This is a genomic window from Streptomyces sp. NPDC028419 (assembly GCF_055565515.1).
Genome location: NZ_JBVHUE010000026.1, coordinates 57,672 through 115,342, shown reverse-complemented (window position 1 = coordinate 115,342; position 57,671 = coordinate 57,672). Strand labels below are relative to the sequence as shown.

Below are 57,671 nucleotides of genomic sequence, written 5' to 3'. Positions count from 1 at the left end.
GCCCGGACGTCCAGCGCGTCCTCGGCCGAGCCGCGCGCCCCTTCGCCGACTGGGCCGCCCGCAATGTCACCGCCTTCCGCTGACACCGCCCGTACTCCAGCTCCACCCGCCCAGCACCTCGCCGGCCCGCGCAGCGTAACCTCCAGGCACCAGGGCCCGGAGGTTTCCGGTCCCGCACTCCTCCCTCCCCCGCGACCGGAAGAAGAGCTGATGAGCCGGGCCCTGCAACAGGCCGACGCCCTCTTCGACTTGGGGCGCCACGAGCAGGCCGCCGCGCTCGCCGCCCAGCACCTCGCCGGCGCCCCCGACGACGCCACCGCCCTCACGCTGCTCGCCCGCTGCCGGCACCGCCTCGGCGACGAACAGCGGGCGCTCACCACCGTCGAGCACGCCCTGCGCGTCGCACCCGAGTTGGTGAGCGCCTGGCTGCTGCGCACCCACGTCCTGCTCGCCCTGAAGGAGCACGGGCGGGCCGAGGAATCCGCCCGGCGCGCCGTCGAACTCGCCCCGCAGTTCTGGGCGAGCCACTACACCCTCGGCATCGTCTTGGACCGCGGCGTCCGCAGGAAGCACAAGCGGGCCGCACACGCGTCGGCCCGCACGGCCGTCGCGCTCGCCCCCGAGGAGAGCGACACGCACGTCCTGGTCGGCGTGACCGCCCACAACAGTGGCGATTACCGCGTCGCCCAGGAGGCCTACGAGAGGGCGCTGCGGCTCGACCCGGACAACAGCACGGCCCACAACAACCTCTCGCTGCTCCTGCTGCGCCGCCGCTGGCTCCGTCCCGGCTCGTGGACCCGGGCCGCCGAGGGCTTCGTCCAGTCCGCCGCCCTCGACCGCAACGACCGCCACGGCCGCTACAACCTGGAGAAGATGGCCTGGGGAACGCTCATGGGCTCCCGCTGGGTCGCCTTCGCCGGATCGATCGCGGTGGCGCTGGGCTCCGCCCACCTGCGTGCGGGCGCCGCCGGCGCGGACGCCCTCGCCACCTTCCTGACGTGCGCGGCCGTGCTCGTCGGCGGCTGGGGAGGCTGGCTGTGGTGGCAGGCCCGACGGGTCCCGCCCCACCTGCGCCGTACCCTCCTGCTGGTGGCGCGCGGCTGCCGGCCGGTCATCGGGATGACGGTTCCCCTCGTGCTGCTCGTCGTCCACGCGGCCGTGGGGCTGGTGCTGTGGCGCAGCGCCCTCTTCAGCGCGTTCGCGATCCCGCTGTTCTTCTTCGTGATCGTCACGTCCGTGGCCGGCAGCACCACGCTCCAGCAGCGCGCGCCGAAGGATCGGCATTCTCGGTAGCGTGACCCTTCGCCGCACGGGGGTTGCCGGATGACCGGCCGGTCCGTGCGGGGCCGCCGCCGGAGAGTGATGAGGATGCGATGAGTGAACTGACGAAGCCCCAGGTCGACGTTCCGGAGGGTGAGGCCCCTACGGAGCTGACCGTCCGGGACCTGGTCGTCGGCGACGGGGCCGAGGTGAAGCCGGGCATGGTGGTCAAGGTCCACTACGTGGGGGTGACCTTCGCGTCCGGGAAGGAGTTCGACGCCTCCTGGGACCGGGGCGAGCCGTACAAGTTCGCCGTGGGCGGCGGCAAGGTCATCAAGGGCTGGGACCGGGGGGTGAAGGGCATGAGGGTCGGCGGTCGGCGCGAGATCATCGTTCCCCCGCGCCTCGGCTACGGCAAGCAGTCGCCGTCGCCGTTGATCCCGCCGGGCTCGACCCTGGTCTTCGTGGTGGACCTGCTCGACTCGTATTCCAGCACGGGCGGGTGGAGCGCGTCCGGATGAGCCGGGTTACGCGGGCGGGGCCTTCCGCCTGCGGTACACCACCGCCCCGCACACCGCGAGGAGGAGGACGACCACGGCGGCCACCCCGAGGGCCGTCCGCTCGGCGAAGAGCCTTCCCAGCACTGCGAGTACGCCGATCCCCGCGGTCGCGTAGATCAGCGACCAGGCCGCTCCGCCCACGAGGAGGGCGGGGAGGTAGCGGCGCAGCGGCATGCGCATGCTGCCCGCGATGAAGTTGGCGGCGGTCTGGAATCCGACGGTCAGGAAGGAGACGGCCACCACCGGCGCGCCCCACCGCTGGATCGCCCGCTCGGCGCGCTGGAACTTCGCCGAGGAGGTCCGCCCGGCGAACCTGCTCCGTCGCGCGCCGGCCGCGGCGAGCCACCCGATGGCGAAGGTCCCTCCGGCGCGGAGCAGAACGATGGCGTAGAGGGCTCCGGCGGTGAGCGCGATCTTATCCACGACGCCTCTTCGCGGGCTCCGCGCCGTCCCGGTCCCCGTCTCGCACCTGTACCCGCACCGCGTCCCTGCCCGTTCCGTCCCGTCGGGCTGCCACTGGCGCACCGAAACTCGAACCTACACGCCCGCACTTCAGGCAAGGTAACCCTAACCGAACGGGTGCGGCGCGTGCCCTCAGGGGCGTTCCAGCATCCGCCGACGCAGGCTGTCGTAGATGGGCTCGCTCCCCCAGCGGTCCGCGGTCACGTGCGCGGCGAAGCACGCGGTGAGGAGCGGGAGGGCGAGTGCGCCGGCGTTCGTCATCTCCGCGACCAGGACGACGCCCGTGAGCGGGGCCCGTACGACCCCCGTGAACAGGGCGGCCATCCCCACCACCGCGAACGCCACCGGGCTCGCCGCCCCGGCGGGCAGCAGCGGGGACACGAGGGCCTCGGCCAGCGTCCCCCACAGCGCGCCCAGGGCCAGGAGCGGGGCGAAGAGCCCACCGGGCGTCGCCGCCGCGTAGCTCAGGGGGCCCGCCACGAAGCGGACGGCGAGGTAGGCCAGTAGCGCCGCCACCGTCATGCCGCCGCCCGCCAGCAGCCGCTCGCTCAGCGGGTCGCCACCGCCCGCCATCAGCGGGTCGACGGCCATCAGCGCTCCGACGACGGCTCCGATGGCGGCGGCCCGGGCCGTGAGCGGCACCCTGGTCAGGCGGTCGCACGCGGCCAGCGTCCCCACGACCAGCGCGCTGTAGGCGGCTCCCAGCGCCCCCGCCGTCACGCCGAACAGCAGGAACACCCCGAGCATCCACACCGGCGGGGCCACGAGGTCCGGCACCGGGAACACGGCGCCGCCGCCCACGATGAACCGGGAGCAGACCACGGCGCTGACGGTGCCGACGAGCGTCAACAGCACCAGGCGCGGCCTGATCGAGCGGGTCACCTCCTCGCAGACGAACAGCAACCCGCCCAGCGGGGCCGTGAACGCCGCTGCCAGGCCGGCTCCACCGAGCGCGGTGTACAGCATGCGGGCGTCCCCGGGGTCCAGCCGGGCACGGCGGCCGGCCACGGACCCGATCGCCGCACCCATGTGGACGACGGGCCCCTCGCGCCCCAGGACCAGGCCCGAGCCGATCGCGACGAGGCCGCCGAAGAACTTCGCGGGCAGCAGCCACAGCGGGTGCGCCTCGGACTCGCGGCGCCACACCGCCTCCACGTGCTGGATCCCGCTGCCCGCCGCGTGCGGAACTCGCTGGGCGATCGCGCACGCCAGCGCCGCCCCCAGCGCGGTGAGCGCCACCGGGACGAGGACTCCCGCGGGGCCCGGACCGGCGGCCGCCACGATCGAGGTGCGCAGGCTCTCGGCGTGCGCGAGGCACCATCGGAAGCCGCCGCCGACCAGGCCGACCAGGCAGCCGGCCGCCGCCGCTACCGCGAAGGCCCGGCCGGTGTGACGGCGGCCGGGACTGGCAATGGACATGGACTGCCTCCACCGAGCCGCACGAGGACGTCCGCCGAGCCTGCATCCCGCGCCCGACCGTGGCGGCGCACCTCGCCGGGACGGAGCCCGCGCCGACCCGACCGGGCGAGCGGACCGTCCTGCCCGCCCCGGGCGCTCGGCGGGTGTGGGCCGGCGCGACCGATCGGCTCAGCCACGGGCTTCGACGAGCGCGGCGAGGCCGTCGAGGACGCGTTCGAGGCCGAAGGCGTACGCGTGCTCGGGGCTGTAGGCGCCGCCCTGCGCGGCGCCCGCGGCGGAGCCGACGCGCGAGGCGAGCGGGTAGGCGCGCTCGTCGAGGACGCGCGCGAGCAGGGGGGCGTGGGCGGCCCACCACTGCTCGTCGTCCATCGCGCTGTCGCGCCGCGCCGCGCGGGCGTCCGCGGCCGTGCGGGCCCACCCCTGCACGAAACCGAGCAGATAGGTCAGCGCCGCGTCCATGGTGACGTCGGGCAGCCCCAAGCCGTCCAGTGCCGACAGCTCGTGTTCGTACTTGGCCATCTGCCCCGGGCCCAGCGGCGGGCGGACCGTGGAAGCGGTGGCCGCCCACGGGTGGGCCTCGAACAGCTCTCGGTTCGCCCCGGCGACTGCCGACAGCCGCTCCCGCCAGGGCCGGCCCGAGGTGTCGGTGCGGGGCATCCGGGCGTATGCCGCGTCGAGCATGAGGTCGAGCAGCTCCTCCTTGCCCGGCACGTAGGTGTACAGCGTCATCGCGGCCACGCCGAGGGCCTTCGCCACGCTGCGCATGGTCACCGCCGCGAGCCCCTCGGCGTCGGCGAGGGCGGTCGCGGCGGACACGACGGCGTCGATGGTCAGCCTCTGACGGGGGCCGCGCCGGGAGACCGTCGCCTCGTCGCGCCAGAGCAGTTGCAGCGTGCGGGCCGGGTCGCCGGCGCCGGTGCGTTCAGTGGTCACGCGCAAAAATACCTCGCGTTCGCACTTCGTACGCCGTACAGTGTACGACGTACGGAGAGGGGGCGACGATCCGGCCGCACCCTTCGCCTCCCCTTGACCCGCACGCACGCCATTTCCGCCTCAAGGAGCATGAAATGAAGATCACTTCTTCGGCCGTCTCGTTGAACGTCGACGACGTCGCGGCGTCCAGCGCCTTCCTCACCGCCCACTTCGGTTTCCAGGAGGAGATGGCGGCCGACGGCTTCGCGTCCCTGACCCGCGAGGACGCCGGCATGAACGTCATCTTCCTGCGCCGCGGCCTGCCCTCGCTGCCCGCGGACCAGCGCGAGGACCACGCCCGCGGCCTGATCCTGGCGTTCGTGGTCGATGACCTCGAAGGCGAGCTGGCCCGCCTACGCACCGAGGGCGTCACCATCACCATGCCGCTGACCGAGGAGGAGTGGGGGGAGCGCGCCTTCCAGGTCCGGGATCCCAACGGCGTCATCGTCCAGCTCGTCGACTGGAACGCGGCCCCCTCGAACGGTTCGGCGAGCTGAGCGGAGCTAGTGCCGTGACCGGAAAGATTCACCGTGTCACGGCGCCCGGCACGGCACCTCGCCGCGTTGTCGGACCACGACGGTACGTCCAGTACGAGTCGCGGTCCTCCGCCTTGCGATGCGTCCCCTCGGCCCTGCGGGCCTGGGGAGGCCCCAGGGCACCGGACACCGCGACCCGGCAAACCTTTCCGGCCACGGCACTAGGCGTGGGTGGTGGTCGCGGCGGCGACCGCGGCGGCGCGGACTTCGGCGAGGGAGCGGCGTTGCACTCCACGGGCGTCGAAGTTGTCGGGCGACAGCCAGGACTCCAGGACCCGCTTGTTGGCGGGCCACTCACCGTCGATGACGGAGAACCAGGCGGTGTCGCGGTTGCGGCCCTTGTAGACGACGGCCTGGCGGAAGATGCCCTCGAAGGTGAATCCCAGGCGCTCCGCCGTCGTGCGCGACGGTGCGTTGAGGCTGTCGCACTTCCACTCGTAGCGTCGGTATCCGAGCTCGTCGAAGACGTAGCGCATGGCCAGGAACTGGGCCTCGGTCGAGAGCGGACTGCGCTTCATCAGCGGCGAGAACATCACGCTGCCGACTTCGACGACGCCCATCTCCGGGTCCTGTCGCATCAGCGCGAGCGTGCCGACCGCCGTGCCCCGGTCGAGGTCGATCACCGCGTAGTGCCGGGGGTCGCTCGCGGCCGCCGCCTCCTCGGCGTAGCGCCTGAAGCCCTGCGCGTCCTGGAAGGACCCGGTGAACATGTACGTCCAGTCCCGGTCGTCCGGAGCGCTGGAGTAGGCGGCGAAGAGGTCGGCCGCGTGCCGGTCCGCGTCGAGCGGCTCCAGCCGGCAGTACGCGCCGTCGAGGGTCACCGCGGCGGGCAGCGGGCGCCGGGACCCATCGGACACCGGCTCGCCGATGGGCTGGTCGAACTCATTGCTGCGGAAGGTCACGGCTTCTCCTGGCCTGGGCGTTTCCCACCAGCGTACGGAAGGCGCGCGCCCACGGGCCGCCTCCTGCGCCGGCGCGCAGGGCTCGGGCCGGGAGGACTCAGGCCAGTTCCAGCGCGCCCACCGTCTGGCCGCCGCTGGTTTCGCCGGTCGGTCGGAAGCCGAGCCCGAGGTAGAAGTCTCCGGGACCGTCCGCCCCGGCGTGCCAGGTGGTCGTCAGCCGCGTACCGCCGCGGCGCCGGATCTCGGCCGCCACGGACGCCACCGCGAAGCGCCCGTAGCCGCGACCCTGCTTCCCGTCCGCGATGTTCAGCCGCCAGAGCCCGGAGCGGAAGTCGACCCCCGCGCCGGTCCAGTCGATGTCGAAGAAGGCCATGAGGAAGCCGACGATCTCGTCGCCGTCGCAGACCAACCGGGGCCAGGCGACACCGGGATGCACGTACGCCTCGGCGATCGACCTCAGCACGGGAGACACCAGGTGCTCCTGGTCGGGGCGGACCTTCAGGTCGATCGCGGCGTCGAGGTTGTCGGGGGTGAGCTCGCGCAGGTGCGGTGAATCGGGCATGGCCGCACCTTACGCAACCGCCCCGGGTCCCAGGTGCTCCGCCCGATCATCGCGCACGACGCGCTCGGCGTGGTGGCCGCCGTCGTGGGTCCGACCGGTGACGGTCCGCCCGACCCGTGGATCGGCCGGGTCCGCGTCCTGGTGAGCGCGAGCTGAACGCTCCCGATCCGCTGGTACCGCGTGCGCCGACCGGAGCCAGGTACACCGGCGGCGGCGGCGTCACCCGCGGAGCGGATCGGGCATCACGCCGGCCCCGCCGTGTCCGGCGCACCGAACCAACGGGTCGCGGCCCGCTCGAAGCCCTCCGGGTCGGGGTGGCGGTCACCGGACCAGGCGACCACGCCGTCGGGCCGTACCAACACGGCACCCGATCCCAGGTCGTTCCTCGCCGTGCCGGCCGCGTACCGGATCCGGTCCTCCCAGGCCGTCGCCGAGGCGTGCAGCCGTCGGTCGGCGCTGAAGTCGAGCACGACGCCCCGACCGTCCTCCATGAGGTCGCCGAGCCGGGTGCCGTCCTCCAGGGCGAAGTCGGGGGCGCTGCGGCCGACCAACGGGTCCTCGCTGCCGAGGTCGTACCGGATCCAGGCTCCCGACAGCCTCTCGAACACGTGGGTCGCGCCGTCCCGGGTGGCGATGAGATCGCGGACCACCGCCTGGATCGCCTGGGCGTAGGGGTCCGGCCGCATGGTCGCCACTTGGGCGCGCGACCAGTCGAGGACCGCCGCGCCGATCGGACGGCGCTCCTCGGCGTAGGTGTCGAGCAGCCCGTCCGGCGCGTGCCCCCGCACGGTCGCGCCGAGTTTCCACCCCAGGTTCACGGCGTCGCCGATGCCGGTGTTCAGCCCCTGGCCGCCGAGGGGGGAATGGATGTGGGCGGCGTCGCCCGCGAGGAGCACGCGGCCCCGGCGGTAGGCCGTCGCCTGCATCGCCCGATCGGTGAAGGACGAGGCGATGTGGACCTCGTCGACGCTCACGTCGGTGCCGGACACGCGGCGCAGGACCTCCTGGAGGTGCTCGCGGGTCGGCGGCCGGGAGCGGTCGAACGCGCCGCCGTCGAAGTCCATCATGGCGATGTAATCGGCGTCGGGCAGCCGGACGTACATGCCCGTCGGCGTGAGGTGGAATCCCGGACTGACCTGATCCGGATCGGCCAGATCGGCGAGCATGGTGTATCCGGTGAACTGGGGCTCGGTGCCGACGAATTCGAAGCCCGCGAGCCCGCGCACCGTACTGCGTCCGCCGTCGCAGCCGACGAGCCAGCGCGCCTCGTAGGTGTCCTCGCCGGCTCGGGCGACCACGCCTTCGCCGTTCTGGGAGACGGCCGAGACCGCGACGCCGCGCCGGATCTCCACGCCGAGCTTGGCCGCCTGCTCGGACAGCACCGTCTCGACCGCTTCGAGGTCGGTCGCCAAGGATTCGTGTGCCGGGCTGGGGAGCCGGAACGGCAGGGCGTCGGCATCGATCAGGGAACCGTCGAGCATGACGCCGGCGAAGTGGCCGCCGAACCGGGGGCGCGGCGGCGCACCCGCTTCGGGGGCCCTGCCGAACATCACCTGGGTGCCCGACGCCGTCCGTAACGACTCCAGCATTCCGCGCCGGTAGAACGCTTCGACCGACGAGGCGGACAGTCCGCGCCTGCCGAGGGGTGCCGTCCTGAAGGGCGAGCCGGTCTCCGACTCCCTTTCGAGCACCACCACGGAACAGCCCGCGAGGCCGAGCTCGCAGGCGAGGGCCAGACCGACCGGACCGGCTCCCACTATCACTACGTCATGCACGAGAGGTCTCCTCCTGGATCCCCGAACCGGACGGCTGCCCGGCAGGACCTCTCCAAGGTGTCAACTCCCGCCGACAGCCCTCCGACAGCCCCGACAAACCACCGACAGCGCGGTGGCCGCCGAAGAGGCGGGGCGCGGAGCGGCTCCGCTTCCCTCGTGCCGGCAGGTCAGATTTTTCCAATCCAGGCCCGGCGGCCGCCCGGTAGGTTTCCCGCCGGCCCGGAACCAGCCCCCCACGGTGGTGGAGGGATGGGCCATCGCGTTCCGGTGAACGTCGGCGGGTGGGAGGGGTCTTGGTGTCTGGGCGTAGTGGCGGAGCACGGTTAACCGTGCGGTCGTGGTGGCGGATGATCGTGTTCGCGGCGGCGACCGTGTTGGTGGTGTCGCTGGCGCAGGCGGGGAGCACGCCCTCCGCGTCGGCGTCGGTGGCGTCGAAGAAGGTGCCGCGGGACCTCCCGCTCCTGTCGGTCCGCTCCCCCGCCGTGCGGGGCGTGCGGGGGCCGCTGGTCGAGCCGAGGCAGCCGAAGGCCGACTTCGCTCCGTTGGCGGTGGGCGAGCACGCCCGTTTCGACGCCCGCAGAGCGGTGCGCGGCGCCGATGCCGATGCCGCGCCGCAGACGAGCCTCGTCTCTCCGGTCGACGGAGCGGTGGTGGGGGCGGAGTCGCCGGTGTTGCAGGTGGCCGCGGTCGGTGACGGTGTCCTGTACTGCTTCAAGATCTCCACCGGGTTCGACGGGCGTTCGGGCAGTGTGGTGGATTCGGGGTGTCTGGATCAGCCGCAGTGGACGGTCCCCAAGCACGTGTTGCATGACGGTGGGCGCTACACCTGGACGGCCGCCACCGCGATGACGGGGGCGACGACGGCGACGGCGCCCCTGTGGGTCGGGCACTTCACCGTCAACCAGCGGGTGGGGGATCCGGGACCGGCGCCGACCGACCATCTGGGTCCGGTGACGGTGAACCTGTTCAACGGCAACGCCCACGTCGAGGCCGCCGGACCGGCGTTCCAGACCGTCGGCGGATCCGCCGGGGTGAGCCTGGCCTACAACTCCCGCCAAGGCGCCCCGCACGGAGTGCGCGCCTCGTACTTCAACGACTCGCGGCACACGGGCACCCCGGACGCGACGCCGGTGATGGTGCGGGGTGAGCCGCAGGTCAACTTGGACTGGGGGGTGCCGTGGACGGGGAATCCGGACAATCAGCCGTGGCGGGACAATCCGATGCCGCCGGCACTGGACAAGAGCTGGTTCGTGGTGCGGTGGGAGGGTCAGTTCAAGGCCCCCGTCACCGGTGACTTCTCCTTCGCGGGCGCCCACACCGACGGCGCGCGGGTGTGGTTGGGCGACAAGCTGGTCTACGACAAGGCCGGCCCCGGTGATCCCGGCGACGACTTCCTGCTGCCTGGTGCCCGCCAGGTGCAGGAAGTCGCGTTGGAGGCCGGTCAGTTGGTACCGCTGCGCGTGGAGTTGTACCACCGTTCCGATCAGCGTCCTCGGATGGTGTTGTGGGCCAAGAGCAGTACGGGCCCTGACGAGGCGCGGGTTCACAATCTTGATCCGCGGATCGTGCCGACGCAGTGGTTGATGTCCGCGGATTCACAGTCGTTGCCGGCGGGGTGGACGCTGTCGGCGCAGTCCAGCGGGTACAGCCGGGCCGAGATGTTGGACGGTTCGGTGGTGCTCACCGATGCCGCTGGTGGCAAGCACACCTGGGGCAAGGCGTCCGCGGGTGGTTATGCGCCGCCGGTGGGTGAGGACGGTGTGCTGGGCTTCGACACCGCGGGGCGGATCACGCTGACGGAGGGCGAGACGGTGTCGGTGTTCAACGCCGACGGCACGCTCGCCGCGGTGGAGTCGGTGCAGGACGGGAAGAAGCCCGCCGCCCTGCAATACCTCTACAGCGGAACCCCACCCCGCTTGACCCGGATCAAGGACCCCGTCTCCGGCCGGTCCCACCAACTCTTCTACAACACCGATGGCGGTGACAGCTGTTACGGCACCACCTCTCGCCCGCCGGGCGCGGATCAGGCCCCGGCGCAGATGTTGTGCCGGATCCGGTACTGGGACGGCAGCGAGACCCGACTGTGGTACCAGATGGGCACGTTGGCCCGGATCGAGAACCCGGGTGCGGCCATGCAGGACTTCGACTACCTGGGACGGGCCTCCGCCAAGCAGCGCTACGAGGAGGCCGGGGACAACGAGGAGGAGAAGCAGCGGGCCCTGGACAGCATCGGGCCGCTGGCCACCCTCCGCGGCAGCCTGGCCTACGACTGGGTGGCCCGCCAGGCCCCGTCCGAGGAGAACGGCTGCACCAACACCAGTGACACCGCGGCGGCTTGCACCGTCATCGGCTACGACTCCGTGATCGAACAACCCCAAGAACCCCCCGCCCTGCGCGCGGTCCAGGTCCTGGCCCCCGCCCCCGACGGGCGCTCCGCCAGCCTGCGCGCCGAGCACTTCTACCAGTACTACCTCGAACGCAAACAAGCCACCGTGGCCCTGGCCGGGGTCTACGACTCCACCCGCTCGCGCACCGTGACCTACGACGACGCCGGGCGCGCGCTGGTCACCACCGACTTCGCCGGCGCGACGATATCCGCCGAGTGGAACGCGAAGGACCAGGCCACCGGCGCCATCGACAGCGCCGGGCGGCGCTCCACCACGCTCTACGACCACGCCGACCGCCCCACCGACCGCTACGGGCCCGCACCCGCGGCCTGCTTCACCGGCCAGAGCCCCACCCCCGCCTGCGCGGCGAAGATGCCCCACAGCCACACCGACTACGACGAGCACCTCACCGGGCTGACCGCCGCGTTCTACGACAACCCGAACCTCGCCGGTGTGCCCGCGGCGTTCACCACCGGCATCGGCCCCACCGACGGCGCCCTCTCCCGCACCTGGGGAACCAGCCCACCGGTGGCGAACACCGCGGGCTGGTCCGGCCGGTTCACCGGCGAGATCCAACTCCCCACCACCGGCGACTACCGGCTCGGCCTCACCGCCGTCGACGGCGTGCGCCTGTGGGTGGACGACGTCCTGACCGTCGACGACTGGAGCGACAAACCCACCACCACCAGCGCCGGCACCTACGCCAACACCACCGCCGGCAGCTGGCACCGCATCCGCGTCGACTACTACAACCGCTCCGGCACCACCGGCGCCCTCACCCTCACCTGGACCCCACCCGGCACGACCACACCCACCCCCGTACCCGGAACCAACCTCGCCCCCCGCTACGGCTGGGCCACCAGCTCCACCACCGACGACACCTCCGCCACCCCCCAAGAACGCGCCCCGTCCAAACACAGCGCGAGCAGCTACTCCGACCCGGCAGCGGGCATCGACCCGGTCTACGGCCTCACCGTCTCCACCACCGCCGACCCCGGCGGACTGGGACTCACCGCACGAACCCGCTACGAACAGCCGGGCCAGGGGTATCTGCGCAAGCTGACCACGGCCATGCCCGCCGGCGACGTCGCCGACCCCGACAAGCGCAACACGACCGTCTACTACGGCGACACCGAGACGCGGGCCAACCCGTGCGATCCGAACGCACCGGCCGCCAACCAGGGCGGCATGACGAGGGCCGCCACCGGAGCGAAGCCCGGCAACGGCCCCGCGCTCACCGCCGAGATGGTCTACGACGGTGCCGGGCGCGTGGTGGCCCAGCGCATCAACGACGAGGCCTGGGCCTGCACCGGCTACGACGCACGCGGACGGATGGTGAAGAAGAGCGCTCCCGCCTACGGGGGCGAGCCGACGCGCAACCTCGTCGCGGACTACGCCGTCGACGGTGACCCGCTGACCTCGAAGATGACCGACGGGAACGGGTCGATCACCACCAGGATCGACCTGCTGGGCCAGGAGGTCGGCTACACCGATGCCAACGGCGTCACCTCGACCGCCACCTACGACCAGGTCGGGCGGCTGACGAGGGACACCACCACCGTCAAGGGCATCTCCAGCACCGTGGCCTACGCCTGGAACGACGCCAACCAGCTGACCAGCGTCAAGGTCGACGGAACCACCGCCGCCACCCCCTCCTACGACACCGCCACCGAACTGGCCGGCGTCGTCTACGGCAACGGATCCCGCCTCGACTCACTGGCCCGCAACACCGCGGGCAAACCAACGGCGTTGACCTGGAAGACCGCCTCCTCCACCGTGGTCGACACGGTGACCCGCTCCCGCGACAACCGCATCATCGACGACGCGGTGACCGAGGACGGCAAGATCTCCGCGAGCTACTCCTACGCCTACGACGCGGTGGGCCGGCTCGTCGCGGCGACCGTCCCGCACCACCAGCTCACCTACCGCTTCGATCCGGCCGGCGGCTGCGGGCCGGCGAAGGCCGCCGGGCTGGACACCAACCGCACCGCGTCCACCGACAGCTTCGACGGCGCCGCGCCGATCACCACCGGCTACTGCTACGACGACACCGACCGGCTGACCTCCACCACCGGTGGCACCGCGCTCTCGCTCGCCTACGACAGCCACGGCAACACGGTCAAGCTGGGCGGCGACACCCTGGGCTACGACGCCACCAAGCGGCACGTCCGGACCACGACCGCGTCCGGTACGGCGATCTCCTACACCAGGGACCCGGCCGACCGACTGACGGCGCGCACGGTCACCGGCGCCGCCGACGGGTCGAAGAACGGGACCACCCGCTACGCCTACAGCTCCAAGCACGACGACGCGGACCTCGTCCTGGACAAGGACGGCGGCCTGCTCCAACGGATCGTGGCCCTGCCGGGCGGCGTCCTGCTCACCAAGAACTACGACAAGGCCGCCACCACCAACTGGTCCTACCCCAACATCCACGGCGACGTCCTGTTCACCGCCGACGGGGCGGCCACCCGTACCGGCGGCATCCGCCTCTACGACCCCTTCGGCCAGAACATCGACCCCACCACCGGCGCCTTCGCCGACCTCCCCAACCCCGCCACCGCCGCCGGCGGCATGGACTTCGGCTGGCTGGGCCAGCACGAGCGGCCGGTGGAGCACCTGGCCGGCCAGCAGGCCATCGAGATGGGCGCGCGCGTCTACCTCCCCGTCCTGGGCCGCTTCCTCCAGATGGACCCCGTCGCGGGCGGGTCGTCCAACGACTACGACTACGTGAACGCGGACCCGATCAACGGCCTGGACCTCGCCGGGACCTTCAGCTGGAAGTCCGCGGTCCACGTCGCGACCACGGCGGCCGAAGTGGTGGCCTTCGTGCCCGGGCCGGTCGGCACGGTCGCCTCCGGGGTGGCCGTGGCCGGGCAGCTCGCACAGGGCAACAAGAAGGCCGCCGCCATGGACGCGCTCGGCATGATCCCCGGCGGCAAACTCGCCGGCGCCGTGGCGAAGTCCGTCGGCAAGGAGGCCTCGACGGTGGGGAAGGCCGTCGAGGCGGCCGAGAAGTGCACGTCCAATTCCTTCGCCCCCGATACCCGGGTGGTGATGGCCGACGGCACCGTCAAGCCGATCAGCGACGTGCGCGAGGGCGATCTGGTCCGGGCCACCGACCCCGCGACGGGTGCCGGCGTCGCCGAACCCGTCGCCGCGGTGATCATCGGCCACGGCACCAAACACCTGATCGACATCGGCCTCGACGCACCACGACCGGTGACCATCACCGCCACCGCCGGCCACCCGATGTGGGTCCAGGGCAAGGGCTGGGTCGACGCCGGCGAGCTCCGTGTCGGTGACCCCGTCCGCAGTTCACCCGGCGTCGGACCCGCCAGCGTCACCTCGATCCGGGACCGGGGCGAGGTCGCCGACCAGAGCGTCTACAACCTCAACGTCAGCTCCGTCCACACCTACTACGTCACCGCGGGCACGGCGACAGCACTCGTCCACAACTGTGGCGGAGCGATGCGCGCCGGTGATCTCGGATCACTCACGCCGACACACGGCGTGAACGCGGACAAGATGGCGGACATGAAGAGCTGGAGCAACCACGATCTGGTGAATTCGTTCAACAATCCGAAGGACGGCGCATACGCACTGCGAACACCGGACGGAGTCATCAAGAACGGCCACCACCGCATCGCGGAGATGCGGGGTCGCGTCGAAGAGGGCTCGATGTCTCCGGACACGAAGGTGCGCGTGGATACGTACCGTTCGGAGTTGCCGTCCAGTGGCTTCTGGGACTAGCGGGTGACCGGCGAAGTCCCTGAAGGCATGCGGCGAGAGCTACGGATGGCCGTCGAGGACCCCGAATTCAGCGTTCGCGTCGCCACGTTCCAGGATCTGGAGCGCCTGACCCGGGAAGCACTCCTGCGGCGCCGGGCGGCCGCCTGGAGCTCCGTCGAGGCTCTGGCCGGGCAGGTCCCCACCGGATCGACCGCGTTCCTGTGCCCGCTGTTCCGCAACGGCGGCGCATGGAACGAGCCCGCATCGTATCGATGCCATCTGTGGTTCGTGGAGAAATCCACGAACCGCGGAGCGGTGTCGCTGATCGACGTCGGCGTGGATTCCTACGAAGCCCTCCGGGAGGTGACCGAGCCGGCGCTGCTGCGGAAGGTCATTCGATACGTCCTGGACAGCCACCCCGCGTCACCCCTGCACTAGGTCGTGCCGTCCGTGCCGGGATCACCGGCGGTGGTCCCGGGCCCGCCTCCTGGCGGGAGCGGTCACGGGGTGTCGAAGGTGCGGCGGACGTAGGTGAGGTCCTGGAGGAGGGCGGAGGCGGTGACGCGGGTGGCTGCGCGGGGGCGGGAGGGGGCGGGGAGGGGGAGGGAGCCGGTCTCGGCCCATTCGAGGCGGCCGTCCGGGGCGATGTAGGCCCTGGTCCGGCCCCGGTTGTCGGGGTGCAGGCAGTAGGGGATGTCCAGGTATCCCTTGCCGAAGGCCAGCAGCAGGGCGCGGCCCAGGTCGGGGTCCAGGTTCAGGACCGCGTGGACCAGCGTCGCCGCCTCCTGGTACGTCGCTGAGTCCGCGGGCTCGTCCGTGGTGGGCGGGGAGACCCGGGCGGAGGCCCAGGAGGCGTACTCCAGGGCGCGCACGTTCTCCTCGATCGTGGGGATGCGCCGGGACTCGGCGGTCGTCTTGACGATCAGGCGCTGGGCACCCGCGGCGGTGGCCAGCTCCGCCGCGTCGCCGAGGATGCGGTAGGCGCCGGCGTGCGTCTCGGGGTAGACGCCCATGTAGGCGTAGACGACGACGTGCCAGTCGGTGACGGGCAGCAGCTCGCCGCACAGCCGGCGCAGGGCCACGATGGCCTCGTGGTCCTGCTCCCGGTTCGTCTGCTGGGCGTAGCTGACGGAGACGCTGCGGATGCCGTGCTGGGCGAAGAAGAGGGCCTCCAGCACGCTGATGGCCACGAGTTGGCTGGGGGGACACAGCTGGCCCAGCATGCAACCACCGAAGGTCTCCAGGTGTGGTTCCAGGCCGGTGTCGCGGAGCCGCGCGAAGAGGTCACAGCTCCTTTCCCAGTTGCGGACGGACTCGGACAACGGGGTCCGGCCGTAGGGCAGGCAGTAGGAGACGGGCCCGCCCTCCGAGGCTTCCAGCCCCGCGGCGAGCAGGGCGCGGAAGATGTCGAGCGGGTTGGCCGATCCGTGGCGGACCTGTACCGGGAAGTCGTCGCCCCGAATGCCCGACAGCACCCGGGTGGTGGTGTCGACGGAGTGGCTCACCAAGGGGTAGCCGTTGAGGTCGGTCCCCTCGCGCAGCGCGCTCCGCGCCGCGGCCAGGTGCCCCACCCGGGTGTGCGCGTCGATCGTGATCGTGCCGACGCTGCAACCGGCGACCCCGCGCGTCGCGGCCAGCCCGGCGCGCATGGCCGCCGGGTCGCTGAAGCCCATCCGGGGCTGCACGACGAGCTGGTGGCGCGCCGCGGCGGCCTGGACGAACGCCCCGAAGCCCCCTGCCTGCCGCTCGCTCACCGGGCGCTCTGGACCAGGTCCAGGTCCGGTTCCGCCAGGGGCAGCGAGGCGGCGAAGAGCCGCAGGGCGGACGCCGGGTCGGTGTCGTCGTGGAAGACCTCGTCGAAGCCCGCCGCGCGCAGCTGCTGCGCGCTGGCGCCGTCCGCTCCCTTCACCCCGAGCTTCCCGCCGATCACGATCGGCGTGTCGGCGAGCGCGGGGACGGCCCGCAGCTTCCCGATGACCCGCAGCCCGTCCTGGGCCCCGTGGCCGTTGACGCTGCTCACCACCACGAAGGCGGGGCGGACCTCGGCGCACCGCTCCACCATCACCTCGTCGGGCACACAGGGGCCGAGGTTCACCACGGCGTATCCCATCTCCTCCAGCAGCAGCTGGAGGAAGACGAGGTTCCAGGTGTGGGAGTCCGAGGCCACCGTCGTCACGATGACCGTCTGCCTGGCGCGCGTCCGCTGGTCAGCCACTGGGCTCGGCCACCTTCCGATAGGTACGTACGTGCTCGATGCGGGATACGGAGAGCACCTCCGCGCCCCGGACGACCGCCTCGCCGGGGGCGGGCCTGCCCAGGAACATCAGCAGGCTGGCGGTGGGCCCGTAGGCACCGGTGTTGGGGATGGCGACCAGGTCGCCGGGGGCCAGTCCGGCCGGGAGCTCGATCTCCCGCCCGAGGATGTCGCCGGGGGTGCACAGCGGTCCGGCGAGCGACGCGCGCTGCGTGCCCCGCTCGTCGGGGGCCGGCCGGACCGACACCGGCAGGATGCGCCCGATGCCCGACATCCCGCCGAAGGTGTTGATGCCGGCGTCGAGGACGACGAAGGTCCGTCCGCGGCTGACCTTGACGTTGCTGACCGAGGCCAGCAGGGTGCCGCAGTCGCCCACGAGGTAGCGGCCCGATTCGACGGCCAGCCGGGGGGCGCCCTCGCGCCAGCGCGGGAAGTGCGCGTCGAGGGCGGTTTCCAGCTCCGCGCGCAGCCCGGGGTAGGCCGCCCGCTCGCCGTGCTGTCCGTAGGGGACGGAGAAGCCGCCGCCGATGTCGAGCAGCCGCAGCGGGACGCCCAGCTGGCGCTCGATGTGGGCGGCCAGCTCGATGGTGTGCAGGAACTCGCCGATCAGCGCGGCTTCGTCGGCCGCGTTGCTCTGGGAGAAGAGGTGCAGGCCCGCGATGGTGGTGCCCGGCACGGCGAGCAGCCGGGGCGCCAGGTCCTCGATCGTCTCGCTGTCGATGCCGAACTGGGTGGGCTTGCCGGTCATCCTGACGCCGCTGGCCGCGCTGGCCGTGGCGCTGTTGATCCGCAGCAGGCAGTCGGCGACGGTCCCCTGGTCCCGCGCGGCCGCGCCGATGTGCTCCAGGTCGGTGAGCGATTCGGCGGAGAAGAGGCGCACGCCGAGGCCGATCGCCTCGCACAGCTCGCCCGGGGTCTTGCCGGGACCGGTGTAGAGGACGTCCTGGGGGGCGTGCCCGGCCTCCAGGGCGGCGGCCAGTTCGCCGGTCGAGCTGATCTCGGCCCGGCAGCCGCGCCCGTCGGGCCCGCGCAGGGCCCGTACGAGCTCCGGGTGCGGGTTGGCCTTGAGGGCGTAGAAGACCTCGCACCCGTCGGGCAGCCAGCTGACGAGGTCGTGGCGGGCGGCGTCGAGCCGGTCCACGTCGTAGACGTACAGCGGGGTGCCGTGGGTCCGTGCCAGTTCGTCGAACGGGGTGTCGGTGCTCATGCGGTCCCTCCCTGGAGCAGGGCCTTCAGTGCGGCGCGGGAGTTCTTGCCGTGCAGGGTGAGGGGGAACTCGGTCAGGACGCGGCAGGTCGTGGGCACCTTCGGCAGTTCGAGGCGCTTGGTGAGTTCGGCGGTGACCTCGTTGGCCTGGAGGTCGCTCTCGACGAACAGCGCGAGTCCGTGCCCGTCGCCCGGCGGCAGGACGGCCGCGGCGCGCACGCCGGGGATGTCCATGGCGGCGCTCTCGATCTCGACGGTGCTCATGCGGAAGCCCTTGTGCTTGAACATGTCGTCGCGGCGGCCGTTGAAGTAGAGGTAGCCGTCGGCGTCGAGGTGTCCGTAGTCGCCGGTGTGCAGCAGCGGTTCGCCGCTGTGCCGGTCGCGGCGGAAGGACCGGGCGGTGTCCTCGGGGTTGCGCCAGTAACCGGCCATCACGTGGGGGCCCGCGGCGACGATCTCGCCGATCTCCCCGGTGGGAACGCGATCGCCGTCGGCGTCCAGGATCATCACCCGGGTGCCCGGCAGCGGCAGGCCGACGGATTCGGGACGTTCCCGGTCCTCCGCGGGGGGCATGATCGTGATGCGCTTGGCCTCGGTCTGGCCGTACTGGCGGACCACGCTCGCGCCGGGGAAGTACTGGCGCAGTGCGTCGATGGTGGCCTGGGGCAGGGCGGCGCCGGTGTTGGTGAACATCCTTACGGTGGCCACCGGTTCGGTGTCGCGGCCGGCCAGCCGGGTGATCATGCTGGCGAGCGAGGGGACGATCGGGACGACGGTCACCCCCGTCTCGCGCATGCGCTTGAGGAGGACGAAGTCGGACTCGCCGTCGGCCAGGACGATCTGGCAGCGCGCGATGCACGCCATCAGGACCTTGAAGAGGCCGTAGTCCCAGGACATGGGGAAGCGGCAGAAGACGACGTCGTCCGACCGGTAGCCCAGCCCCTCGGTCAGGGCGCGGGAGGCGAAGGCCACCTGCGACTGCGGGCACATCACGGCCTTCGGGGCCGCGGTGCTCCCGGAGGTGTAGATCAGGACGGCCAGGTGGTCGGCGCGCACGGGATCCGGCTCCGCGTCCGACGTCGACCGGGCGTCGTCCGGGTGGGTCCCTTCGGCCTTGGGCCATACGTCGGCCAGGTCGTGCACGGGGGCGGAGCTGATCCGGCGCAGGACCGCGGCCCGCGGGGCGTCGGTGATGACGAGGGCGGGCTCCGCGTTGCCGAGGACCGAGGTGAGGTGGAACTCCTTCATGGCCGGGTTCAGCGGGACGAAGACGGCGCCCGCGCGCGAGGTTCCGTAGAACATGGCGGCCAGTTCGCGGCTGCTGTCCAGCTGGACCAGGACGCGGTCCCCCCGGCCGATGCCCTGGCCCCGCAGCCAGGCGGCGAACCCCCGGCTCGCCGCGTCGAGTTCGCGGTAGGTCCAGCTGCCGGTGGCGTCCCGGATCGCCGTGGACCCGGGCACCTCGGCGACGGCGGCGTCCAGCAGCGAGTGGATGGTGTGGCTCGTGGCCTGGCTGTTCAAGCTCTCTTCCCCGTTCACCTTGCGTGGGTGGTGGTCGTGACGAGCAGGTCCCGCAGGGCGCTGCGGTCCACCTTCCCGTTGGCGTTCAGTGGTAGGTCCGTCAGCACGGTCAGCGCCGCGGGGACCATGTACTCGGGCAGTCGGGCGCGCAGCGTCGCGAGCACGTCCGCCGCGTCGACGCCCTCCCCGGTGCAGACGGCCTCCAGCCGCGTCTCGCCGCGGCGGCCCGGAAGGACCAGCGCGATCGCGTCCGCGACCAGCGGGTGGGCGCGCACGTGGCTCTCCACCTCGCCGAGTTCGAGGCGGTAGCCGCGCACCTTGACCTGGTGGTCGAGGCGCCCCAGGTGGACGAGGCCGTCCGCGCCGTGGCGGACCCGGTCCCCGGTGCGGTACCAGAGGTCCGCGTCGGGCCGTTCCGACGGGCCGGCGAGGACGGCGCGGTCGTCCCCGGCCGCGTAGCGGTAGAAGCGTGCGGTGTTGTCGGCGGGGGCGAGGTAGCCCGGGAAGCGCTGGACGCCGCGCACGCAGAGCTCGCCCTCGTCCGCGGGGCGGCCGTCCTCGTCGACGACGAGCTGCTCCAGACCGGGCAGGAGCTCGCCGATCGGTACGGTGCCGCCCGCGGGCAGTGACTGGTCCGCTCCGGCCGGGAGTCTGAACTGGGTGCAGCTCAGGGTGAGTTCGGTCGGGCCGTACAGGTTCTCCAGCGTGCTGGCGGGTGCGGCCGCCTGCCAGGCCGTGGCCTGGGCCGTGGTCAGCGGCTCGCCGCAGAAGAGGCTCCAGCGCAGCGTGGGCATGCTGTCGGGGCTCAGTCCGCGCAGCCGCTGGGCCAGCGAGATCACGGAGGGGACGGAGAACCAGTGGGTGATGCGCTCGCGGGCCACGAAGCGGGTGGGGGCCATGAGTTCGCCCGCACCGGGCACGACGAGGGTGGCCCCCGCTCCCCAGGCCGCGAACAGGTCGAAGACGGAGAGGTCGAAGGTGAGGTCGAAGGTCTGGGAGAGCCGGTCGCCGACGCCGATGCCGTAGCGGTCGATCACGTGGTCCAGGTAGGCGGCGATGCTGCGCTGCTGGATCGGCACGCCCTTGGGGGTGCCGGTCGACCCGGAGGTGAACAGGATGTAGCAGACGTCCTCGGGGTCGCTTTCGACGACCGGTGCGAGCGTCGCGTGGTCCGCGGGGTCCCCGCTCGGCGCGGTGGCGTCGGGGGCCACCACCGGGACGGGCAGGGCGACGTCGGCGTACTGCGGCTGCGTCAGGACGCAGTCCAGCTCCGCCGCCGCCACGACGGCCGCGGTGCGGGACGGGGGGAAGTCCGGGTGGAGCGGCACCACGGTGGCGCCGAGCCGCTGGACGGCGAGGTACCCGGCGTACGCGGTCAGGCTGCGCAGGGCGAGCAGGCCGACCCGGCGGGGCACCCGGCCGCCGGCGGCGGTCACGAGTGCGCCGGCCAACCGGCCCGCGACGGCTTCCAGTTCGGCGTACGTGAGGCGGGCGCCGTCGATGTCCAGCGCCACGGCGTCGGGGTGCCGCCGGGCCGTCGCGGCGAACCGCCCGTACAGGCCGCGGTCAGACGTCACGGTCCGCTCCTCCTCGCTGCGCGCCGGCGAGCTGCGGCTCCGTCCCGCCCGCCGCGTCAGCCGCTTCCAGCTGCTCCACCATGGCGATGACCTGGGCGAACGCCTTCTCGACCGCGCCCGCGCGGAACCGGCCGCGCTCGGCCGAGGCGATCCCGAAGCGCACGGCCTGCGGCAGGGCGCCCCAGGCGGCGGACGCCTCCTGCGCGCCGGGCACGGAGGCCAGGCGGAAGCGCTGGTGCCGGGCGGCGGTCCAGAGGTCGTCGGCGTAGCGCGCCAGCTCGTCGGGGTCGGCGCAGACCCGGTCGGCGACGTGGCGCAACGCCGGCAGCAGGCCGTGCACCCAGGTGCCCTCGGGGGCGGCGGGGCGCGGCGCCGCGTCGAGTTCGAGCCAGCGGTACCCGGTGTACGGGGGCAGGGCGACCTCCTCGCCGAGGGCGTGCCGGTCGCGGCTGACGGCCTGTGGTGCGGCGTGGCCGAGCGGGGTCAGGGCGCCGCGCAGTTCGCGGTCGTCGAGGATCCCCTCGTAGGGCGTCTGGCTGCCGTGCGGGGTGAGGGCCTCGAAGGCGTCGCTGACGGACCATCGCCCTTCGGCGTGCCGGCTCACGACCACCCAGTGCGGGGTCTCGACCGTCTCGTACATGGGCGACCAGGGCAGGTGGCGGGTGTTGCCGACCGCGAGGACGCGGCCGTGGAGCGCGGCTTCCGCGTCGAGTGCGGTGCGCGCCGCTTCCCAGTCCGGTGCGCCCCGGTAGGCGAGGCCGCGTCCCTGGTCGTCGATGTCGACCCGCGCGTGGTGCGAGAACGCCAGCCCGCCGTCCGGGGAGTCGGTGCGCACCGACAGCCGGACGGACCGTGCGAGCCTGTCCTTGATGTCGGGCGTGCCGGGTTCGAGGTAGGCGACCAGGCTCGCGGTGTAACAGCTCAGCTCCGCCCGGTCCGGCGTCGATGCTGGGGTCTCACTCACGGGGTTCTCCTGGTGCTGTCGTTCGTGGGTCTGGTCCGGAAGGCGCCGTGAAGGCGCAGCTCAGCGGGATCGGCGAGTGGTCCCGCAGGGCCACCCACCGGTAGGGGCCCCAGGCGCCGTGCCGGGCGTACGGGGCGACGTCGGCGGACCAGACGCCGCCCGCGAGCCCCGTCCCCGCGCTCTTGAGGACGGATTCGCGTACCGTCCACATCCAGGCCAGCTCCGTGGCCCGCGGCCCCTCGGGCAGCAGGGCCAGCTCCTCGGCGCGCTCCTTGGCGCTGTGGCGCAGCATGGCGGGGTGCACGGTGGTGGGCGGGTACTGCACGTCCACGCCGACCGCGTGGTCGAGTCCGACGCAGGCGGCGACGGCGTCCGCGTCGTGGCTGACGCTGATGCCGATGCGGGGCCACAGCGGAAGGTGCGGCCGGCCCTGCGGGGTGTACGCGACGGGGGCCTCGCGGGCTTCGGGGAAGTGCGCGGCCAGGAGCCGGCGCAGTGCCCGCCTGCCGGCCAGGTACTCCGCGTACCGCCAGTCGGGCATGTCCGGGGCGCGCACGAGGTCCTGCTCGGTGAGGCCGCGCCGGTCCTCGGCGGGGGCGCCGCCGATCTCCAGGGTGACCCGGATGCCGGGCGCGGCCTCGGTGTCCAGGCGGATGTTCTCCTGGAGGGTGGTCGGGGCGTTCACGGCGTCAGCCCGGCCAGTACGTGGTCGAGCCGCTCGGCCGTGGTGTCGAGGACGACTTCGGTGGCGCCGCCGCCGATGCCGAACACGGCGGCTTCCGCGCGCAGCTGCTGGATCCCGTCGCGGCCGAAACCGTCCGCTCCCCACAGCTGGCCGCACTCGGTCAGGACGCGTTCCACGGTGGTGCCCGAGAGCGCCTTGAGCACCGCGGCGGCGGTGGCGTCCCGGTCCGTGGCGATCCGCTCGCGGGACTGCATCCACAGCGCGTGCAGGGCGCTGACCTGTACGGCGCAGGCGGCGAGGCGCTGGCGTACGGACGGCGAGTTCCGCAGCGGGACGCCGTCGAGCAGCCGGCCGCCCAGGTGGTGCGCCGTGTCGCCGACGACCCGGCGGCACAGCTCGATCGCCCAGGCCGCCGAGGCCATCCGTTCGACGGCGAGGTGCCGGGCGAACAGGGCGAGCCCTCGGCCGGGGCGGCCGAGGAGGTGCGTGCGGGGCAGGGTGACGTCGCAGAGGTGGACGTCACCGACGCCGGAGCCCTGGAAGAGGTCGGTGTCCGCGGGACGCACGGTGACACCGGGGGCGTCGAGCGGGACCAGGACCCAGGTGAAGCTGGTGAAGTGGCGGCCGGGCCGGTGTCGGGCGAGGACCAGGGCGTGGTCGGCGGTCAGGGCGGAGGTGACCCACCGCTTGACCCCGCTGACGACCAGGTCGCCGTCCTGGTCGCTCAGGTCCACGGTGGTCCCCAGCGCGGCCAGGTCGGAACCGGCGGCCGCCGCGTCGGTGGCGGCGAGCGCGAGCAGCGCCTCGCCTTCCAGGGCGGCGCGCAGGACCTCCCGGGTGACCGGGGTGGCCGCCGCGTCGGCGAGGAGCGGTATCGCGGTGGCCAGTTGGACCAGGAGGGCGAGGACGGCGCCCTGCGGGCCGCTCGCGTCGGCGTCGGCGAGCAGCCGCCGCAGCAGGAGCGGATCGAGGTGGCCGGTGGGCTCCTTCCCGTACAGCTCGCGGAGCGTGCCGGAGGCGGCGAGGGTCGCGAGGACCTCCCGCACGCCGCCCGGCCCGGTGGGCAGTTCAGGCAAGGTTGACCTCCGGGTCGAGCAGGGCGAGCCTGCCGTCGGCGAGGTGCAACCGGTCGTTGTTGTAGTTGAGCGCCGCCGACCGCAGGTCGCGCAGGGCCCGTTCGAGGCCGGTGGGCGAGCCCTTGAGGTAGCCGTGCCGCAGGCCGACCGCGTCGACGAGGTCCTCGATGGTCCGGTGGCACTCCTCGGACGCCGTGATCTTGAGGGCGTTGATGAGCATCTGGTACTTGGGGCGCGACAGGTCGTCGCCCTGCTCGGCCGCGCGGGCCAGGGTGGCGGCGGTGTGCCGGAGCAGCGCGTGCACGGTGTCCAGACGCTGCCGGGCGGTCGAGAGCCTGGTCAGCAGCAGCTCGGAGTCGAGGTTGGTGCTCTTGCGGCCGGCGGGGCTGCGCAGCAGGCGCAGCACCCGCGACAGGGCGCCCGCGGCCGTACCGAGCCAGCTCGCCGCCCAGCCGAGGTGGGCCAGCGGGCCGAAGGTGTCCAGCACGATCTTGCGGAACTGGCCGTGCTCGCCGATGACCTGGTGCTCCGGCACCTGGCCGGTCAGCCGCATGGCCACGCTGTGGCTGGCCCGCATGCCGAGCGGGTCCCAGTCGCCGGAGACCTCGATGTCGAGCTGGTCGCGGTGGGCGTAGACGAGGGAGACCTCGTGCGGGGAGCGGGCGGTGGGGCTGAGCATGGTGATCAGGAAGCCGTCCGCGTGGGCGCCGCCCGTCACGATGGGCGCGAAGCGGTCGATGACCAGTCGGCCCGGCTCGGCGGTGAGCTCCGAGGTGGACGTCAGCAGGTGGCCGCCCTTGCCGGCCTCGGTGGTCACCGAGGCCAGGTAGAGCCGCCCGGCGGCGATCTGCGGGAGCAGTTCCTCCGCGAGTCGGGGGCTCGCGTGGCGCACGATGCCGGCGACCTGCTGGCAGTGCATGGTGAAGATCATGGCCACCGACATGTCGACCCGGCCCAGGGCGATGCCCGCGTCCAGCACCTGGTCCACGCCGCCGCCCATGCCGCCGTGGGCGGTGGGCACGGTGAGGCCGAGCAGCCCGGTGTCGCGCAGCGCGTCGAGGACGGCGGTCGGGAACGCGGCGGCCTCGTCGCAGGGGCCGGCCTCCTTCTCCGCCACCTCGTTGACGCGGCGCAGCGCCTCGGTCAGGGCCTGGCCGTCGAAGTCGCTCATGCCGACTCCGCCGCGCCGGCGGGCATCGCGCCGAGGGCCGCGTTCCACAGGCTGCCGGCCGTGGTGAAGGTCTCCTCGGTGAGGGCCTCGTCGGGCAGCTCCACGCCGAAGGTGTCCTCGAGCGCGAACATCAGCTCGATGGCCTGCATGGAATCGAGCCCCAGCTCCCGCAGCTGCGTGTCGGGAGTGATCTCCTGGTCACCGAGAAAGGGCAGGAAGGGGGTGAGCATCTCGGCAAAGCGGGCGTCCATGAGGATCAATTCCTTTTCGTGGTGAGGTCGTTCTTTGCATCGCCGAGCGCGCGCCGTACCAGCGCGGACAGGCTCTCGATGTGCTGGAGGTTCTCGGGCACCAGATCGGCCGGCTCGAACTCCACGGCGAACCGGTCTTCGAGGGTCTCCACGATCTCGACCATGCGGAGGGAATTGAATTCCGGATGCACCGTCAGCACCCCGGTATCCAGAGCCTCTTCCGCGATGCCGAGCACCGAGGACACCGTCTCCCGCACCGCGCCGCGCACCGCGAAGGCCGCGGTGTCCGCGTGCAGCGCCTGCGCCGCCCGCTCCCACAGGCCGCCGGGCTCGGCCCGGCCGCGGTCGACCCGCCGGAACGCCAGGTAGGCGTGTTCGACGAGGGAGTCCCAGGCGCCGAGGTGCAGCCGCACGTCCTCGCCGAGCGGCTCCCCGGCGCGTTCGGCGACGTACAGGGCGTGCAGCCTCCTGGAGCGGGCCAGCAGCCAGGTCTCCAGCGTGAAGGCTTCGAGCGCCGCCCGCCGGTCGGGGTGTTCGGCGTAGCCGCGCAGGTACTCCGCCGCCGTGACCGGGCCCGGGGCGTAGCCGGGCTCGGGCGGCGCCGCGAGCGCCCGGGGGGCGAAGCGCACGCTCTCGGCCCCTTCCGGGAGCGCCGCGATCAGCGCGGCGAACTCGGTCCGGGAGTAGCCGCGTCGCAGCGGCCGGGCCGGGCCCCACTGGGTGTCGTTGTGATAGGCGTCGCCGACGACGAGGCCGTCGCCGTCCGGCTCGACCAGGAAGCTGTGTTCCACGTGCTTGGTCCCGTGGTACGGCACCCACGGCAGGTGGTAGGCGTCGGCGACCACGTAGAGCGGGGCGTCGACCTCCACCGGGGAGCCGGGCGCGTGCCGACGGCGTTGCGCCACGGCGAGGCCGAGCAGTTCCGCGGCGTCGTCCAGGTGCTGGTCGAGCGTGGGCTCGACGGTCGCCAAGCCGGTGGGCGAGCCCTCCGGCGCCGGGCGCGGCGCGAAGCGGAGCGCCGCGCCGAGGCGCAGGTGGGTGCCCGCACCGTGGTGCCGGTCGGCGAGCAGGGCCAGATTGGCCTGCAGGCAGTCCAGCCGGTCCGCGTGGACGGGGAAGTCGCTCACCGGGACCCGGCCTCCTCGGCGGCATCGGCCGCCAGGGCGATGAGGTCGTCGACGGTCTTGTACGAGCGGCCTGCGAAGAGGTCGTCCGGGAGGCCGGCGCTGAGCTCGTCCTCCAGCCGCGTGAGGATGCCGAGCAGCGCCATGGACGAGATCTTGAGCAGCTCGCCGTCCAGCGGTTCCGTGTCGGCCAGTTCGGACGGCTGGAGGGAGAGCCCGCGCTCGGCGATGACCACGCGCTTGACTTCCCCGGCGATGCTGTCCCGGTCGGGATTCACTTCTCGATCGACCTTCCGTCGTCTGTGCTCGGCCCCGATCGTGAGGGCAGTGCGAGGGGGCGGTCCGGCGGAGCCGTACCGCTCAGCGCGCCACCGCGGCGCGCGTCGTGTGGATGTGTTCGGAGATCAGTCGGATCACGTCCGCGGCTTGCGAGTTGAGGTAGAAGTGGCCACCGGGGAACACGGTCTTCGTGAACGGCCCCGTGGTGTGCTCGGCCCAGGAACTCGCCTCGTCGTCCGTCACCTGCGGGTCGGTGTCACCGATGAGGGAGAGCACCGGGCAGGTCAGCGGCGGACCGGGTCGGTACACGTACCTCTCCACCACCCGGTGATCGCCCCGGATGGCCGGCAGGATCATCCTGAGCAGTTCCTCGTCCTCCAGCAGCCGGGCGTCGGTGCCCTCCAGCTGCCGGATCTCGTCCATCAGCCCGCGGTCGTCGCGCAGGTGCACGAGGTCCTGCTGCGGGCGGGTGCGGGAGGGGGCGCGGCGGCCGGAGGCGATGACCCCGAGCGCCACCGTGCCCGCGTCCTCCAGGAGCCGGGCGACCTCGAAGGCCACCATGGCGCCCATGCTGTGCCCGAAGAGGGTGACGGGCCGGTCCAGCCAGGGGGTCAGCGCGTCGACCACGCCGTGGGCGAGCTCCTCGATGGAGTCGGCGCACGGTTCGTTGCGCCGGTCCTGGCGCCCCGGGTACTGGATGGACAGGACGTCGGTCTCCGGCGACATCGCGCGGGCGACGGGCAGGAAGAACGACGCGGAGCCGCCGGCGTGCGGGAGGCACACGAGCCGCGTCGGCGCGTCGGGGGCCGGGGCGTACCGGTGGATCCACGCGCCGGTGTCCACGCTTACCACGCCGGCAGTTCCCCGATGGTGAGCACGGTGGCGGAGCAGACCCAGCCCGGACCCTGAGAGGTCATCAGGACGTGGTCGCCGGGCACCAGCTCGCCGGTGCGCACGGCGTGCTCCAGCGTGATGAAGATGTCGGCGCCGCCGGCGTGGCCGACCGAGCTGCCGTACTCCCAGATCAGCCGGTCCGTGGAAATGCCGAGGGGACGCAGGAGCGCGTGCTCGGTCATCCTCTTGTCCACGTTGATGGAGATGACCTTCGAAATCTCTTCGGTGGTCAGACCCGCGTCGACAATGGCCTCGTTGATAATTCCGAGATCGAATTTACCGAACTTCTCGAAAAGCTCGGCGAATCCCATGACATTGTCGACGAAATACTGCGACCGCTCGCCCATGTTGAAATACTTGCGGTCACTGCCGTCGGGCGGCAGAAGCGATTCCTCGCCACGGTGCCACTGCTCCAGGCTGTGCAGCGTGCCGGACGTCAGGGACCGGACCTCGGCGAATCCGCCACGCCCGTTGACGACCGCGGCCACGGCTCCGTCGGAGAAGATGGAAGAGGTGCCGAAATCGCCCCACCGGTTGATCAGCGGAGTGCTGAAGTTCGTCGCGGTGGTGATCAGCACGTTGTTCCGCTTGGCCACGCCGGTGATCTGGCCGATCGCCGCCTCCAGGCCGCCGAGCATGCTGTTGCAGCCCTGCTGCACGTCGAGCGAGGGAATCTCGCCGGCGCCCAGCTCGCGCAGCACGTAGGCCGGCGCGTAAGCACCTTCCGGCACCTGGTAGTAGACGCTGCCGTGGACGTGGTAGTCGATCGCCTCCAGGTGCGCCGACGAGCGCGTGACGGCGCTCCGGGCCGCGAGGACGGCCATGTCGGCGGCCGGTACGTCGCCGGCCACGTGCGTGCCCTTCAGGCCCGCCGCGGCGAACTCCCCGCGTGCGTAGTCGCTCGCACCTTCGGCCTCGGCCGAGGCCACCCATTCGGGAAGGTGCACCCCGAGCGAATCGATAAAGACACCATTTATTTTCATGACGAAAACCTCCCCTGACTCCCCGCTTGTACAACGACCACCTAAATCGAGAGTTGATCATCCTGTCAAGCCGACTTGACATACGGGGGCCATACAGTGTTGACGTGACCTTCGTCACGGCGAAATTGTGACAGTCTTTCCGCTATCCAGATAGCATTGCGGATTTCCGCTGAAGGAGGATCGATGACCCCCCATATTGACCCCGGCGCCGAGGTCGACGAAAACGCGACGGTGGGCGAAGGGGCCACCGTCTGGGGCCTGGCCCACATACGGGAGGACGCCGTGGTGGGACCCGGCTGCAGCATCGGCCGCGGCGCCTACGTCGGCCCCGGAGCGACGCTCGGGGCCGACTGCAAGGTCCAGAACTACGCCCTGATCTACGAGCCGGCCCGGATCGAGGACGGCGTCTTCATCGGCCCCGCCGCGGTGCTCACCAACGACCCGCACCCGCGCGCCCTCACCCCCGACGGCGCCGCCAAGGGGCCGCAGGACTGGACGCCGGTCGGGGTGACCGTGCGCCACGGCGCCTCGATCGGCGCCCGGGCCGTGTGCGTCGCCCCGGTGACCGTCGGACGCTGGGCCCTGGTCGCGGCCGGATCCGTGGTGACCCGCGACGTGCCGGACCACGCCCTGGTGGCCGGCTCGCCCGCCCGCCGGATCAAGTGGGTGGGGCGGGCCGGTGTGCCCCTGGAGGACAAGGGCGACGGCCGCTTCCACTGCCCCGTCACGGGCGAGGCGTACACCGAGGTCGCCACCGACGTACTGCGCCGGGACGCCGACCCCGCGTGATCCGGGCGGCCACCGGCCCCGTCAGGACAACGAGTTCAGGCAGGCCAGGAGGGTACGGGCCTGCACGCTGACGTAGTGGTCGTGCCGCAGCAGTGCGTTCAGCTGCGGCACGCTGAACCACGCGAAGTCCGGCGGCAGGTGGTCCGGGAGGGCGTCGTCCGCCTCGACGATGAGGTGGCGGGAGACCGCGTTCAGGAACCGTCCGCCTTCCTCCGACTGGACCGCGTCATAACGGACCCTGCCCGCATCGGCGTTCAGGACGTAGTCGAGCAGGGGCGGCCGGTCGGCGGGGTCGTAGTTCTCCGGCACGCACTGCACGGTGGGGCCGAGCTCCACCGCACTGCGGAAGCCGGGTTCGGCGCGGGCCCGCATCAGTACGTGCGGCACTCCGCCGACCTCGCGCACCACCGACGCGACCACGCCCGGCCCGCGCGGGGCGAAGAGCGGCTGGTGCCAGCCGGTCACCTCCCGGTTGCCGGCCCGGACGGACACGGCCAGCACGCTGAAGTAGCGGCCGTCCTCCCGGGCGATCTCCGTCGCGCTCCGGTGCCAACCCCGCGCCTGCGTCTCGCGCAGCGGGATGCGGCTCACCTCGATCTCGCGCTCGCTGCGCTGCCCGGTGAGCCAGCCCAGCAGCTCGGCGGTCGGCGTCAGCGCGCCGTCCACCTGCTCGGCCGAGGGCAGCAGCGGAGCCAGGCAGGCCAGCACCGTACGGGAGTCCATGTTGACCACGTTGTCCCGCGCCAGCAGGTCGTTCAGCTGCCCCAGGGTGAGCCAGCAGAAGTCGTCGGCCAGCGGGACCTCGGTCTCCGGGTCGACCTCCACGACCATGTTGCGGTTGCGCTTGCGGTAGAACCACGCGCCGTGCTCGGATTGCAGCACGTCGGTGATCACCCGACCGCGCCCCGCCCCGGCGAAGTACTCCAGGTAGCGGACGGGCGCACCGCGGTGGACGCCCGTGAAGTTGCTCCGCGTGGCCTGCACGGTGGGCGACAGCTGGAGCAGGTTCGGGTTGCCCGGCTCCATCTTCGCCTGCATCAGGAAGTGCGGCACCCCGCCGAAGTCCTTGACCAGGATGCCGAGGATGCCGATCTCCGGCTGCCGGATGATGGGCTGGTGCCACTCGCTCACCGGCCCGTCGGCGGACCGTACCGCCAGCCCCTCGACGCTGAAGAACCGTCCGCTGCGGTGCACCAGGTTGCCCGTGGCGTCGTCGAAGCTCCAGCCCTCCGCGGCCGCGAAGGGGACCCGCTCGACCCGGAAGGGATGCGCCTCCCGGCGCTCCTCCAGCCAGGCGTCGAACGCTTCCAGTGACAACTGGACGCCTTCGCGGGCCCGTTGCGAAGCCGCCAGTCGGCCCGGCAGGGCCGCGTCCTCGCAGCTGCGCAGCACGCCCGGGTGCGTCAGGACCGCCGTCACGCCGTCGCTCCCCGCTCCATCGCGGCCGCGCTCCACCGCTGCGGGTGGTCCCGGTACCACGCGACGGTGTCGGCGAGCCCCTGGGCGAAGTCGACGGCGGGCGCGTAGCCCAGTTCCTCGCGGATCTTGCTGTCGTCCAGCGAGTAGCGCAGGTCGTGACCCTTGCGGTCGGTCACCCGGCGCACGCTCTCCCATGTGGCACCGCACAGGTCGAGCAGCAGCTCGGTCATCTGGCGGTTGGACAGCTCGCCGCCGCTGCCGACGTTGTAGACCTCGCCGCCGCGGCCCTTGGTGAGGACCAGTTGCAGCGCCTCGCAGTGGTCGCTGACGTGCAGCCATTCGCGGACGTTGGAGCCGTCCCCGTACAGCGGCACGCTCTCGCCGGCGAGCAGCCGGCTGACGAACAGCGGGATCAGCTTCTCGACGTGCTGGTAGGGCCCGTAGTTGTTGGAGCAGCGCGTGACGGACACGTCGAGGCCGTGGGTGCGCGCGTAGGCGCGGGCCATCAGGTCGCTGCTCGCCTTGGAGGCGGCGTAGGGGGAGTTGGGGGCCAGCGGCCACTCCTCGGTCCACGAGCCGCTGGGTATCGAGCCGTACACCTCGTCGGTGGACACGTGCACCACCCGCTCGACTCCCGTGCGCAGGCACGCCTCCAGCAGGTTCTGCGTGCCCACGACGTTCGTGCGGACGAAGACGGACGGGTCCGCGATGGAACGGTCCACGTGCGACTCGGCCGCGAAGTGCAGCACGGCGTCGTGTCCGGGCAGCAGGTCCCGCAGCAGCTCCTGGTCGCAGACGTCGCCCTCGACGAACGTCAACCGCTCGTGCCGGGCGGGGAGGTTGGTCCGGTCGCCGGCGTAGGTCAGCTTGTCCAGGACGGTGACGTGGGCGTCCTCGTACCCGGCGTAGCCGCCGTCGAGCAGGGTGCGCACGTAACAGGACCCGATGAAGCCGGCGCCGCCGGTCACCAGGAGCTTCACGCGGCCACCTCCACGCTCGCGTGGTCCCCGACGATCAGTCGGTGGGAGCCGTCGGCGCTCGCCGCCGTGACGTTGGCCTCCCGGCCGATGACCGAGCCGCGGATGGACCGGACGCCCTCGACGCTCGCACGGGCCAGCACGATCGTGTCGCTGACCTCGGTCCCGCGCAGCACGCAGTCCGCGCCGATGGAGGTGTGCGGGCCGATGGAGCTGCCCTCGATCAGGGCCCCGGCGCCGACCACCGCGGGACCGATGATCTGCGAGCGGACGATGCGGGCGCCCGCCTCGACCACGACCGCGCCGATCAGCTCGCTCTCCGAGTCGACCTCCCCCTCCACGGAGGGCTTGATCCCGTCGAGGAGTTCGCGGTTGCAGGCCAGGACGTCGTCGATGCGACCGGCGTCCTTCCAGTAGCCGGTGTAGGTGCGGGCCCGTACGTCGGCTCCGCTCTCCACCAGCCATTGGATGGCGTCGGTGATCTCCAGCTCGCCGCGGGCGCTGGCGCCGATGGCGGCCACGGCCTCGTGGATGGCCGGGGTGAAGAAGTAGACGCCGACGAGCGCCAGGTCGCTGGCCGGGTCCTCGGGCTTCTCGACGAGGCGCAGCACGCGCCCGTCCTCGTCGACCTCGGCGACACCGAACGCACGCGGGTCGGCCACCTGGTGCACCACCAGTTGGGCGGTGGGGCGCTGGGCGCGGAACTCCCGGGCGATCTCGACGACGCCGTTGGTGAGGACGTTGTCGCCGAGGTACATGACGAAGTCGTCGTCGCCCAGGAAGTCGCGGGCGATGGCGACGCAGTGGGCGAGGCCGAGCGGTTCGTCCTGCTGGATGTAGGTGAGTCGTACGCCCAGCTCGGCGCCGTCGCCGAGGACCGCGGCGATCTTCTCGGGGCGTTCGCCGACCACGATGCCGATCTCGGTGACGTCGAGGGACTTGAGCGCCTCGATGACGTGCACCAGGACGGGCTTGTTGGCGAGCGGGATCAGTTGCTTGGGCAGGGAGTGGCTGAACGGCCGTAGCCGCAGCCCCATGCCGCCGGACAGTACCAGCGCTTTCACCGGTGACTCCTTCTCAGAGGGTCGTGAGGACGTCGCGCAGGGCACCGATGACGGTGCTCTGGAGGTCCGCGGGCAGCGACGGGTACATGGGCAGCGAGAAGATCTCCCCGGCCAGCGCCTCGGTGACCGGCAGGGACCCCTTGCCGTATCCGAGGTGCTCGAAGCCGGTCATGGTGTGCACCGGCCACGGGTAGCTGATGTTGAGCGAGATGTCGTGCTCGCTCTTGAGGCGCTCGATGATCTCGTCGCGCCGCGGGTGGCGGACCACGTACACGTAGTAGACGTGCTCGTTCCCGGGGTTGACCTTGGGCAGCAGCAGGCCGCCCGGGCCGGTGAGGTCGGCGAGTTCCTCCTCGTAGCGGCGGGCGATGGCGCGGCGCCCCTCGACGTAGTCCTCGAGGCGGGTGAGCTTGCGCCGCAGGATCTCCGCCTGCACCTCGTCCAGTCGGCTGTTGTGGCCGGGGGTCTGGACGACGTAGTAGACCTTGTCCATGCCGTAGTAGCGCAGCCGCCGCATGGCGAGGTCGACGTCGTCGTCGTTGGTGAGGACCGCGCCGCCGTCGCCGTAGGCCCCCAGGACCTTCGTCGGGTAGAAGGAGAAGGCGGCGGCGTCGCCCATCGAGCCGGCGATCTTGCCGTGGTGACGGGCGCCGTGCGCCTGCGCGCAGTCCTCGACGAGGGCGAGGCCGTGCTCGGCGGCGAGGGCCTCCAGGGGCGCCATGTCCACGCACTGGCCGTACAGGTGCACCGGCAGGAGGGCCTTGGTGCGGGGGGTGATGGCGGCGGCGACCTGGTCGGTGTCCATCAGGAAGTCGTCGGCCCTGACGTCGACGAAGACGGGGGTGGCGCCGGCGCCGTCGATGGCGAGCACGGTCGGGGCGGCCGTGTTGGACACGGTGATCACCTCGTCGCCGGGGCCCACACCGACCGCCTGGAGGGCGAGCTTGATGGCGTTGGTGCCGTTGTCCACGCCGGTGCAGTGGCGGACGCCGTGGTGGGCGGCGAACTCCTCCTCGAAGCCGCGGACGCTCGCGCCGAGCACCAGCTGGCCCGAGTCGAAGACCGTCTCGACCGCGTCGAGGATGTCCTTGCGTTCCTGGTGGTATTCCGGCAGGTAGTCCCAGACGTACGTGGTCATGGGTGGGTCAGCCTCCAAGGCGTGGTGAAAGGGGGTGCGGGAACGGCGCTGTCAGAGCGCCTCGTTGCCCCAGGTCTCGATGACGTCGCAGGCCGTCTCGACGCCCCGGTCGGCGCGCACGCGCTCCCCGATCGCGGCGGCGCGCTCGGCCAGGCCGGGGTCGCCGATCACGGTGGCGACGGCGTGACGCAGCTTCTCGGCGGTCATCTTCTGGAACGGCACCGGCGGTGCGGAGAGGCCCAGTTCGGCGATCCGGTCCGCCCAGTAGGGGCCGTCGGCCCAGCAGGGCAGGGTCACGTGGGGAACGCCGGCGCGCAGCACGTCGGCCGTCGTACCGAACGAGGCGCCGTGGATGACGGCGGCCACCTTCGGGAAGAGCCAGCCGTAGTCGACCTCCTGCACCCGGAACACGTCGTCGGACTCGGTGCCCTCCGGCCCCCCGACCACGATCAGCCGGCGCTTGGCATGCCGCACGGCGTCGCGCACCAGGGCGAAGGTCTCCTCGCCGTACACGGGCCAGGCGCTGCCGAGGGCGAGCACCAGCGGCTTCGAGCCGCCGTCGATGAAGTCGGCCAGGCCGGCCGGGGGTTCCTGGTCGGGGCGTTCCCGGACCCAGTAGCCGGTGACGTGCGCGTGCGCGGGCCAGTCGGCCGGCGGGGGCATGAAGGCCGGGCTGTAGGGATAGAGGATGGGCTGGTCGACGCCGAGCCGGCCGACGGGCGACTTCTTCACCGGCGACAGGCCCTGGCGGGCGCGGAGCTTGTTGACCGCGGGACGCTGCCAGGCCCATTCCATCTGCGCGGACAGGGTGTGGGTGAGCTTGGTGTACGCCGGGCCCAGCGGCAGGTCCGGCGTCTTGTACGCGCGGAACTCGCGGGTCTCGGTGATCGGCCACCAGGAGACGGTGCCCCACGGTAGCCCGGGGCCGGCGTAACCCGCGCCGCGCGGGATCAGTGAGGTGAGCAGGAAGTCGGCGCCCTCCGCCGCCTCCTGCATCTTCTCCAGGGAGTTCGTCACCTCGTCCATCGTGGGACGCTCCATGGCCATCGCCGTACGGATCGACGACGGGCTCTTGCGGATCGCCTTGATGACGGCGGGGGCCGCGAAGTAGTCGGCGCTGTTGCCGGGAATCTCCCGGAATTCCAGCCCGGCCTCTTCCACCATCGGCTGGAAGTCCACGGACGTGGCCACGGACACGTCGTGCCCGCGCTCGCGCATCCCGATCCCCAGCGCCACGAAGGGATGGACGTCGCCTCGCGTCCCGAACGTCTGCAATGAAACCTTCATCGGACCCTCTGCAAGTTCTTTTGGTACCACTGGACTGTGTCGGCTATGCCGCTCTTCAAGGACCGCGGAGTGAAATCGACGACGCTGTGGAATCTTTCGAGGTCGAGCGCGCGGCGGGCTGCTCCCACCGGCTTGTCCAGATCGAAGCGGACGCCGTTCGCGCGCCCGGTCGCCGCGGCCAGAAGATGGGCCAGATCGCGGATCGAAATGGATTCCGGAGTACCGATGTTGAGCGTGGTGTGCTCCGCGGACTGAACCATACACAAGATCGCGCGCACGAGATCGTTGACGTGTATGAAGGTCCGGGTCTGACTTCCGTCGCCCCAGATTTCGACGTCCTCACCGGACACCAATTTCATCAGCATGTTCGGAATGACGTGATTGGTGGTCGTACCGAAATCGTCCCGCGGGCCGTACACATTGGTGGGGCGGGGCGTGTAGATGCGCATTCCGAACTGCTCGCGGTGGAGATCCGCGGCCACTTCGGTGAACATCTTCGACATCCGGTAGCCGTTGGGCGAGAACTCCATGTGCCGGCGGTGGTCGTCCTCTTCCCGCGCCGGCTCTTCGCTCTCGTACGAGTAGATCTCGGCCGAGCTGATGAGCACCACGTCCTGCGTCTTGCAGTGACGGGCCAGTTGCAGCACGTTGGAGACCATGCGCACGTTCTCGTCGAACATCCGGCCCGAGTGCTCCAGCAGGAAGGCCATGTTGCCGTCGAGGGTGGCGCAGTTGATGACGGCGTCGATGTGCGGCACCGTCTCGGCGGCGGCCAGCAGCGCGTCGTAGTCGAGGATGTCGACGCACGCCATCGACAGGGCCTCGGTCGCGGGTAACTCGGCCCGCACGTCCGGCTTGTCGGTGCGGTACAGGCACAGGACGCGCGCGCCCCGGCCGAGCAGCTCCTCGACGACGTGCGAGCCCACGAAGCCGAGCCCGCCGGTGACCATGACGGTCCGGTCGGCCCAGTAGTCCGGGGCCATGTCAGCGCCGAGCAAGGTACGCCTCGATCTCGTCGGCGGCGCGGGTCGCGCCGCCGGCCGCACGGACCCGCTCCGCCATGTCGGCCACCCGCTGCTGGATCTCCGCGTCCCCGGCCGCCTTGAGCACGGCCGCGCGAAGGGCCTCGGGGGTGACCTCCTGGCGGGCGATCCGGACACCGATGCCCAGGTCGGCGATGCGGCGCGCGTTGAAGTCCAGCTCCACCGACTGCGCGACGGCCACCAGGGGCGTACCGGCGGCGAGCGACTCCATCGTGCTGCGGATGCCCGCGTGCGTCACGAAGACGTCGGCGTGCTCCAGCACGGCGAGCTGCGGCACCTGCCGGTGCACCTCGAAGTGGGCGGGCAGGTCACCGAGGTCCGACGGGTCGACGTGGTCGCCGGTCGCCATCACCACGTGCCAGGGCAGGTCCGCGAACGCCTCGGCGCACGCGCGGTAGAAGTCCGGACGCTCGTTGAAGAGCGTGCCGAGTGCGATCAGCAGCACGGGCGCACCGCCCTGCGGCGGGGTCCACGTCGGCCGGGTCTCCGGGGCGGCGAGGCCGGGGCCGACGAAGACGTAGCGGTCGTCGAAGGTCTCGGCGGCGGGCTGGAAGTCCGCGGCGACGCAGACCAGGTTGAGGTCCTCCGACGCGGCGAGGAAGTCACCGGGGCCCGGTGCGGGCAGGCCGTGTCCGGCCCGGAACTCGACGAGCTTCATGCCGAATTCGACCAGCGCCGGGTGCTGCGGGTCGATGGCGGGGAATTCCTCCGACAGCGCCTGGATCACCGAGAAGTGCTCGTTCGACGCGAGCAGCGGAATGATCTGCGCGGCCGGCGTCTCCCACTTCTCGGCGAGGGCGCGCGCGCCGAAGTTCATGAGCGTGTCGTACAGCACGAGATCGGGCAGGTCCGCGGCGAGTTCGCCCTCGGCGGCGGTCGCGACCGCGATGTTCTCCCGGAGGAGCTGGAGCGGACCCTTCACCATTTCTTCGGCCGTCATCTCCGCCGGCACGCTGCGGTTGGCGGGCCAGACCGATTCGTACGTGACGACCTTGGCGCCGGCCGCCGACACCGCTCCGGAGAACTGCTCCGTCGTGATGTACGTGATCCGGTGTCCTCGTCCCACCAGGTCGGCGACCACCGCGAGGGTGGGGTTCACGTGTCCCTGGTAGGGGGCGCCGAGTACGGCTATGTGCTTCTTCAAGGGAATGTCTCCAGTTCACTGCACGAATTCACGCGTCCGCGCACATGCGGAATACGCGAATGTGCGAATGTGCGATCAAAGATCAGACAAAGATCAGAGGTCAGAGGTCAGAGATCGACGGTCGAGGACCGGCGATCGAAAGGAATTCTCTTACTGTTGGCCGGCGTCGAAACGAACCCTCAGGCCATGTCGTCGAGCCATGCCTCCACGACGCGCGCCGTGGCTTCCGCGTGCTCTTCCACGATGCCGAAGTGGTCGCTCGCCACTTCCCTGGCGGTGTGCTCCAGCTTCCAGTCGATGTGCAGCACGTGCGCCTGCTCCGGGTCGCCGGAGGCGGTCCACATCGGCTCGGTGGCACGGACGAGCAGCGTGGGCGTCTTGATGGGCTCGGGGCGCCAGCCACCGAGGATCCGGTGGTATCCGCCCATGGCACTCAGCCGGGTGTCGTTCATGATGCCGCCGCCCAGCTTCGCCTCGCGGTCGAAGACCACGCCCAGCATCGCCACGCCGACGTCGTTGTTGACCTCGTCGTCGTCGGGCCAGGGCACGTCCAGCAGGACCAACGCCGCGGGAGCGGTGCCGAGTTCCTCCAGGTGCGCGGTGACGGCGTGGGCGATCTGACCGCCGGCGGAGTGGCCCACGAGCACGAACGGATCGTCCCCGGCCGCCCGCACCAGTGCCTGGGCGTGGAGTTCGACGAGCGCCGCCATGTCGGCCGGAATGCTCTCGCCCTCCAGGTATCCGGGCTGCGGTACGACCGTCACGTCGCGCCGGTCACGGAAGTGCTCGGCGAAGCGGGTGTACTGCTGGGGGCCCGCGGTCGCCACCACGGCGGGGAGGCAGAACAGCGTGGGCCGCGCCGGCCCGACGGCCAGCCGCACGGGCTCCGGCAGGTGCTCGGCGGCCGACCCGCTGTCGAAGGCGGCCCGAAGGCTCGACGCCGCCATGATCAGCTCGTTGCCCGCCGTGTGCTGCCCGCTGGCGTGCGCCTGACGGAACATCGCCTCGATGCCTCCGGCCGGCGCCGGGGCCCGCGTACCGGGGCTCGCCGGGCCGGACGAGGTGTCGGACGCGTCGGGGGCGGTCAGCACCTTCTGCAGGTGGGCGACCACCGACGTCGGCTTCGTGTACTCGAAGAGGAAGCCGGTCGGCAGGCGCAGCCCGGTCCGCGCACCGAGCCGGTTGCGCAGGTCCACCGACATCAGCGAGTTGAAGCCCTGCTCGAAGAACCCCCGGTGGAGGTCCACGGTCTCGGGCCCGGGGTGCCCCAGGACCACGGCCGTCTCGGCACGCACCAGGTCGGACAGCAGCTGGATCTGGTCCGCGTCCGCGAGCCCGGCCAGCCGCCGCCGCAGGTCAGTTCCACCGCCGGTGCCGGTCGCACCGACCGCTGCGGCGGTCCGCCGGGGCCCGCTGCGACGCGTGGCGGGCCGCCCCGACTCCCCCTGAGGGGCCGTGGCGTCACCACCGGTCCCTGCCCCGTCCGGCGGGGTCAGCGCGAGCGCCTCGACCGACGCCACGGGGGCACCGGCCGCATCGGCCAAGGCGACCGAGAACACGCCGAGTCGTCCGGTGCCGGTGATCCGCACCCGCAGCGCCGCGGCGCCGACGGCGTGCAGCGCGACACCCTGCCAGGAGGAGGGGAGCCACGATCCGTTCGCGCCCATCTCCTCCCCCGCGCCCGCGAGGACCCGAGCGGCGTCCAGGGCGGCGTCGAAGAGCGCCGGGTGCAGACCGTAGCGGGCCGCCTCCCCTTGCTGCTCGTCCGCTCCGGGCAGGCTCACCTCGGCGAACACGTCACCGTCGGCCCCCTGCCAGAGGCCGTCCAGCTCCTCGTTCTCCACTGCCACGGCTCCTGCCGGCGGCCAGGACACCAGGTCCCATGCCGGCGCCGACCCGTCGCCGGTCGCCAGCACGCCCGTGGCGTGGCACACCCACGGCGCGTCGGTCGATCCGGCCTCGGTCCGCGAATGGACGCTGAACTTGCGGCGCCCCGTCCAGTCCGGCTCCGCGGCTCGCACCCGGAGTTGGACACCGCCCTGCCCGGGCAGTACGAGGGGCGCCCGGAGCGTCAGCTCGTCGACCACGTCGCAGCCGACCTCGTCGCCGGCCCTCAGCGCCATCTCCACGAACGCCGTCGCGGGCAGCGGCCCGGCCCCTTCCGCGCCCTGTGCCGGCAGCCAGGTGTGTGCCTGCGCCGACAGCCGTCCGGTGAGGACGATCCCGTCCGAGCCGGGCAGCTCGATCGCGGCGCCGAGGAAGGGGTGGTCGGCGGGCAGCAGACCCACCGAGGCCATGTCGCCGGTGACGGCGGTACCGGCGTCGAGCCAGTACCGGCGCCGCTGGAACGCGTACGTCGGCAGCTCGACCCGCGCCGCACCCGTCCCCTGGAACACCCGCGCCCAGTCGACCTCGACGCCCTGGACCCATACCTCGGCGAGCGAGGCGTAGAAGCGATCCAGGCCGCCGTCATTGCGGCGCAGCGTGCCCGCCACGACTGCGGATTCGGCCTGGTCCTGGACGCTCATGGTCAGTACGGGGTGTGCGCTGACCTCGATGAAGGTGCCGTGACCTTGTGCGACCAAGTCCTCGATCGCGCCCTGGAAGCGGACCGTCTGGCGCAGATTGCGGTACCAATACCCGGCATCGAGAACCGTCGTGTCCAGCCAGTCACCCTCCACCGTGGAGAAGAACGGAACCCGCGCAGCCACGGGCTGCACGTCCGCCAACACCTTGGCCAGCTCGTCCTCGATGCGCTCCACGTGAGAGGTGTGCGAGGCGTAATCCACCGCAACCCGGCGAGCCCGAACACCCTCCGCCTCGCACTCCGCCTGGAGCTCGTCCAACGCCTCCGGCTCACCGGCGACGACGACCGAGGTCGGACCGTTCAGGGCCGCGACCTCAAGCCGACCCTCCCAACGCACCAGACGAGACTCGACCTCCGCCAGCGGCAACGCCACCGACATCATCCCGCCGAACCCAGCCAGGCTTCCCGCGATCGCCTGCGAACGCAGCGCCACCACACGAGCACCATCCCGCAAAGACAGCCCGCCCGCGACGCAGGCCGCGGCGATCTCGCCCTGCGAATGACCCACCACGGCGGAAGGCTTCACACCGAAGGACTGCCACAGCTCCGCGAGGGAAACCATCACCGCCCAGGAGACGGGCTGGACCACGTCCACCCGCTCAAGCGACGGCACGCCCTCGACCTGGCGAACCACATCGAGCAGATCCCAGTCCACGAACTCAGCCAGCGCTCGACCAGCCTCGGCCATCCGCGCCGCGAACACCGGCGAGGAATCCAGCAGATCCACCGCCATGCCGGCCCACTGCGAACCCTGACCCGGGAACACGAACACCACCCGGCCACCGGACCCCGAAACCACACCCTCCACCAGACCCGAAGCCGGCAGACCCTCACTCAACGCGCCTACACCAGAAGCGAGTTCACCGAGGCCACCACCGATCACCACGGCACGGTTCTCGAACTCCGCCCGCCCCGCGGCCAACGACCACCCCACGTCCACCGGCGACAGACCCGCATCGCCGGACTCGACGAGCGACAGGAGCCGACCAGCCTGATCCCGCACGGCCTCGGCCCCACGGCCGGACACCACCCACGGCACCGTCACCGGCGCGACGGACTCGGGGACCTCGGCGACCTCAACCTCAGGGGCCTGCTCAAGGATCACGTGGGCGTTCGTACCGCTCACACCGAACGACGACACACCCGCACGACGGACCTGGTCAGCCGCACCGGGCACCCACTCGCGCGCCTCGCTCAGCAACTCGACCGCACCCGCCGACCAATCCACCTTCGACGACCGCTCACCCACGTGCAGCGACTCCGGCATGATCCCGTGCCGCAGCGCCTGCACCATCTTGATCACACCGGCCACACCCGCGGCGGCCTGCGTATGACCGATGTTCGACTTCAACGAACCGAGATACAGCGGCCGTTCGGCCGGACGGTTCTGTCCGTACGTCGCCAGCAGCGCCTGCGCCTCGATCGGGTCGCCCAGCGTCGTCGCCGTACCGTGCGCCTCGACCACGTCCACATCGGCCGCGGACACACCCGCACTCGCCAACGCGGCCCGGATCACCCGCTGCTGCGCCGGACCGTTCGGCGCGGTCAGACCGTTGCTCGCACCGTCCTGGTTCACCGCGGAACCACGCACCACCGCCAACACGGGGTGACCGTTGCGCCGGGCGTCCGACAGCCGCTCCAGCAACACCATGCCGGCGCCTTCGCCCCAGCCCGTGCCGTTCGCGTCGTCGGAGAACGGCCTGCAGCGGCCGTCTGACGAGAGGGCCCGCTGGCGGCTGAACTCCACGAACAGGCCCGGAGTGGACATGACCGTGACACCACCCGCCAGGGCGAGCGTGCACTCCCCCGCACGCAGCGCCTGGGCGGCCAGGTGCAGGGTGACCAGGGAGGAGGAGCAAGCGGTGTCCACCGACACCGCCGGGCCTTCGAGGCCGAAGGTGTAGGAGAGGCGGCCGGACACCACGCTGGCGGAGATTCCGGTGGCGAGGTAGCCGTCCGACTCGTTGGGCGAGCGGAACAACAGGGCGCTGTAGTCCTGGCCGTTCGTTCCGGCGAAGACACCGGTCCGGCTGCCGCGCAGCGTGGACGGGTCGATGCCGGCCCGTTCGATCGCCTCCCACGAGGTCTCCAGGAGCAACCGCTGCTGCGGGTCCATGGCGAGGGCCTCGCGCGGTGCGATGCCGAAGAACCCGGGGTCGAAGTCGGCCACGCCCTCCAGGAAGGAGCCCTCCCGGACGTAGCTCTTGCCGATGCGGTCGGGATCGGGGTCGAACAGGGTCGCCATGTCCCAACCACGGTCCTGCGGGAACTCGGTCACCGCGTCCCCGCCGGAGGCCAGCAACTGCCAGAGCGTCTCGGGGGAGTTCGCGCCGCCGGGGAATCGGCAGCCCATTCCGACGATGACGATCGGATCGTCGTCCGTCGCGGCGGCCGGCGCCGACGGGGAACCGTCCGCGGCCCGCCCCGCAGCGGCGTCGCCGTCCGCCCCGCCGGGGAGTTCGGTGCTCAGGTGCTGCGCGAGTACGGTGGGCGTCGCGTAGTCGAAGACCAGCGTGGCCGAGAGTGCGAGACCGGTCGAGGCGGCGAGGTGATTGCGCAGTTCGACGGCGGTCAGGGAGTCGAATCCGACGTCCTTGAAGGGCCGGTTGGCGTCGATGGCGTGGGCCGAGGCGTAGCCCAGCACCGTCGCTGCGCTGTCGCGCACGAGGTCGAGCAGGTGCTTGTGCCGGTCGGCCGGAGCCAGTCCGGTCAGCTGGTCGACGAGGGCGTCCGCCGGGGTTCCCGTGCGGGTGCTCGCCGCGGCGTCGCCCCTGGTCACCGCGCGCCGGACCGGGGACGGCACCAGGCTGCGCAGCAGGGCGGGCGTCTGGCCGTTGTCGCGGAGGGCGGGCAGGTCGAGGCGTACGGGGACGAGTGTCGGCCGTGCGCTGACGAGGCCCGCGTCGAACAGGGCCAGGCCCTGCTCGGCGGAGATGGGCAGGATGCCGAGGCGTGCCATCCGGGTGAGGTCGGTGTCGCCCAGCCGTCCGCCCATGCCGCCGAGCTCGGGTCCCCACAGTCCCCAGGCGAGGGAGACGGCGGGCAGTCCGAGGGTGTGGCGGTGTGCGGCCAGGGCGTCGAGGAAGGCGTTGGCCGCCGCGTAGTTGCCCTGTCCCGCGCCGCCGAAGGGCGAGGCGGCCGCGGAGAAGAGGGCGAAGGCGCGCAGGTCCAGGCCGGCCGTCAGTTCGTGGAGGTGCCAGGCCGCGTCGACCTTGGGCCGCAGCACCGCGTGCCACTGCCCCTCCTCCATGGTGGCGACCACCGCGTCGTCGACGATGCCGGCGGTGTGGACGACGCCGACCAGCCGGTCGCCGAGCGAACCCACGACGTCCGCCATGGCCTCGCGGTCGGCGACGTCGGCGGCGACCATCCGTACGGAGACGCCCAGCGCGGCCAGTTCGTCGGCCCACCGCTCGTCCCGGCCGGAGCGGGACACCAGCACCAGCTCGGTCACGCCGTGGGTGTCGACGAGGTGCCGGGTCACCAAGCGCCCCAGTCCCCCGGTCGCGCCGGTCACCAGCACCGCCCCGTCGGCGAGGCGCAGCTCGGTGGCGGACCGGGCGGGCGCCACGGCGCGGCGCAGGCGGGGGACGTGGGCACGTCCCTCGCGGACCGCGATCCGCGGCTCGTCCGGCCCTGCCGCGGCCAGGCCCGTACGGAGCGTCTCCTCGTCGAGCCGGTCGGCTTCCAGCAGGACGAACCGTCCCGGGTTCTCCGACTGGGCGGAGCGCACGAGACCGCGGATGGACTCGGCCACGAGCTCGTCGTTCGTTCCGGGCGACGTCGCGGTGGCCACGATCAGACGGGACGAGGCCGCCTTCGGGTCGGCCAGCCACTGCTGGAGGACCTCCAGGACGTGCTGCCCGACGGCGTGCACCCGCTCGGGCAGGGAGCGCTCCGGATCGCCGGCCCCGGGTTCGAGGACGACTACGGGCGGTACCGTCCGGCCGTCGGCCAGGTCGTCGTACGAGCACCGGTCGTCCGCGGCCGCTGCCGAGCGGCTCGCGGCCCGCACCCATTCGACCTCGAACAGGGCGTCCCGGCCGTAGGGGTGGTCGGTGGGCAGTGCCTGCGGGGAGAAGGTGCGCAGGGCGACCGCGCCGACGTCGAGCACCGGAGCCCCGGTGTCGTCCGCGGCGCTGATGGCCACGGTGTCCGTGCCCGTGGGCGTGAGCCGTACGCGCAGCGCGCTCGCGCCCTTCGCGTACGCCCGTACGGTGGACCACGCGTGCGCCAGGCAGCTCGCGTCGGGGTCGAGGATGCCGGAGAGGTCGGGTACGAGGCCGAGCCGCACGGTCAGCCGCAGTGCCGTCTCCAGGACCGCCGGGTGGACCCCGTACCGATCGGAGTCACCGCTCTCGGCGGACTCGGGCAGGCACAGCTCCGCGTACGCCGTGCCCTCGGCCTCCCACACCGCCCGTACGCCGGGGAGTGTCAGGTCCGTCCTTTCGACCGCGTTCCGCGGCGGCCAGGAGGTGAGGTCCGAGGCGGTGTGCGCCTCGCTCTCGTCCCACGCGCCGTCCCGGACGGCCAGCGTGGCGGTGGCGTGCTCGGTCCAGTCGTCCTGGTCGGTCCGGGAGTGGACCCGCACCGACCGGCCCCGCTCGTCGGCGTCGGGGGCATCGGGGGTGTCGGGGGTGTCGGGGGCGTCCACGCTCAGCTGGATCGTCGTGCTGCCCGCGGCGGGGAAGGTGATCGGTGCGCAGATGTCGAGCTCGTCGACGACCGGGGCGTTCACGTCCTCGCCCACATGGGTGAGCATGTCGACGAGCGCCGATCCGGGGAGGACGACCACGTCACCGATGCGGTGGTCCGCCAGCCACGGCTGCGTCTTCAGCGACAGCCGGGCGGTGTAGATGACCCCGTCCCGTCCCGCGATGTCCACGGCCGCACCGAGCAGGGGGTGGTCTGCGGAGGTCAGGCCGACGGAGGTCACGTCGCCCCCGCTCCGCGGGCCGTTCTCCAGCCAGTAGCGCTGGCGCTGGAAGGCGTACGTCGGCAGGTCCACCCGGGACGCGCCCGTGCCCGAGAACGCCTGGGCCCAGTCGACGGCGACGCCGTGCGTCCACGCACGCGCCACACCGGCGACGAACGAGCGTTCCTCGCCGCGACCCGAGCGCAGCAGGGGGACGAACACGCCGTCCGGCACACACTCCGCTCCCATCGCGCTCAGCACCCCCTCAGGACCCAACTCGACGAATACGGAAACGCCTTGAGTCCTGAGCGCCTGGGCGCCGTCCGCGAAGCGAACCGCTCCGCGCACGTGCCGCACCCAGTACTCCGGCGAACACAACTCATCCGGCGTCGCCACCGTACCCGTCACGTTCGAGACCACCGGCATCCGCGGAGGCCCGTATGTCAAACCCTTCGCGACCTCGTGGAACTCGTCCAACATCGCGTCCATCCGCGGCGAATGGAACGCGTGCGAGACCACCAGCCGCTTCGTCTTGCGACCCTGGGCCTTGAGCGCCGCAGCCACCTCGATCACGGCGTCCTCGTCACCGGAGACCACGACCGAGGACGGACCGTTCACCGCGGCGATCGACACCCGCGAGCCGTAGCCGGCCAGCAGCTCGACGACGTCGTCCTCGGACGCCTGCACGGCCGCCATCGCGCCACCCGCGGGCAACGCCTGCATGAGACGACCGCGCGCGGCCACCAGGCGGGCCGCGTCCTCCAGTGACCACACACCGGCCACACAGGCGGCGACCAGCTCACCGATGGAGTGGCCCCCCACGAACTCGGGGCGCACACCCCACGACTCGATCAGCCGGAAGAGCGCCCACTCCACGGCGAACAAGCCCGCCTGGGTGAACACCGTCTCGTCCAGGGCCCCTTCAGCACCGCCCTCACCGAAGACGACCTCGCGCACCCCACCCCTCACATGACCGGACAACTCCCGGTCCAGCACCGCACAGACCTCATCGAACGCCCCCGCGAAGACGGGGAACCGCTCGTACAACTCCCGCCCCATACCGACCCGCTGCGAACCCTGACCCGAGAACAACACGGCCACCCGACCGCCACCCGCCACGGCGCCCGGACCCGCCACCACACCCGGGACCGACTCACCGCGCGCCAACGCGGCGGCCCCGGACACCAGTTCCTCACGCCCACCACCGATCACCACGGCGCGGTTCTCGAATGCGGCGCGCCCGGCCGCCAACGACCAGCCCACGTCCAGCGGGGACAGGTCCGCATCGCCCTCGACGCGCGACGACAGCCCCGCCGCCTGCCCGCGCAGCCCCTCGGCCCCGCGCCCGGAGAGCACCCACGGCACCACCGCCGGAACCGCGACCGGCGGCGCCGCCTCGGGCGCTGCGTCGAGCTCCGGGGCCTGCTCGATGATGACGTGGGCGTTCGTACCGCTCACGCCGAAGGAGGAGACGCCCGCACGACGCGGACGCCCCTCGACCGCCGGCCACGCCCGCGCCTCGGCGAGGACCTCGACCGCACCCGCGGACCAGTCGACCTCGGACGACGGCTCGCCGACGTGCAGCGACCGCGGCAGTACGCCGTGCCGCATGGCCAACACCATCTTGATCACACCGCCCACTCCGGCGGCGGCCGCGGAGTGTCCGATGTTGGACTTCAACGAACCCAGGTACAGGGGCCGTTCGGCCGGCCGGTCCTGGCCGTAGGTCGCCAGCAGCGCCTGCGCCTCGATCGGGTCGCCCAGCGTCGTGCCGGTGCCGTGCGCCTCCACCGCGTCCACGTCCGCCGCGGAGACCCGGGCATCGGCCAGGGCCGCGCGGATCACGCGCTGCTGCGAGGGACCGTTCGGCGCGGTCAGACCGTTGCTCGCACCGTCCTGGTTCACCGCGGAACCACGCACAACCGCCAACACGGGGTGACCGTTGCGCCGGGCGTCCGACAGCCGCTCCAGCACCAGGACTCCGGCGCCCTCGCCCCACGCCGTGCCGTCCGCGTCGTCGGAGAACGGTCGGCAGCGCCCGCTCGGCGACAGGGCGCCCTGTCGACTGAACTCCACGAACGCGCCGGGGGTGGTCATCAGGGTCACGCCGCCGGCGAGCGCGAGCGTGCACTCGTCGTTGCGGAGGGACTGGGCGGCCAGGTGCAGGGTCACCAGGGACGACGAGCAGGCCGTGTCCACGGTCACCGCGGGGCCTTCGAGGCCCAGGAAGTACGAGACCCGACCGGACAGCACCGCTCCGGACCTGCCGGTGCCCAGGTAGCCTTCGAGCCCCTCGGGGGTCTGCTGCAACAGGGCGCCGTAATCCGAACCGTTCGTACCGGCGAAGACGCCGGTACGACTTCCCTTGAGCGACTGCGGCGAGATGCCGGCCCGCTCCAGGGCCTCCCATGACGTCTCCAGCAGCAACCGGTGCTGGGGGTCCATCGCCAGTGCCTCGCGCGGCGAGATGCCGAAGAAGCCGGGGTCGAAGTCGGTGACGCCCTCAAGGAAGGCGCCCTCGCGCACGTAGGTCTTCCCGTGGCGCGTGGGATCCGGGTCGTACAGGTCCTCGTCCCAGCCGCGGTCGGTGGGGAACCCGGAGACGGCGTCGGTACCGGAGTCCAGGAGGGACCACAGTCCCTCGGGGGACGTCACGCCCCCGGGGAAACGGCAGCCGATGGCGACGATGGCAATGGGCTCCCGAGAAGCCGCCGCGATCCGACGGTTCTCCTTGCGGAGGCGTTCGGTTTCTTTCAGCGAAGTGCGCAGCGCTTCAAGAATCTTCTCAGGAGACGTATTACTCATTGCCAACTCCACGCAGGTACAGGCGATTCAGGAACGTTTGAGGCGATTCGAAGAATTCATGGATCAGACATCAGAATTTTCGAAGGCGATTCGGAGCAGGGCTTCCGCATCCATCGAGTCGATCGACTCCTCGTCGACCGGTCCCTGCTCACCCTCACCTCCGGAAAGGGCTTCATTGCTCTCGAACTCCGCCAGCCGCAGCAGGATGTCCATCAGTCCCGCGTCCCGGATCCGGGCGAGCGGAATGGACGCCAGCGCTTCGCGCACCCGGGAGTCGTTGGGCTGCTCCCCGGCGTCCCCTTCGACCTCCGGGACCAGACGCGTACGCAGGTTGTCCGCCAGGGCGGCCGGACTCGGGTAGTCGAAGACGAGCGTCGCGGGCAGCGAGAGGCCGGTGGCGGCCTTCAGCCTGTTGCGCAGCTCGACCGCGGTGAGCGAGTCGAACCCGAGCTCCTTGAACGCCCGGTCGGGATCCACGGCGTCGGCGTTCGGGTGTGCCAACACCCGTGCCACGTGGGTCCGTACGAGCACGAGCAGCTCGTGCGCCCGATCGGCGGGGGACAGTCCCGCCAATCGCTCGCCCAGTGAAGCGGAGGAGGATCCGCCCGCACCGGCTCCGGTCGGATCGGACACCTCACCGGAGGTCTCCAGGAGGCGCATGACCTCGGGAAGGTCCGAGATCAACGGCGAGCGGCGGACGGTGGTGAACGAAGACGCGAACCGTGCCCAGTCCACGTCCGCGACCATGGCGAACTCGTCGCCCCGGTCGAGGACCTGGTCCAGTGCGGCCAGGGCGTCCTCGGGTGCCATCGCCTCGAACCCACTGCGGTGGGCCCACTTCCCCCGCGTCTCCCCCGCCGCGAGGCCGTCTCCTGCCCAGCCTCCCCAGGCGATGGAGGTGCCGGGGAGTCCGAGCCCGCGACGCTGTTCCACCAACGCGTCCAAGAACGCGTTCGCCGCCGCGTAATTACCCTGACCAGCGCCACCCACCGCCCCCGCCATCGACGAGAACATCACGAACAACGACAGATCCACACCCCGCGTCAACTCGTCCAGATGCCGCGCAGCATCCGCCTTCGACCGCAAGACGAACGCCAACCGCTCCGGCGTCAACGACTCGATCACACCATCATCAAGAACACCCGCCGTATGCACCACACCCGACAACGGCGGCAACTCACCAACCGCCGACCGCTCACCCAACGAGGCGAGCAACCCGGCCACCTCACCATGATCACCCACATCACACGCAACCACCGAGACCCCCACACCCAAATCCGTCAGCTCGCCACCAAGAACATCAACTCCCGGCGCCGAAGGCCCACGACGCGACACAAGCACCACATGCTCCACCCCACGCGCCGCCAACCAACGAGCCACATGCCCGCCCAACGCACCCGTACCACCCGTGACCAAAACCGTCCCACCCTCCGACCAACCACCCGAGGCCCCCGACACCCGCCCCGCACGCACCACACGCCGCACACGAACCCCAGAAGCCCGCACCGCGACCTGATCCTCGCCATCCACCCCCGACAACACCCCACACAAACGCTCCACCACACGCGCGTCCACAACCTCCGGCAGATCCACCAGACCACCCCACAACTCCGGGTGCTCCAACGCCACCACCCGCCCCAAACCCCACACCTGCGCCTGCACCGGAGCCGAAACCAGCTCACCCGCCCCCACCGCACCACGCGTCACACACCACAAACGCCCCTCGACCCCAGCACCGACCAACGCCTGCACCAAAGCCAACGAACCCGCCAGACCACCACCCACCACACCCGACGACGAACCATCCAACGCCAGCAACGACAACACACCGGCGACGGGACCGGTTTCCGCCGCCAGAGCGTCCGCCACCAGTCCGGCCAGGCCGGCCGGCGCGGCCGCGTCCCCGTCAGCAGGGGCCACCAGCCGGACGGTGCGCGCTCCCCGCGTCGCCAGCCCCTGGACCAGGTCCGCCACCCAGGCGTCTTCGGCGAGCCCCGCCGGAACCACGACGAGCCACGTTCCGCTCAGCACCGGATCCGAGGCCGTGGACACCGGCTTCCACACCACGTCGTAGCGACGGCCATCCGTCTCTGCTCCCCGACGCCGCTCCGTCCGCCACGCCGACAGCGCGGGCAGGACCTCGCTGAACGGCGCGTCTCCCGCCACGTCCAGCGTCGTGAGGAGCGAGGTCAGGTCCTCGCCCTCGACCGCTTCCCAGAAGGCGGCCTCCGCCGGGTCGACAACCGCCTCGGCGACTACCGGGGCGTCGAGCCAGTACCGGCGCCGCTGGAACGCGTACGTCGGCAGCTCGACCCGCGACGCACCCGTCCCCTCGAACACCCGCGACCAGTCGACCTCGACGCCCTGCACCCACACCTCGGCCAGCGAAGCGTAGAACCGCTCCAGACCGCCCTCACCACGGCGCAACGTGCCCGCCACCACGGCAGACTCCGCCTGGTCCTGCACGCTCATCGTCAGTACGGGGTGCGCACTGACCTCGATGAACGCCTCGAAGCCCTGCTCACCCAACGCCTCCACAGCCGACTGGAAACGGACCGTCTGACGCAGGTTCCGGTACCAATACCCGGCATCGAGAACCGTCGTGTCCAGCCAATCCCCCTCCACCGTGGAGAAGAACGGCACCCGCGCGGCCACGGGCTGTACGTCCGCCAACACCTTGGCGAGCTCGTCCTCGATGCGCTCCACGTGAGAGGTGTGCGAGGCGTAATCCACCGCAACCCGGCGGGCCCGAACACCCTCCGCCTCGCACTCGGCCTGGAGTTCGTCCAACGCCTCCGGCTCACCGGCAACGACGACCGAGGTCGGACCGTTCAGGGCCGCGACCTCCAGCCGGCCAGCCCAACGCACCAGACGGGACTCGGCCTCCGCCAGCGGCAACGCCACCGACATCATCCCGCCCAGACCAGCCAACGAACCAGCAATCGCCTGCGACCGCAGCGCCACCACACGAGCACCATCCTGCAAGGACAACCCACCCGCGACACAAGCCGCGGCGATCTCACCCTGCGAATGACCCACCACAGCAGACGGCTTCACACCGAACGACTGCCACAGCTCCGCGAGGGAGACCATCACCGCCCACGAAACGGGCTGGACCACATCCACCCGCTCAAGCGACGGCACGCCCGCGACCTGGCGAACCACATCAAGGAGATCCCAGTCCACGAACTCAGCCAACGCCCGACCACACTCGGCCATCCGCTCCGCGAACACCGGCGAAGAACCCAACAGATCCACCGCCATCCCGGCCCACTGCGAACCCTGACCCGGGAACACGAACACCACCCGGTCACGGACTCCATGAGCGGTGCCGGTGACCACACCGGCCGGAGCGTCCTCGCCGCGCGCCACCGCGGCCGTCGCGGCGGTCAGGCCGTTCCGGTCGCCGGCGACCAGTACCGCACGGTGGTCGAAGGCGGCGCGGCCGGCGGCGAGCGAGAGGCCCACGTCGACCGGCGACAGATCCGCACCGCCGGACTCGACGAGCGACGCCAGGCGCGCGGCCTGGCCGCGCAGCGCCTCGGCACCCCGGCCCGACAGCACCCACGGCACCGCCGCCGGCGCCACGGGCTCCGACTCCTCGGCCGACTCCGTTGCCTCCGGGGCCTGTTCGAGGATGACGTGGGCGTTCGTACCGCTCACGCCGAACGAGGACACACCCGCACGACGGACCCGATCGGCACCGGGCACCCACTCACGTGATTCCGTCAGCAGCTCGACGGCACCGGCCGACCAGTCCACCTTCGACGAGGGCTCACCCACGTGCAGGGTCTGCGGCAGCACCCCGTTGCGCATCGCCTGCACCATCTTGATCACGCCGCCCACGCCGGCCGCGGCCTGCGTGTGGCCGATGTTGGACTTCAACGAGCCGAGGTACAGGGGCCGTTCAGCCGGCCGGTCCTGGCCGTAGGTCGCGATCAGCGCCTGCGCCTCGATCGGGTCGCCCAGCGTCGTACCCGTACCGTGCGCCTCCACCGCGTCCACGTCCGCCGCGGACACCTCCGCGTTCGCCAGCGCGGCCCGGATCACCCGCTGCTGCGACGGGCCGTTCGGCGCCGTGAGCCCGCTGCTCGCGCCGTCCTGGTTGACGGCGGAGCCGCGTACGACGGCCAGCACGGGGTGTCCGTTGCGCCGGGCGTCCGAGAGCCGCTCCAGGAGCAGCATCCCGACTCCCTCGGCCCAGCCGGCACCATCCGCCGCGTCCGAGAAGGACTTGCAGCGGCCGTCCGGGGACATGGCCCGCTGTCGGCTGAACTCCACGAAGATGGTGGGGGACGACATGATGGCCACGCCGCCGGCCAGGGCCATCGTGCACTCGCCGGTGCGCAGCGACTGCACCGCCAGGTGCAGCGCGACCAGCGACGACGAGCACGCCGTGTCCACGGTCACCGCGGGGCCTTCGAGGCCCAGCGTGTAGGAGATCCGTCCGGAGGCGACGCTGCCCGCGCTGCCGTTGCCTATGTGGCCCTCGAAGCCTTCGGGAGCCGACTGCATGCGGGCGGCGTAGTCGTTGTACATCACGCCGGCGAAGACGCCGGTCCGGCTGCCCCGCAGCGACTTCGGTTCGATGCCCGCCCGCTCCAGCGCCTCCCAGGAGGTTTCCAGGAGCAGTCGCTGCTGGGGATCGGTGGCCAGTGCCTCGCGGGGCGACATGCCGAAGAACTCGGGGTCGAACTCCGCCGCTCCGTAGAGGAATCCGCCCTCGCGGGTGTAGCTCTTCCCCTGCTGGTCCGGATCCGGGTCGTAGAGGTTCTCCACGTCCCATCCCCGGTCGGTGGGGAAGACCGAGACGGCGTCGGAGCCGTTCGCGACCAGGTCCCACATCTCGTCGGGCGAGGTGACGCCGCCGGGATAGCGGCAGCTCATCGCCACGATCGCGATGGGGTCGTGGTTCTTGGCCTCCAACTCCTCCAGCCGCCGGCGTGCCTGGCGGAGGTCCGTGGTCGCCAGTTTGAGATAGGTGCGGAGTTTGTCCTCATTGGACATTCGAATTCAGCTCCCCGTGCATGTCGCGAAAAAAGACGCGATAAGAAGACGCGAAAAGAAAACAGCCAGGCCCTACATGCCTCGTTTCAGGATTTCCCCAGCTCGTTCTCGAGGGCGCTGAACAATTCATCGTCCGAAGCCGATTCGATGTCGCTGTCCGCGTGGGAGTCGTGCTCCGACCACGCGCCGGCGGCGTCGCCGAGCCGGGCGAGGAAGGACTTCATCCGCACCATGACTTCCAGCCGCTTGACCTCGTCCTCGGCGAGGGCTTCGAGCATGCCCTCCATCCGGTCCAGTTCCGCGGCGATGGAGGCCGCCGCCCGGCCCGCGTTCGCGCTGCCGTCCTCGTCGAGCTCGATCTCCGCACGGAGGTACGTCGCGAGCGCGGCGGGGGTGGGGTAGTCGAAGATGAGGGTGACGGGCAGTCGCAGCCCGGTGGCCGCGTTCAGGCGGTTGCGGAACTCGACGGCCATGAGCGAGTCGAAGCCGAGCTCCATGAATCCGCGGTCCGGTTCGACGGTGGACGTGGTGGGGTGGCCGAGGATGGCCGCCGCGTCCTTGCGCACGAGCGACAGGAGCGTGTGCCTGCGGCCGGGCTCGTCGAGAGCGGTCAGCCGCTGCTTCAGCTCGGCCTCCCCCTCCGGCGCCGACGTCGTGGCCGCCCCCGTGCCCGCCGCGGCGGTGCGCCGCGCGGGGAGGCGCACCAGGCCGCGCATGATCGGCGGAACGGCGTCCGGGTTCGTCGGGCGGCTCAGCGCGGCGCGGTCGAACTGGATCGGCAGGAGCGCGCTCTCGCCCGACCGCTGGGCGGCGTCGAGGAGTTCCAGTCCCCGGTCGGTCGCCAGCGGGGTCATGCCGCCGCGCGACAGCCGGCGGATGTCGGTGTCGGTGAGGCTCTCGGTCAGACCGGTGGTCTGGGCCCAGAACCCCCAGCCGAGGGCCAGGGCCGGTCGGCCCTGCGCGCGCCGCCGCTGGGCCAGCGCGTCGAGGAAGGCGTTGGCGGCGGCGTAGTTGGCCTGTCCGAGACTGCCGAAGGCGGCGGAGGCGGAGGAGAAGAGCACGAACGCCGAGAGGTCCAGGTCGCGGGTCAGCTCGTCCAGGTGGATCGCCGCGTCCAGCTTGGGACGCAGCACCGTGTCGAGGCGCTCCGGCGTGAGGGAGGAGACGACGCCGTCGTCGAGGGTGCCCGCGGCGTGCACCACCGCGGTCAGCGGGTGCTCGGCCGCGACGCCCGCCAGTACCCCGGCCAGGGCGTCCCGGTCGGCCGCGTCGCACGCGGCCACCGAGACCCGCGCGCCCAGCGCTTCCAGTTCCGCCACCAGTTCGGCGGCGCCCGGGGCGCCCGCACCGCTGCGGCTCACCAGCAGCAGGTGCCGTACGCCGTGCTCGACCACCAGGTGCCGGGACACCGCGCCGCCCAGGGTCCCGGTCGCACCGGTCACGAGGACGGTGCCGGTCCCGAAGGCGGGAGCGCCGTCCGCCGTGTCCGTGTCGGGCGCGCTCACGCGGGCCAGCCGCGGGACGCGCACGTCGCCCGCCCGCAGGGCGAGCTGCGGCTCGTTCTGGGCGGCCGACCAGGCGAGCGCGCCCGGCAGGGCGTCCCACGAGGCCTGCGCGCCGTCGGTGTCCACCAGGACGAAGCGGCCCGGGTTCTCGGTCTGCGCCGAACGCAGCAGGCCCCACACCGGGGCTGCCGCCAGGTCCGTCAGCTCTCCGTCCGGTCCGGTCGCCACCGCACCGCGCGTCACCAGCACCAGGCGCGATCCGGCCGCCGCGAACCGCTCGTCGGACAGCCATGCCCGGGTCAGCGCGAGCGCCCTGCGCAGCTCGGCGCGGACGGCCGCGGCCGTGTCGTCGCCGGTCCGGCCGGTGTCGGTGTCGGTGTCGGTGTCGGTGGAGCAGTCGACGAGCACGACGGGCGGGAGCGCGTCGCCCGCGGCGAAGGCGCCGCCGAGCGAGTCGAGGTCCTCGAAGGGCTTCACGTCCGTACGGCTGTCGCCGAGCGCGGAGGCCGCGCCGAGCGCGTCGCCGCCCACGATGGCCCACGGGACGGCGCCCGAGCCGGCCCGCTCGTGCGGGACCGCGCGGTGCTCCCACTCGATGCGGAAGAGCGCGTCGTGGAGCCGTCCCGGGTCGCCGGCCTTCCCGAGCCGCTCGGTGTCCACCGGTCGCATGACCAGCGAGTCCACCGAGGCGACCGGGCGGCCGGTGTCGTCCGTCAGGGTCAGGGACACGGCGTCCGTGCCCGGCGTGGGCTTCATGGCCACCCGCAGGGCCGTGGCCCCGGCCGCCTGCAGCGATACGCCGCGCCAGGCGAAGGGCAGCCGCGCCTGCGGTGCGGGGGCGTCGCCTTCGGCGTGCGCGGTCACTGCGGTCAGTCCCGCGGCGTGCAGCGCGGCGTCGAGCAGCGCCGGGTGTATGCCGAAGCGCTGCGCCTCGGCCTGACGCTCCTCGGGCACCGCGATCTCGGCGAAGGTCTCGTCGCCGCGCCGCCAAGCCGCCCGCAGCCCCTGGAAGAGGGGGCCGTAGTGGTAGCCGAGCTCGGCGAACCTCTCGTACACGTCGGCGCACTCGACCGGGGTCGCCCCGGCGGGCGGCCACACGGCGAGGTCCTGGGCGGACGCCCCGGTGGCGGGGGCCCCGGCCCCGACGACCGCCAGCACGCCGGTGGCGTGGCAGGTCCACGCCTCGTCGTAATCGGTGTCCTGCGGCTTCGAGTGGACGCTGACCTCGCGCCGGCCGGAGCCGTCCGGGCCGGCGACGCTCACGCGCAGTTGGAGGCCGCCCTTCTCGGGCAGCAGCAGCGGGGCCTGGAGCGTGAGCTCCTCGACCAGGTCGCAGCCGACCTCGTCCCCCGCGCGGACCGCGAGCTCGACGAACCCGGTCCCCGGCAGCAGCACCGTGCCGGCGACCGCGTGGTCGGCCAACCACGGGTGGGTGCGCAGCGACAGCAGACCCGTGAACACCACGCCGGCGGACTCGGGCAGTGCGACGGCCGCTCCGAGCAGCGGATGATCCGCCACGGCCAGGCCCAGGCCCGACAGCCCGACCTCCGCGACGCCTCCGGCGTCCAGCCAGTAGCGGCGCCGCTGGAAGGCGTACGTCGGCAGCTCGACCCGCGAGGCGCCCGCGCCCTCGAACAGGGCGGCCCAGTCGACGTCCACGCCCTGGACCCACACCTCGGCCAGCGAGGTGAGGAAGCGGTCCAGGCCGCCGTCGTCGCGGCGCAGCGTGCTGGTCACGACGGCGGACGCGGCCTGCTCGCGGCTCTCCAGCGTCTCCAGGACGCCCATCGTCAGGACGGGGTGCGGGCTGATCTCGACGAACACGTGGTGCCCGTCGTCCGCCAGCGCGCGCACGCTCTCCTCGAAGCGGACCGGCTCGCGCAGGTTGCGGTACCAGTAGCCGGCGTCCAGCTTCGCCGTGTCGAGGACCCCCGCAGTCACGGCCGAGTAGTAGGGCACCTCGGCCGCGCGCAGCTCGACGCCGCGCAGCAGCTCCGCCAACTCCTGCTCCAGCACCTCGACATGGGCCGAGTGTGCGGAGAAGTCCACGCCAGGGACGATCCACCGCATGACGCCGGCCTTGGCCAGGACGGTCCCGAAGCGGGTCAGCGCGTCGGCGTCGCCGGAGATCACCACGGCCTTCGGGCCGTTCACGGCGGCGATGGAGATCGCGTCGCCGAAGGGCTCGATCTGCTCGCGCACCCACTCCTCGGACGCCACGATCGACAGCATCCCGCCGCGTCCCGCGATGGCCAGCAGCGCGCGGCTGCGCAGGGCGACGACGCGGAGCGCGTCCTCCAGGGACAGCACGCCGGCCACGTACGCGGCGGCGACCTCGCCCTGCGAGTGGCCCACGACGGCCGAGGGCCGCACACCGGCCGCGCGCCACATCGCGGCCAGCGACACCATCATCGAGAACAGTGCGGGCTGTACGACGTCGACGCGCGCCAACTGCGCCTGGTCTTGGAGCACTTCGCGCAGCGACCAGTCGACCAGTGTGCCCAGCAGCCGCTCGCACTCGTCCATCTGCGCGGCGAAGGCCGGCGAGGACTCCCACAGCTCACGGGCCATGCCGACCCATTGCGAGCCCTGCCCGGGGAAGACGAACGCGACCCGGCGGCCGGGGCCGGAGGTGGCCGGACCGGCCACCACGCCCGGGGCCGTCGTCCCGCCCTCGGCCAGCGCGCCCAGCCCCGCGACGAGGTCGTCGCGCGAGCCCCCGATGACCACGGCGCGGTTCTCCAGGGCCGCCCGCCCGGACGCCAGCGACAGGCCGACGTCCAGGGGGGACAGCTCTGCGCCGTCGCGCACCCGGTCCAGCAGGCGCCCCGCCTGCTCGCGCAGCGCGGCGGCGCCGCGGCCCGACACCACCCACGGGAGCGCGGGCAGTGCGACGGGCCGGGCCGCGGGCGCGGCACCGGACGCGCGGTCCGGGTCCGGCGCCCCGGCCGGCTCGGTCGGGGCCTCGTACGCCGGGGCCTCTTCCAGGATCACGTGCGCGTTCGTACCGCTCACACCGAACGAGGAGACACCGGCGAGCCGCGGGCGTCCTTCGGTCTTCGGCCACGCGCGCCGCTCCGTCAGCAGCTCGACCGCGCCCGCCGACCAGTCCACCTTCGTCGACCGCTCGGCCGCGTGCAGCGTCTGCGGGAGCACGCCGTGCCGCATCGCCAGCACCATCTTGATCACGCCGGCGACGCCCGCGGCGGCCTGCGTGTGGCCGATGTTGGACTTCATCGAGCCCAGCCACAGGGGCCGGTCGGCCGGACGGACCTGTCCGTAGGTGGCGAGCAGGGCGTCGGCTTCGATCGGGTCGCCCAGCGAGGTGCCCGTGCCGTGCGCCTCCACGACGTCCACGTCCGAGGCCGAGGCCCGCGCGTTGGCGAGTGCCGCCCGGATCACCCGCTGTTGGGAGGGGCCGTTCGGCGCCGTGAGGCCG

The 57,671-nt window shown here is 72.1% G+C and carries 38 protein-coding genes (2 of these 38 cut by a window edge); 8 read left to right on the top strand and 30 right to left on the bottom strand.

Annotated elements, in window-relative coordinates:
• The 3 genes from ACZ4UB_RS27555 to ACZ4UB_RS27545 form a co-directional block, all read left to right on the top strand.
• Positions 1–83, top strand: the final stretch of a protein-coding gene (locus tag ACZ4UB_RS27555; protein ID WP_468074128.1) for an SDR family oxidoreductase. Its footprint begins 757 nt before the window's first position; 83 of the gene's 840 nt are visible here — the last part of the coding sequence; its start codon lies off the left edge, out of view; the stop codon is at positions 81–83.
• A gap of 127 nt (positions 84–210) precedes the next feature.
• Positions 211–1,293 (top strand): tetratricopeptide repeat protein, encoded by a 1,083-nt coding sequence (locus ACZ4UB_RS27550; RefSeq protein WP_468074126.1) that lies wholly within the window; start codon positions 211–213, stop codon positions 1,291–1,293.
• A gap of 80 nt (positions 1,294–1,373) precedes the next feature.
• Positions 1,374–1,781 (top strand): FKBP-type peptidyl-prolyl cis-trans isomerase, encoded by a 408-nt coding sequence (locus ACZ4UB_RS27545; protein WP_468074124.1) that lies wholly within the window; start codon positions 1,374–1,376, stop codon positions 1,779–1,781.
• A 6-nt stretch (positions 1,782–1,787) separates the two neighbouring features.
• Here the strand turns inward: ACZ4UB_RS27545 and ACZ4UB_RS27540 are convergent, their stop codons facing one another.
• The 3 genes from ACZ4UB_RS27540 to ACZ4UB_RS27530 form a co-directional block, all read right to left on the bottom strand.
• Positions 1,788–2,243, bottom strand: coding sequence for a DedA family protein (locus ACZ4UB_RS27540; protein ID WP_468074122.1), 456 nt, complete (start codon positions 2,241–2,243; stop codon positions 1,788–1,790).
• 171 nt (positions 2,244–2,414) lie between these two features.
• Positions 2,415–3,701, bottom strand: coding sequence for a ClC family H(+)/Cl(-) exchange transporter (locus ACZ4UB_RS27535; RefSeq protein ID WP_468074120.1), 1,287 nt, complete (start codon positions 3,699–3,701; stop codon positions 2,415–2,417).
• 168 nt (positions 3,702–3,869) lie between these two features.
• The gene (locus ACZ4UB_RS27530) at positions 3,870–4,634 is read right to left on the bottom strand and encodes a TetR/AcrR family transcriptional regulator (protein ID WP_468074118.1); all 765 of its coding nucleotides are present in this window, start codon (positions 4,632–4,634) and stop codon (positions 3,870–3,872) included.
• Between the two features lie 134 nt (positions 4,635–4,768).
• Between ACZ4UB_RS27530 and ACZ4UB_RS27525 the strand changes: the two genes are divergently transcribed.
• The gene (locus tag ACZ4UB_RS27525) at positions 4,769–5,170 is read left to right on the top strand and encodes a VOC family protein (protein WP_468074116.1); all 402 of its coding nucleotides are present in this window, start codon (positions 4,769–4,771) and stop codon (positions 5,168–5,170) included.
• Positions 5,171–5,370: 200 nt separating this feature from the next.
• Here the strand turns inward: ACZ4UB_RS27525 and ACZ4UB_RS27520 are convergent, their stop codons facing one another.
• The gene (locus ACZ4UB_RS27520) at positions 5,371–6,111 is read right to left on the bottom strand and encodes a GNAT family N-acetyltransferase (RefSeq protein ID WP_468074114.1); all 741 of its coding nucleotides are present in this window, start codon (positions 6,109–6,111) and stop codon (positions 5,371–5,373) included.
• A gap of 97 nt (positions 6,112–6,208) precedes the next feature.
• Complete coding sequence (locus ACZ4UB_RS27515) at positions 6,209–6,673, bottom strand: GNAT family N-acetyltransferase (RefSeq protein ID WP_468074112.1); 465 nt, start codon at positions 6,671–6,673, stop codon at positions 6,209–6,211.
• A 33-nt stretch (positions 6,674–6,706) separates the two neighbouring features.
• On the opposite strand from ACZ4UB_RS27515, the gene ACZ4UB_RS27510 reads away from it, so the two are divergent.
• Positions 6,707–6,829: a hypothetical protein gene (locus tag ACZ4UB_RS27510; RefSeq protein WP_468074110.1), complete on the top strand. Its 123-nt coding sequence runs from the start codon at positions 6,707–6,709 to the stop codon at positions 6,827–6,829.
• An 86-nt stretch (positions 6,830–6,915) separates the two neighbouring features.
• Here the strand turns inward: ACZ4UB_RS27510 and ACZ4UB_RS27505 are convergent, their stop codons facing one another.
• Positions 6,916–8,448: an FAD-dependent oxidoreductase gene (locus ACZ4UB_RS27505; RefSeq protein WP_468074109.1), complete on the bottom strand. Its 1,533-nt coding sequence runs from the start codon at positions 8,446–8,448 to the stop codon at positions 6,916–6,918.
• Between the two features lie 347 nt (positions 8,449–8,795).
• On the opposite strand from ACZ4UB_RS27505, the gene ACZ4UB_RS27500 reads away from it, so the two are divergent.
• Together ACZ4UB_RS27500 and ACZ4UB_RS27495 are read left to right on the top strand one after the other, a co-directional pair.
• Entirely contained in the window at positions 8,796–14,588 is a 5,793-nt protein-coding gene (locus ACZ4UB_RS27500) for a PA14 domain-containing protein (protein WP_468074107.1), read from the top strand.
• 45 nt (positions 14,589–14,633) lie between these two features.
• Complete coding sequence (locus ACZ4UB_RS27495; RefSeq protein WP_468074105.1) at positions 14,634–15,005, top strand: hypothetical protein; 372 nt, start codon at positions 14,634–14,636, stop codon at positions 15,003–15,005.
• A 62-nt stretch (positions 15,006–15,067) separates the two neighbouring features.
• On the opposite strand, the gene ACZ4UB_RS27490 is transcribed toward ACZ4UB_RS27495, so the two are convergent.
• The 14 genes from ACZ4UB_RS27490 to ACZ4UB_RS27425 all read right to left on the bottom strand — a co-directional run bounded on the left by ACZ4UB_RS27490 (position 15,068) and on the right by ACZ4UB_RS27425 (position 28,552).
• The gene (locus ACZ4UB_RS27490; RefSeq protein WP_468074103.1) at positions 15,068–16,321 is read right to left on the bottom strand and encodes a methylaspartate mutase; all 1,254 of its coding nucleotides are present in this window, start codon (positions 16,319–16,321) and stop codon (positions 15,068–15,070) included.
• Positions 16,318–16,782 carry a cobalamin B12-binding domain-containing protein gene (locus ACZ4UB_RS27485; RefSeq protein WP_468074101.1) on the bottom strand — a complete coding sequence of 155 codons (465 nt, stop codon included), beginning with the start codon at positions 16,780–16,782 and terminating at the stop codon, positions 16,318–16,320. The genes ACZ4UB_RS27490 and ACZ4UB_RS27485 overlap by 4 nt, the downstream gene beginning before the upstream one ends.
• Positions 16,775–18,028, bottom strand: coding sequence for a type III PLP-dependent enzyme domain-containing protein (locus ACZ4UB_RS27480; RefSeq protein WP_468074099.1), 1,254 nt, complete (start codon positions 18,026–18,028; stop codon positions 16,775–16,777). Before ACZ4UB_RS27480 ends, ACZ4UB_RS27485 begins: the two co-directional genes overlap by 8 nt.
• Positions 18,025–19,566, bottom strand: a complete 1,542-nt coding sequence (locus ACZ4UB_RS27475; RefSeq protein WP_468074097.1) for an AMP-binding protein — start codon at positions 19,564–19,566, stop codon at positions 18,025–18,027. The genes ACZ4UB_RS27480 and ACZ4UB_RS27475 overlap by 4 nt, the downstream gene beginning before the upstream one ends.
• Positions 19,563–21,125, bottom strand: coding sequence for an amino acid adenylation domain-containing protein (locus ACZ4UB_RS27470; RefSeq protein WP_468074095.1), 1,563 nt, complete (start codon positions 21,123–21,125; stop codon positions 19,563–19,565). The genes ACZ4UB_RS27475 and ACZ4UB_RS27470 overlap by 4 nt, the downstream gene beginning before the upstream one ends.
• Complete coding sequence (locus ACZ4UB_RS27465) at positions 21,115–22,089, bottom strand: hypothetical protein (RefSeq protein WP_468074093.1); 975 nt, start codon at positions 22,087–22,089, stop codon at positions 21,115–21,117. Before ACZ4UB_RS27465 ends, ACZ4UB_RS27470 begins: the two co-directional genes overlap by 11 nt.
• Positions 22,082–22,774 carry a 4'-phosphopantetheinyl transferase family protein gene (locus tag ACZ4UB_RS27460; RefSeq protein WP_468074091.1) on the bottom strand — a complete coding sequence of 231 codons (693 nt, stop codon included), beginning with the start codon at positions 22,772–22,774 and terminating at the stop codon, positions 22,082–22,084. Before ACZ4UB_RS27460 ends, ACZ4UB_RS27465 begins: the two co-directional genes overlap by 8 nt.
• Positions 22,771–23,850 (bottom strand): acyl-CoA dehydrogenase family protein, encoded by a 1,080-nt coding sequence (locus ACZ4UB_RS27455; RefSeq protein ID WP_468074089.1) that lies wholly within the window; start codon positions 23,848–23,850, stop codon positions 22,771–22,773. Before ACZ4UB_RS27455 ends, ACZ4UB_RS27460 begins: the two co-directional genes overlap by 4 nt.
• Positions 23,843–25,021, bottom strand: coding sequence for an acyl-CoA dehydrogenase family protein (locus tag ACZ4UB_RS27450; RefSeq protein ID WP_468074087.1), 1,179 nt, complete (start codon positions 25,019–25,021; stop codon positions 23,843–23,845). The genes ACZ4UB_RS27455 and ACZ4UB_RS27450 overlap by 8 nt, the downstream gene beginning before the upstream one ends.
• Positions 25,018–25,272, bottom strand: a complete 255-nt coding sequence (locus ACZ4UB_RS27445) for an acyl carrier protein (RefSeq protein WP_354384042.1) — start codon at positions 25,270–25,272, stop codon at positions 25,018–25,020. Before ACZ4UB_RS27445 ends, ACZ4UB_RS27450 begins: the two co-directional genes overlap by 4 nt.
• A 5-nt stretch (positions 25,273–25,277) precedes the next feature.
• The gene (locus ACZ4UB_RS27440; protein ID WP_468074085.1) at positions 25,278–26,399 is read right to left on the bottom strand and encodes an acyl carrier protein; all 1,122 of its coding nucleotides are present in this window, start codon (positions 26,397–26,399) and stop codon (positions 25,278–25,280) included.
• Entirely contained in the window at positions 26,396–26,674 is a 279-nt protein-coding gene (locus ACZ4UB_RS27435) for an acyl carrier protein (protein ID WP_354384040.1), read from the bottom strand. Before ACZ4UB_RS27435 ends, ACZ4UB_RS27440 begins: the two co-directional genes overlap by 4 nt.
• Positions 26,675–26,756: 82 nt before the next feature.
• Positions 26,757–27,527, bottom strand: a complete 771-nt coding sequence (locus ACZ4UB_RS27430; RefSeq protein ID WP_468074082.1) for a thioesterase II family protein — start codon at positions 27,525–27,527, stop codon at positions 26,757–26,759.
• Positions 27,521–28,552, bottom strand: a complete 1,032-nt coding sequence (locus tag ACZ4UB_RS27425) for a ketoacyl-ACP synthase III family protein (protein WP_468074080.1) — start codon at positions 28,550–28,552, stop codon at positions 27,521–27,523. The genes ACZ4UB_RS27430 and ACZ4UB_RS27425 overlap by 7 nt, the downstream gene beginning before the upstream one ends.
• 183 nt (positions 28,553–28,735) lie before the next feature.
• Here ACZ4UB_RS27425 and ACZ4UB_RS27420 point away from each other — a divergent pair, with 183 nt between their 5' ends.
• A complete protein-coding gene (locus tag ACZ4UB_RS27420; RefSeq protein WP_468074078.1) occupies positions 28,736–29,341 on the top strand; it encodes an acyltransferase in 606 nt (201 codons plus the stop codon).
• Positions 29,342–29,362: 21 nt separating this feature from the next.
• Here the strand turns inward: ACZ4UB_RS27420 and ACZ4UB_RS27415 are convergent, their stop codons facing one another.
• The 10 genes from ACZ4UB_RS27415 to ACZ4UB_RS27370 form a co-directional block, all read right to left on the bottom strand.
• A complete protein-coding gene (locus ACZ4UB_RS27415; protein WP_468074076.1) occupies positions 29,363–30,760 on the bottom strand; it encodes an NDP-hexose 2,3-dehydratase family protein in 1,398 nt (465 codons plus the stop codon).
• The gene (gene rfbB / locus ACZ4UB_RS27410) at positions 30,757–31,740 is read right to left on the bottom strand and encodes a dTDP-glucose 4,6-dehydratase (protein WP_468074074.1); all 984 of its coding nucleotides are present in this window, start codon (positions 31,738–31,740) and stop codon (positions 30,757–30,759) included. The genes ACZ4UB_RS27415 and rfbB overlap by 4 nt, the downstream gene beginning before the upstream one ends.
• Positions 31,737–32,801 (bottom strand): glucose-1-phosphate thymidylyltransferase, encoded by a 1,065-nt coding sequence (locus ACZ4UB_RS27405; RefSeq protein ID WP_468074072.1) that lies wholly within the window; start codon positions 32,799–32,801, stop codon positions 31,737–31,739. Before ACZ4UB_RS27405 ends, rfbB begins: the two co-directional genes overlap by 4 nt.
• A gap of 13 nt (positions 32,802–32,814) precedes the next feature.
• On the bottom strand, positions 32,815–33,939 hold the full coding sequence (locus ACZ4UB_RS27400; RefSeq protein ID WP_354384033.1) for a DegT/DnrJ/EryC1/StrS family aminotransferase: 1,125 nt from the start codon (positions 33,937–33,939) through the stop codon (positions 32,815–32,817).
• A gap of 51 nt (positions 33,940–33,990) precedes the next feature.
• Positions 33,991–35,226, bottom strand: a complete 1,236-nt coding sequence (locus ACZ4UB_RS27395) for a glycosyltransferase (protein WP_468074069.1) — start codon at positions 35,224–35,226, stop codon at positions 33,991–33,993.
• The gene (locus tag ACZ4UB_RS27390) at positions 35,223–36,209 is read right to left on the bottom strand and encodes an NAD-dependent epimerase/dehydratase family protein (RefSeq protein ID WP_468074067.1); all 987 of its coding nucleotides are present in this window, start codon (positions 36,207–36,209) and stop codon (positions 35,223–35,225) included. Before ACZ4UB_RS27390 ends, ACZ4UB_RS27395 begins: the two co-directional genes overlap by 4 nt.
• Position 36,210: 1 nt before the next feature.
• Positions 36,211–37,413 (bottom strand): macrolide family glycosyltransferase, encoded by a 1,203-nt coding sequence (locus tag ACZ4UB_RS27385; RefSeq protein WP_468074065.1) that lies wholly within the window; start codon positions 37,411–37,413, stop codon positions 36,211–36,213.
• A 179-nt stretch (positions 37,414–37,592) separates the two neighbouring features.
• Positions 37,593–47,732 carry an SDR family NAD(P)-dependent oxidoreductase gene (locus ACZ4UB_RS27380; RefSeq protein WP_468074063.1) on the bottom strand — a complete coding sequence of 3,380 codons (10,140 nt, stop codon included), beginning with the start codon at positions 47,730–47,732 and terminating at the stop codon, positions 37,593–37,595.
• A gap of 51 nt (positions 47,733–47,783) precedes the next feature.
• A complete protein-coding gene (locus tag ACZ4UB_RS27375; RefSeq protein WP_468074061.1) occupies positions 47,784–52,727 on the bottom strand; it encodes a type I polyketide synthase in 4,944 nt (1,647 codons plus the stop codon).
• A gap of 86 nt (positions 52,728–52,813) precedes the next feature.
• Positions 52,814–57,671 carry the 3' portion of a type I polyketide synthase gene (locus ACZ4UB_RS27370; RefSeq protein WP_468074059.1) on the bottom strand. The gene runs 929 nt beyond the window's last position, so only the last 4,858 of its 5,787 coding nucleotides appear in the window; the start codon falls outside the window, past its right edge; the stop codon is at positions 52,814–52,816.

Bases quoted from the DNA above. Each gene is read 5' to 3' on its own strand.
- ACZ4UB_RS27550 (WP_468074126.1), top strand. From the start codon at position 211: ATGAGCCGGGCCCTGCAACAGGCCGACGCCCTCTTCGACTTGGGGCGC.
- ACZ4UB_RS27545 (WP_468074124.1), top strand. From the start codon at position 1,374: ATGAGTGAACTGACGAAGCCCCAGGTCGACGTTCCGGAGGGTGAGGCC.
- ACZ4UB_RS27535 (WP_468074120.1), bottom strand. From the start codon at position 3,701: ATGTCCATTGCCAGTCCCGGCCGCCGTCACACCGGCCGGGCCTTCGCG.
- ACZ4UB_RS27525 (WP_468074116.1), top strand. From the start codon at position 4,769: ATGAAGATCACTTCTTCGGCCGTCTCGTTGAACGTCGACGACGTCGCG.
- ACZ4UB_RS27515 (WP_468074112.1), bottom strand. From the start codon at position 6,673: ATGCCCGATTCACCGCACCTGCGCGAGCTCACCCCCGACAACCTCGAC.
- ACZ4UB_RS27500 (WP_468074107.1), top strand. From the start codon at position 8,796: ATGATCGTGTTCGCGGCGGCGACCGTGTTGGTGGTGTCGCTGGCGCAG.
- ACZ4UB_RS27495 (WP_468074105.1), top strand. From the start codon at position 14,634: ATGGCCGTCGAGGACCCCGAATTCAGCGTTCGCGTCGCCACGTTCCAG.
- ACZ4UB_RS27480 (WP_468074099.1), bottom strand. From the start codon at position 18,028: ATGAGCACCGACACCCCGTTCGACGAACTGGCACGGACCCACGGCACC.
- ACZ4UB_RS27450 (WP_468074087.1), bottom strand. From the start codon at position 25,021: ATGAGCGACTTCGACGGCCAGGCCCTGACCGAGGCGCTGCGCCGCGTC.
- ACZ4UB_RS27445 (WP_354384042.1), bottom strand. From the start codon at position 25,272: ATGGACGCCCGCTTTGCCGAGATGCTCACCCCCTTCCTGCCCTTTCTC.
- ACZ4UB_RS27425 (WP_468074080.1), bottom strand. From the start codon at position 28,552: ATGAAAATAAATGGTGTCTTTATCGATTCGCTCGGGGTGCACCTTCCC.
- ACZ4UB_RS27420 (WP_468074078.1), top strand. From the start codon at position 28,736: ATGACCCCCCATATTGACCCCGGCGCCGAGGTCGACGAAAACGCGACG.
- ACZ4UB_RS27400 (WP_354384033.1), bottom strand. From the start codon at position 33,939: ATGACCACGTACGTCTGGGACTACCTGCCGGAATACCACCAGGAACGC.
- ACZ4UB_RS27395 (WP_468074069.1), bottom strand. From the start codon at position 35,226: ATGAAGGTTTCATTGCAGACGTTCGGGACGCGAGGCGACGTCCATCCC.
- ACZ4UB_RS27390 (WP_468074067.1), bottom strand. From the start codon at position 36,209: ATGGCCCCGGACTACTGGGCCGACCGGACCGTCATGGTCACCGGCGGG.
- ACZ4UB_RS27375 (WP_468074061.1), bottom strand. From the start codon at position 52,727: ATGTCCAATGAGGACAAACTCCGCACCTATCTCAAACTGGCGACCACG.